This is a genomic window from Pseudomonas sp. 10(2024) (genome assembly GCF_045164175.1).
In the GTDB taxonomy this organism is placed as follows: Bacteria; Pseudomonadota; Gammaproteobacteria; order Pseudomonadales; family Pseudomonadaceae; genus Aquipseudomonas; species Aquipseudomonas alloputida.
Genome location: NZ_CP174006.1, coordinates 5,688,971 through 5,744,889 on the forward strand (window position 1 = coordinate 5,688,971; position 55,919 = coordinate 5,744,889).

The 55,919-nt window shown below is 61.5% G+C and carries 50 protein-coding genes, 1 other RNA gene and 3 pseudogenes (1 of these 54 cut by a window edge); 25 read left to right on the forward strand and 29 right to left on the reverse strand.

Features of this window, described 5'->3' with window-relative positions; translation table 11 throughout:
- Together pepP and ACI7M0_RS25670 are read right to left on the reverse strand one after the other, a co-directional pair.
- On the reverse strand, positions 1-323 hold the beginning of the coding sequence (gene pepP, locus ACI7M0_RS25665) for a Xaa-Pro aminopeptidase (RefSeq protein WP_003253692.1). It extends 1,012 nt beyond the left edge of the window; the window shows 323 of its 1,335 coding nt (coding positions 1-323); it begins with the start codon at positions 321-323; its stop codon lies off the left edge, out of view.
- A gap of 21 nt (positions 324-344) precedes the next feature.
- On the reverse strand, positions 345-899 hold the full coding sequence (locus ACI7M0_RS25670) for a YecA family protein (RefSeq protein ID WP_010955725.1): 555 nt from the start codon (positions 897-899) through the stop codon (positions 345-347).
- A 181-nt stretch (positions 900-1,080) separates the two neighbouring features.
- Between ACI7M0_RS25670 and ACI7M0_RS25675 the strand changes: the two genes are divergently transcribed.
- From ACI7M0_RS25675 to ACI7M0_RS25690, 4 genes are all read left to right on the forward strand, one after another.
- A complete protein-coding gene (locus tag ACI7M0_RS25675) occupies positions 1,081-1,263 on the forward strand; it encodes a TIGR02449 family protein (RefSeq protein ID WP_029886233.1) in 183 nt (60 codons plus the stop codon).
- Entirely contained in the window at positions 1,260-1,580 is a 321-nt protein-coding gene (locus ACI7M0_RS25680) for a cell division protein ZapA (protein WP_010955726.1), read from the forward strand. The genes ACI7M0_RS25675 and ACI7M0_RS25680 overlap by 4 nt, the downstream gene beginning before the upstream one ends.
- A 17-nt stretch (positions 1,581-1,597) precedes the next feature.
- Positions 1,598-1,777: non-coding RNA, 6S RNA (gene ssrS, locus ACI7M0_RS25685), on the forward strand.
- Positions 1,778-1,901: 124 nt separating this feature from the next.
- The gene (locus ACI7M0_RS25690) at positions 1,902-2,510 is read left to right on the forward strand and encodes a 5-formyltetrahydrofolate cyclo-ligase (protein WP_010955727.1); all 609 of its coding nucleotides are present in this window, start codon (positions 1,902-1,904) and stop codon (positions 2,508-2,510) included.
- A gap of 20 nt (positions 2,511-2,530) precedes the next feature.
- On the opposite strand, the gene ACI7M0_RS25695 is transcribed toward ACI7M0_RS25690, so the two are convergent.
- The gene (locus ACI7M0_RS25695) at positions 2,531-2,683 is read right to left on the reverse strand and encodes a hypothetical protein (protein WP_003253683.1); all 153 of its coding nucleotides are present in this window, start codon (positions 2,681-2,683) and stop codon (positions 2,531-2,533) included.
- Between the two features lie 178 nt (positions 2,684-2,861).
- On the opposite strand from ACI7M0_RS25695, the gene ACI7M0_RS25700 reads away from it, so the two are divergent.
- From ACI7M0_RS25700 to ACI7M0_RS25715, 4 genes are all read left to right on the forward strand, one after another.
- Complete coding sequence (locus ACI7M0_RS25700) at positions 2,862-3,311, forward strand: EVE domain-containing protein (protein WP_103469582.1); 450 nt, start codon at positions 2,862-2,864, stop codon at positions 3,309-3,311.
- Between the two features lie 95 nt (positions 3,312-3,406).
- On the forward strand, positions 3,407-4,366 hold the full coding sequence (locus ACI7M0_RS25705; protein ID WP_104962773.1) for an HlyD family secretion protein: 960 nt from the start codon (positions 3,407-3,409) through the stop codon (positions 4,364-4,366).
- A complete protein-coding gene (gene rbbA / locus ACI7M0_RS25710; RefSeq protein WP_129931906.1) occupies positions 4,363-7,083 on the forward strand; it encodes a ribosome-associated ATPase/putative transporter RbbA in 2,721 nt (906 codons plus the stop codon). The genes ACI7M0_RS25705 and rbbA overlap by 4 nt, the downstream gene beginning before the upstream one ends.
- Position 7,084: 1 nt before the next feature.
- Complete coding sequence (locus ACI7M0_RS25715) at positions 7,085-8,197, forward strand: ABC transporter permease (RefSeq protein ID WP_129931905.1); 1,113 nt, start codon at positions 7,085-7,087, stop codon at positions 8,195-8,197.
- Positions 8,198-8,680: 483 nt separating this feature from the next.
- On the opposite strand, the gene ACI7M0_RS25720 is transcribed toward ACI7M0_RS25715, so the two are convergent.
- Positions 8,681-9,085, reverse strand: a complete 405-nt coding sequence (locus ACI7M0_RS25720) for a flagellar basal body-associated protein FliL (RefSeq protein ID WP_003253671.1) — start codon at positions 9,083-9,085, stop codon at positions 8,681-8,683.
- A gap of 157 nt (positions 9,086-9,242) precedes the next feature.
- Between ACI7M0_RS25720 and ACI7M0_RS25725 the strand changes: the two genes are divergently transcribed.
- Complete coding sequence (locus ACI7M0_RS25725; protein WP_012054058.1) at positions 9,243-10,220, forward strand: NADPH:quinone oxidoreductase family protein; 978 nt, start codon at positions 9,243-9,245, stop codon at positions 10,218-10,220.
- A 141-nt stretch (positions 10,221-10,361) separates the two neighbouring features.
- Here ACI7M0_RS25725 and ACI7M0_RS25730 read toward each other — a convergent pair whose 3' ends face one another.
- The 5 genes from ACI7M0_RS25730 to trxA form a co-directional block, all read right to left on the reverse strand.
- The gene (locus ACI7M0_RS25730; RefSeq protein WP_020192777.1) at positions 10,362-11,012 is read right to left on the reverse strand and encodes a gamma-glutamylcyclotransferase; all 651 of its coding nucleotides are present in this window, start codon (positions 11,010-11,012) and stop codon (positions 10,362-10,364) included.
- Positions 11,013-11,258: 246 nt separating this feature from the next.
- A complete protein-coding gene (locus ACI7M0_RS25735) occupies positions 11,259-12,227 on the reverse strand; it encodes a CDP-6-deoxy-delta-3,4-glucoseen reductase (RefSeq protein WP_010955736.1) in 969 nt (322 codons plus the stop codon).
- Positions 12,227-13,693 (reverse strand): 4-hydroxy-3-polyprenylbenzoate decarboxylase, encoded by a 1,467-nt coding sequence (gene ubiD, locus ACI7M0_RS25740; RefSeq protein WP_020192776.1) that lies wholly within the window; start codon positions 13,691-13,693, stop codon positions 12,227-12,229. The genes ACI7M0_RS25735 and ubiD overlap by 1 nt, the downstream gene beginning before the upstream one ends.
- 205 nt (positions 13,694-13,898) lie before the next feature.
- On the reverse strand, positions 13,899-15,158 hold the full coding sequence (gene rho, locus ACI7M0_RS25745) for a transcription termination factor Rho (protein ID WP_003253661.1): 1,260 nt from the start codon (positions 15,156-15,158) through the stop codon (positions 13,899-13,901).
- 227 nt (positions 15,159-15,385) lie between these two features.
- Entirely contained in the window at positions 15,386-15,715 is a 330-nt protein-coding gene (gene trxA / locus ACI7M0_RS25750; protein ID WP_003253660.1) for a thioredoxin TrxA, read from the reverse strand.
- A 253-nt stretch (positions 15,716-15,968) separates the two neighbouring features.
- Between trxA and ppx the strand changes: the two genes are divergently transcribed.
- Positions 15,969-17,471 carry an exopolyphosphatase gene (gene ppx, locus ACI7M0_RS25755; RefSeq protein ID WP_104962777.1) on the forward strand — a complete coding sequence of 501 codons (1,503 nt, stop codon included), beginning with the start codon at positions 15,969-15,971 and terminating at the stop codon, positions 17,469-17,471.
- Here the strand turns inward: ppx and ppk1 are convergent.
- Positions 17,458-19,701 carry a polyphosphate kinase 1 gene (gene ppk1 / locus ACI7M0_RS25760; protein ID WP_104962778.1) on the reverse strand — a complete coding sequence of 748 codons (2,244 nt, stop codon included), beginning with the start codon at positions 19,699-19,701 and terminating at the stop codon, positions 17,458-17,460. The genes ppx and ppk1 overlap by 14 nt on opposite strands.
- Positions 19,702-19,914: 213 nt before the next feature.
- Here ppk1 and ACI7M0_RS25765 point away from each other — a divergent pair, with 213 nt between their 5' ends.
- On the forward strand, positions 19,915-20,559 hold the full coding sequence (locus ACI7M0_RS25765) for a DedA family protein (protein WP_080771103.1): 645 nt from the start codon (positions 19,915-19,917) through the stop codon (positions 20,557-20,559).
- Positions 20,560-21,108: 549 nt separating this feature from the next.
- Here ACI7M0_RS25765 and ACI7M0_RS25770 read toward each other — a convergent pair.
- Positions 21,109-21,687, reverse strand: a pseudogene (locus tag ACI7M0_RS25770) (sterol desaturase family protein); the annotation flags it as partial.
- Positions 21,688-21,799: 112 nt separating this feature from the next.
- On the opposite strand from ACI7M0_RS25770, the gene elbB reads away from it, so the two are divergent.
- Positions 21,800-22,459: an isoprenoid biosynthesis glyoxalase ElbB gene (gene elbB / locus ACI7M0_RS25775; RefSeq protein WP_020192435.1), complete on the forward strand. Its 660-nt coding sequence runs from the start codon at positions 21,800-21,802 to the stop codon at positions 22,457-22,459.
- Positions 22,460-22,670: 211 nt separating this feature from the next.
- Here elbB and ACI7M0_RS25780 read toward each other — a convergent pair whose 3' ends face one another.
- Positions 22,671-23,123, reverse strand: coding sequence for a YaiI/YqxD family protein (locus ACI7M0_RS25780; RefSeq protein WP_014592810.1), 453 nt, complete (start codon positions 23,121-23,123; stop codon positions 22,671-22,673).
- A 166-nt stretch (positions 23,124-23,289) separates the two neighbouring features.
- Here ACI7M0_RS25780 and ACI7M0_RS25785 point away from each other — a divergent pair, with 166 nt between their 5' ends.
- Entirely contained in the window at positions 23,290-26,145 is a 2,856-nt protein-coding gene (locus tag ACI7M0_RS25785; RefSeq protein ID WP_129931903.1) for a class I adenylate cyclase, read from the forward strand.
- Between the two features lie 69 nt (positions 26,146-26,214).
- Here the strand turns inward: ACI7M0_RS25785 and rnk are convergent, their stop codons facing one another.
- From rnk to cyaY, 3 genes are all read right to left on the reverse strand, one after another.
- A complete protein-coding gene (gene rnk / locus ACI7M0_RS25790) occupies positions 26,215-26,625 on the reverse strand; it encodes a nucleoside diphosphate kinase regulator (protein ID WP_003253652.1) in 411 nt (136 codons plus the stop codon).
- Positions 26,626-26,771: 146 nt separating this feature from the next.
- Positions 26,772-26,996, reverse strand: coding sequence for a DUF1289 domain-containing protein (locus ACI7M0_RS25795; RefSeq protein ID WP_104962782.1), 225 nt, complete (start codon positions 26,994-26,996; stop codon positions 26,772-26,774).
- Position 26,997: 1 nt separating this feature from the next.
- Positions 26,998-27,330, reverse strand: a complete 333-nt coding sequence (gene cyaY, locus ACI7M0_RS25800; protein WP_004575827.1) for an iron donor protein CyaY — start codon at positions 27,328-27,330, stop codon at positions 26,998-27,000.
- A gap of 239 nt (positions 27,331-27,569) precedes the next feature.
- Between cyaY and ACI7M0_RS25805 the strand changes: the two genes are divergently transcribed.
- The 6 genes from ACI7M0_RS25805 to ACI7M0_RS25830 are packed head-to-tail and all read left to right on the forward strand — an operon-like array spanning position 27,570 to position 32,195.
- Positions 27,570-27,788, forward strand: a complete 219-nt coding sequence (locus ACI7M0_RS25805; protein WP_010955745.1) for a lipoprotein — start codon at positions 27,570-27,572, stop codon at positions 27,786-27,788.
- A gap of 9 nt (positions 27,789-27,797) precedes the next feature.
- Positions 27,798-29,045 (forward strand): diaminopimelate decarboxylase, encoded by a 1,248-nt coding sequence (gene lysA, locus ACI7M0_RS25810; RefSeq protein WP_129931902.1) that lies wholly within the window; start codon positions 27,798-27,800, stop codon positions 29,043-29,045.
- Between the two features lie 4 nt (positions 29,046-29,049).
- The gene (gene dapF, locus ACI7M0_RS25815; RefSeq protein WP_014592814.1) at positions 29,050-29,880 is read left to right on the forward strand and encodes a diaminopimelate epimerase; all 831 of its coding nucleotides are present in this window, start codon (positions 29,050-29,052) and stop codon (positions 29,878-29,880) included.
- Positions 29,881-29,893: 13 nt separating this feature from the next.
- Positions 29,894-30,604 (forward strand): DUF484 family protein, encoded by a 711-nt coding sequence (locus tag ACI7M0_RS25820; protein ID WP_014592815.1) that lies wholly within the window; start codon positions 29,894-29,896, stop codon positions 30,602-30,604.
- Positions 30,604-31,503 carry a tyrosine recombinase XerC gene (gene xerC, locus ACI7M0_RS25825; RefSeq protein WP_064491273.1) on the forward strand — a complete coding sequence of 300 codons (900 nt, stop codon included), beginning with the start codon at positions 30,604-30,606 and terminating at the stop codon, positions 31,501-31,503. The genes ACI7M0_RS25820 and xerC overlap by 1 nt, the downstream gene beginning before the upstream one ends.
- On the forward strand, positions 31,500-32,195 hold the full coding sequence (locus ACI7M0_RS25830) for an HAD family hydrolase (protein ID WP_010955750.1): 696 nt from the start codon (positions 31,500-31,502) through the stop codon (positions 32,193-32,195). Before xerC ends, ACI7M0_RS25830 begins: the two co-directional genes overlap by 4 nt.
- Positions 32,196-32,226: 31 nt before the next feature.
- On the opposite strand, the gene ACI7M0_RS25835 is transcribed toward ACI7M0_RS25830, so the two are convergent.
- The 5 genes from ACI7M0_RS25835 to glnK all read right to left on the reverse strand — a co-directional run bounded on the left by ACI7M0_RS25835 (position 32,227) and on the right by glnK (position 35,984).
- The gene (locus ACI7M0_RS25835; RefSeq protein WP_129931901.1) at positions 32,227-32,688 is read right to left on the reverse strand and encodes a hypothetical protein; all 462 of its coding nucleotides are present in this window, start codon (positions 32,686-32,688) and stop codon (positions 32,227-32,229) included.
- Positions 32,685-33,359 (reverse strand): hypothetical protein, encoded by a 675-nt coding sequence (locus ACI7M0_RS25840; protein WP_129931900.1) that lies wholly within the window; start codon positions 33,357-33,359, stop codon positions 32,685-32,687. The genes ACI7M0_RS25835 and ACI7M0_RS25840 overlap by 4 nt, the downstream gene beginning before the upstream one ends.
- 149 nt (positions 33,360-33,508) lie before the next feature.
- The gene (gene sutA / locus ACI7M0_RS25845) at positions 33,509-33,838 is read right to left on the reverse strand and encodes a transcriptional regulator SutA (RefSeq protein WP_003253643.1); all 330 of its coding nucleotides are present in this window, start codon (positions 33,836-33,838) and stop codon (positions 33,509-33,511) included.
- Between the two features lie 429 nt (positions 33,839-34,267).
- Positions 34,268-35,599 carry an ammonium transporter gene (locus tag ACI7M0_RS25850; protein ID WP_010955751.1) on the reverse strand — a complete coding sequence of 444 codons (1,332 nt, stop codon included), beginning with the start codon at positions 35,597-35,599 and terminating at the stop codon, positions 34,268-34,270.
- 46 nt (positions 35,600-35,645) lie between these two features.
- Positions 35,646-35,984, reverse strand: a complete 339-nt coding sequence (gene glnK, locus ACI7M0_RS25855; RefSeq protein ID WP_002555808.1) for a P-II family nitrogen regulator — start codon at positions 35,982-35,984, stop codon at positions 35,646-35,648.
- A 535-nt stretch (positions 35,985-36,519) separates the two neighbouring features.
- On the opposite strand from glnK, the gene ACI7M0_RS25860 reads away from it, so the two are divergent.
- Positions 36,520-36,786 carry an accessory factor UbiK family protein gene (locus tag ACI7M0_RS25860; protein WP_014592818.1) on the forward strand — a complete coding sequence of 89 codons (267 nt, stop codon included), beginning with the start codon at positions 36,520-36,522 and terminating at the stop codon, positions 36,784-36,786.
- Positions 36,787-37,140 (forward strand): gamma-glutamylcyclotransferase family protein, encoded by a 354-nt coding sequence (locus ACI7M0_RS25865; RefSeq protein WP_020190994.1) that lies wholly within the window; start codon positions 36,787-36,789, stop codon positions 37,138-37,140.
- Here the strand turns inward: ACI7M0_RS25865 and ACI7M0_RS25870 are convergent.
- On the reverse strand, positions 37,094-39,163 hold the full coding sequence (locus ACI7M0_RS25870; RefSeq protein ID WP_129931913.1) for a DUF4034 domain-containing protein: 2,070 nt from the start codon (positions 39,161-39,163) through the stop codon (positions 37,094-37,096). The genes ACI7M0_RS25865 and ACI7M0_RS25870 overlap by 47 nt on opposite strands.
- A gap of 262 nt (positions 39,164-39,425) precedes the next feature.
- Between ACI7M0_RS25870 and ACI7M0_RS25875 the strand changes: the two are divergent.
- Both ACI7M0_RS25875 and ACI7M0_RS25880 read left to right on the forward strand, forming a co-directional pair.
- Positions 39,426-40,070, forward strand: a pseudogene (locus ACI7M0_RS25875) (magnesium chelatase domain-containing protein); the annotation flags it as partial.
- A gap of 41 nt (positions 40,071-40,111) precedes the next feature.
- Entirely contained in the window at positions 40,112-41,818 is a 1,707-nt protein-coding gene (locus ACI7M0_RS25880) for a recombinase family protein (protein ID WP_129931899.1), read from the forward strand.
- Positions 41,819-42,275: 457 nt separating this feature from the next.
- Here the strand turns inward: ACI7M0_RS25880 and ACI7M0_RS25885 are convergent, their stop codons facing one another.
- The 4 genes from ACI7M0_RS25885 to ACI7M0_RS25900 all read right to left on the reverse strand — a co-directional run bounded on the left by ACI7M0_RS25885 (position 42,276) and on the right by ACI7M0_RS25900 (position 46,385).
- Positions 42,276-42,896 (reverse strand): recombinase family protein, encoded by a 621-nt coding sequence (locus ACI7M0_RS25885; RefSeq protein WP_129931912.1) that lies wholly within the window; start codon positions 42,894-42,896, stop codon positions 42,276-42,278.
- Between the two features lie 574 nt (positions 42,897-43,470).
- Entirely contained in the window at positions 43,471-45,006 is a 1,536-nt protein-coding gene (locus tag ACI7M0_RS25890) for a hypothetical protein (protein WP_129931897.1), read from the reverse strand.
- Between the two features lie 453 nt (positions 45,007-45,459).
- Entirely contained in the window at positions 45,460-46,008 is a 549-nt protein-coding gene (locus tag ACI7M0_RS25895) for a hypothetical protein (protein WP_129931896.1), read from the reverse strand.
- Positions 46,005-46,385 carry a hypothetical protein gene (locus ACI7M0_RS25900; protein WP_129931895.1) on the reverse strand — a complete coding sequence of 127 codons (381 nt, stop codon included), beginning with the start codon at positions 46,383-46,385 and terminating at the stop codon, positions 46,005-46,007. Before ACI7M0_RS25900 ends, ACI7M0_RS25895 begins: the two co-directional genes overlap by 4 nt.
- A gap of 752 nt (positions 46,386-47,137) precedes the next feature.
- On the opposite strand from ACI7M0_RS25900, the pseudogene ACI7M0_RS25905 reads away from it, so the two are divergent.
- Positions 47,138-48,004 (forward strand): annotated as a pseudogene (locus ACI7M0_RS25905) (YifB family Mg chelatase-like AAA ATPase); the annotation flags it as partial.
- A gap of 69 nt (positions 48,005-48,073) precedes the next feature.
- Here the strand turns inward: ACI7M0_RS25905 and ACI7M0_RS25910 are convergent.
- Entirely contained in the window at positions 48,074-48,442 is a 369-nt protein-coding gene (locus ACI7M0_RS25910; protein ID WP_177410005.1) for a response regulator transcription factor, read from the reverse strand.
- Positions 48,439-49,431 (reverse strand): response regulator, encoded by a 993-nt coding sequence (locus ACI7M0_RS25915; protein ID WP_129931894.1) that lies wholly within the window; start codon positions 49,429-49,431, stop codon positions 48,439-48,441. The genes ACI7M0_RS25910 and ACI7M0_RS25915 overlap by 4 nt, the downstream gene beginning before the upstream one ends.
- A gap of 239 nt (positions 49,432-49,670) precedes the next feature.
- Here ACI7M0_RS25915 and ACI7M0_RS25920 point away from each other — a divergent pair, with 239 nt between their 5' ends.
- The gene (locus ACI7M0_RS25920) at positions 49,671-54,719 is read left to right on the forward strand and encodes an ATP-binding sensor histidine kinase (RefSeq protein ID WP_129931893.1); all 5,049 of its coding nucleotides are present in this window, start codon (positions 49,671-49,673) and stop codon (positions 54,717-54,719) included.
- 93 nt (positions 54,720-54,812) lie between these two features.
- Here the strand turns inward: ACI7M0_RS25920 and ycaC are convergent, their stop codons facing one another.
- Together ycaC and ACI7M0_RS25930 are read right to left on the reverse strand one after the other, a co-directional pair.
- Positions 54,813-55,439 (reverse strand): isochorismate family cysteine hydrolase YcaC, encoded by a 627-nt coding sequence (gene ycaC, locus ACI7M0_RS25925; protein WP_003253573.1) that lies wholly within the window; start codon positions 55,437-55,439, stop codon positions 54,813-54,815.
- Positions 55,440-55,510: 71 nt separating this feature from the next.
- On the reverse strand, positions 55,511-55,873 hold the full coding sequence (locus ACI7M0_RS25930; RefSeq protein ID WP_020192890.1) for an AraC family transcriptional regulator: 363 nt from the start codon (positions 55,871-55,873) through the stop codon (positions 55,511-55,513).
- Between the last annotated feature and the right edge of the window lie 46 nt (positions 55,874-55,919).

Below are 55,919 nucleotides of genomic sequence, written 5' to 3' on the forward strand. Positions count from 1 at the left end.
AAGGCATCGTCGGCGCCGAAATCACGCACCGCCCCTTCCTGGCCGGCCCGCAGGCCGTCCCACAGCTCGCGCTCAGGGTTGCGTTCACGGCAGAACAGCACGTACTCGCCATGCTCGCGCCCTGGAATCAAAGCAATCACCGCCTCGGGCTCCGGGAAGCCGCTGAGGTACTGGAAATCGCTGTCCTGGCGGTACACGTGCTCGACGTCGCGGTTGCGGATGGCAACCGCAGCGGCGGGCAAAATGGCGATGCTGTTGGGGACCATCTGCGCCATCAGCGCCTTGCGCCGACGGGCATACTCGGCCTTGGGAATGTGGCTCATGGGCAGACTACCCTTGGTTGATCAGTGCAGCGAGGGCTTGGGCGCGGGTGCGGCCGGCTTGGCCAGTTCGGAGAACAGCAGCAGGGGCGCCACGCGCAGGTATTCCATGACTTCCATGTAGTCGCTCTCACCGTCCTCGGACTCTTCGAGCGCTTCCTGGACCTGCGAAATGGCCACCAGGTCCTGCAGCACTTCCTTGGCCTCGTCGGACAAGTCCTTACCGCCAGCGTTCAGGCCGAAACCGGTCACGAAGCCTTGGCACCACTGGCCCAGCGCGGTGGCGCGGTCGCTCAGTGCAGCATCATCGGTAGGCAGCAGCAGGACGATCGCCATGTCGTCGCTGGTTAGCTCGCCCTTGACCATTTCCTGCAAGCCGACCAAGGCATTACGGACACTGTCACCAGGCTCGATTTCCAGCAGTTGGGCGGCATCGGCCAGCCAGGCATCGGCATCGAAGCCGGCGCCGGCGCAGCTGCGGCCAATCAGCAGGCCGTGCAGTTCGGCCGGGGTGACAGGATGGCCATTGCTCGAGAGCAGCATGGCGAAAGCGTTGTAGGGCGATTGAGTATTGGGCATGGGCAGCTAGGCGCCAGACGGCGCAATGTCTAGAATGAAGACCTTGTATCCTAGCACCGGCAGGCGCGCCAAGACCATCGGCACTGGCCGTTGCCGCCCAGGGAGAGGCATCATCGCCAGGTGAGTCAACGACGGAGCGAATCGAGTGCAACCCACGCAAGAGAACGACCTGCAGGCACTGATGAGCCGATTCGAGTTGCTGATCGAACGCGTCGAGCAACTAAAACGGCAAAATGCACTCCTAGTAGCTCAGGAAAAATCCTGGCGCGAAGAGCGCGCCCACCTCATCGAAAAGAACGAGATCGCCAAGCGCAAAGTCGAGTCGATGATTTTACGCCTCAAGGCTCTGGAGCAAGACTCATGAGTTCAAGCAATAGCGTCACCGTGCAGATCCTCGACAAGGAATACTCGATCATCTGCCCGCCCGAAGAGCGCAACAACCTGGTCAGCGCTGCGCGCTACCTGGACGGCAAGATGCGCGAGATTCGCAGCAGCGGCAAGGTGATCGGTGCCGACCGCATCGCGGTCATGGCAGCGTTGAACATTACCCACGAAATGCTGCACCGCCAGGAAGACCGCAACGATGCGCCGGTCACCGGCACGAACCGCGAACAGGTGCGCGACCTGCTGGATCGGGTAGATAAGGCTTTGTCCGACGACACGGATACCAAAATCGGCTGAGATTGGTATACTGGCGCCACTCCCTGGGGGATGCGCCAGTCGGTTATGTCCCTGAGCCGATACGCACAACCACGGGGGTTGCACGCTGGGGCCGGTGTGCATGTCCGCCCGACGGAAAGCCTTAACGCCCCCTGCAATCTCCACCTTGAACTTTCGGGTTCAAGGGCTACACCGATAGCGGTCTTATCGGGGAGCCTGAATTTCCTTGCCCGCCCCCCGGCGGGCAATTCGTTTTGGCCGACTTTATTCAAGCTTTGTACGACGATTCACCGCGCAGGCACTGTTCGTACTAAAGCCAGCACATCTGGGATCGCCCGTGCCATGACCGAAAACGTGCCGCTCACCCGCCCCCAGCTACGTCGCCTGCTTCGCAATGCCCGCCGCGCCCTTACCCCTGCCCAGCAACGCCAGGCCACCCTCGGCCTGTACCGCCAGCTGGCGCAACACCCCTTGTTCCGCCGCGCCCGCCACATTGCCCTGTACCTGCCCAACGACGGTGAAATCGACCCTCGCCTGCTGATGCGCGAAGCCCAGCGTCGCGGCAAGTGCATCTACCTGCCGGTGCTGCATGCCTGGCCGCGCACGCGCATGGTGTTCCAGCGTTTTGAGCAGGGTGAGAAGCTCAAGCCCAACCGCTTCCGTATTCCAGAGCCGATTATCGATCGCAAACGCCAGCGGCCGATCTGGGCGCTGGATCTGATTCTGCTACCGCTGGTCGGGTTTGACGAAGTGGGCGGCCGCCTGGGTATGGGCGGTGGCTTCTATGATCGCAGCCTGGCCTACCAGGCGCGTCGGCAAACCTGGAAAAAACCCTTGCTGCTGGGGCTGGCGCATGAATGCCAGAAGGTCGAGCGGCTGGCGCAGGCCAGTTGGGATGTTCCGCTGCAGGGCACGGTCTCGGACCGTGGCTGGTACCTGGCGCCACGTTGAGCGGCGCCAGCGGGGGGGTATCAACGTTGTGGCTGGCTGGCGTCGACCGGCATCTGATAGGCGTTGTCCAGCTTGCGCTCCCAGAAGCCTTGCGCATAACCGGTAGTGACCACACCCAGGCCAAAAATGAACACCAGGATCCACAGCAGATCCGGCTTTTTACGTTGATTCATCGAAGATTGCCCCCCAGGCAAACTGTTCAGTACTCGGCGATATTCTGGGTACCGCCGGCGCACGCGCTTTAAACGGGGCGCATTTTCCGACAACATGCGTCCGCACGCAAACCTTGACGCCAACCGGCTGTCGGTTTCGTGCAACAGGTTATTTCAAACCTTTTCAGGAGCAGCATTCATGGCTTACTGGCTGATGAAATCCGAGCCCGACGAGCTCTCCATCGAAGCCCTCGCACGCTTGGGTGAAGCGCGCTGGGACGGCGTGCGCAACTATCAGGCGCGTAATTTTCTGCGGGCGATGAGCGTGGGTGACGAATTCTTCTTCTACCACTCCAGCTGCCCGCAACCCGGCATCGCCGGCATTGCCAGAATCACCCGCGCGGCCTACCCCGACCCGACCGCGCTGGACCCGGAAAGCCATTATCACGATGCCAAGGCCACGACCGACAAGAACCCGTGGAGCGCGGTGGATGTGGCCCACGTACAAACCTTCCCAAGGGTGCTGGAACTGGGGTGGCTGAAACAGCAGGCCGGTCTGGTCGAGTTGCCGCTGGTGCAAAAAGGCAGCCGCCTGTCGGTCATGCCGGTAACGCCCGAGCAATGGGCGGTGATTGTCGCGTTGCGCTGAATACGCAGCTAAGGTCAAGGGCTTGACCGATATCAACACGCCACACATGGCCGCCAGGCATGATGTACTGTGCATGACCGCAAGGATGCAGAACGATGAACCGATACGCCCCTAGAATCTTCGCCACTGCACTGATCGCACTGCTCGCTGCAGCCGGCGGGCTGGGGTACTGGAAGTCGCTCCACGACCAGTTGCCCGAAGGCCTGAGCATGGGCAACGGCCGCCTTGAAGCCACCGAAGTGCAGATCGCCAGCAAGATCCCCGGTCGCCTGGCCGAAGTACTGGTCGATGAAGGCGACAATGTGACCCGTGGCCAGCTACTGGCACGCATCGACACCCGCACCATGGAAGCCCAGCGCAGCCAGGCCGAAGCCGAAGTGCTGCGCGCCCGGGAGAACTACGCCGCCGCCCAGGCAAGCGTGCAACTGCGCCAGAGTGAACTGCTGTTGGCCAGCCAGGAGCTCAAGCGCGTACGCGAAATCTTCCAGCGCAAGTTCGCCAGCCAGCAGTTGCTCGACCAACAGCAGGCGCGCTTTGACACGGCCAACGCAGCAGTAGTCGCTGCCCGCGCCCAACTGGCAGCGATCAAGGCCGCCATTGGCGCCGCCGAAGCCCAAGTGGCGCAGCTCACCAGTGAAATCGACGACAGCAGCTTGCGTGCGCCCATCAACGGCATCATCCAGCTGCGCCTGGCCGAACCCGGTGAAGTGCTGGGTGCCGGCGGCCGTGTGCTGATGCTGATCGACCCCAGCGACCAGTACATGAACCTGTACCTGCCGGCATCCATCAGCGGCCGACTGACCGTAGGCGACCAGGCGCGCATCGTGCTCGACGCCCTGCCCGAGCGCGCGCTGCCGGCCAAGGTGGCCTTTGTCGCAGCCAAGGCCCAGTTCACCCCCAAACAGGTGGAAACCCGCGACGAACGGCAAAAGCTGGTGTTCCGGGTCAAACTGCGCCTGAGCGACCCGGGCGCCGTGCCGCAAGCCAAACCAGGCATGCCAGGCGCCGGCTATGTACGCACGGCTGAGGTGGACTGGCCGGCCAACCTGCAATGAACGCCCCGGCACTGCTGGCCGAAGGCATCAGCCACCGTTACGGCGACCTGATAGCCCTCCACCCACTAGGCTTCAGCCTCCCTGTGGGTACCCGCTGCGCGCTGATCGGCCCTGACGGGGCTGGCAAATCGACCCTGCTGGGGCTGATCGCCGGCGTGAAACGCCTACAGCAGGGAGAGCTGCAGGTGCTGGGCGGCTCGATCCGCCAACGCCGCCATCGCACGGCGCTCTACCCCAAAGTGGCGTTCATGCCGCAGGGGCTGGGCAACAACCTGTACCCGGAACTGTCGATCAGCGAGAACATCCGTTTTTTTGCCACCCTGTTCGGGCTGGGCCGCCGTGAGTGTGAACAGCGCATGGCCAATCTGTTGCAGGCCACCGACCTGCAGCGCTTTGCCCAGCGCCCGGCCGGCAAGCTGTCGGGAGGCATGAAGCAGAAGCTGGGCCTTTGCTGCGCGCTGATCCACGAGCCAGACCTGCTTATCCTGGACGAGCCGACCACCGGCGTCGACCCACTGTCGCGGCGGCGCTTCTGGGAGCTGGTTGAACAGGTTCGCGCACAACGCCCGCAACTGACCCTGCTGGTGGCTACCGCCTACATGGAAGAAGCCGAACAGTTCGAGCATTGCCTGATGCTCGATGGCGGCCGGCTGCTGGCCGCCGGCCCTAGCCACGAACTGGCTGCAGTCACCCCGAGCGGCAAACTGGATGACGCCTTTACCCATTACCAGGGCGCGGGCAAGGCGCAGCATCAACCACTGGCAATCCCGCCGCGCCAAGCCACGGACGGCCCGGTCGCCATCGAGGCACACGACCTGACCCTGCGCTTTGGCGACTTCACAGCGGTGAACAAGGTCAGTTTCGCCATCGGCCGCGGGGAGATCTTCGGCTTCCTGGGTTCCAACGGTTGCGGCAAGACCACCACCATGAAAGTGCTTACCGGCCTGATGCCGGCCAGCGAGGGCAGCGCCAGCCTGCTGGGTCGCCCGGTGGACGCCAGCGACCTGGCCACACGCAAGCGGGTCGGCTTCATGTCGCAGAGTTTCTCTCTGTATGGCGAGCTCAGCACCCGGCAGAACCTGGCCCTGCATGCCCGCCTTTTCGACTTGCCCAAAGGCGAGAGCGCCCAGCGCATCGATGAGCTGATCGAGCGCTTCGACCTCGCCGCTATCGCCGACCAACCGTCTGGCGCCCTGCCCCTTGGTTTGCGCCAGCGCCTGTCGCTGGCAGTGGCGGTTCTGCATCGTCCGGAAGTGTTGATCCTCGACGAACCGACCTCCGGCGTCGACCCCGCCGCCCGCGACGACTTCTGGCGCCTGCTGGTAGAACTGTCCCGCGAGCAGGGCGTGACCATTTTCCTCTCCACACACTTCATGAACGAAGCCCAGCGCTGCGATCGTATTTCGCTGATGCACGCCGGGCAGGTGCTGGCCTGCGACACGCCCGATGCCCTGCAGCACCAGTACCAGGGCAACACGCTGGAGGACGCGTTCGTCCGCTGCCTGGAACAGGCCCAGGAACTGGCACCAGCCGCCACCGACAGCAGCGTGCTGGAACAGGCGTCCACCCCCACCCTACCGCTACGCCGGGGCTTCAGCCTGCGCCGCCTGCTGGCGGTGGCCGGCCGTGAGGGCAAGGAGCTGCTGCGCGACAAGGTGCGCCTGGCCTTCGCCTTACTGGGTGCAGTGTTCATGATGGTGATCTTCGGCTACGGCATTTCACTGGATGTGGAAAACCTCGCCTTTGCCGTGCACGATCAGGACCAGAGCCCGCAAAGTCGTGCCTACCTCGAAGCCTTCCGTGGCTCACGCTACTTTGCCGAACAGGCACCGATCCGCGACAGCAGCGAGCTGCACCAGCGCCTGCAACGCTCGGAAATCAAACTGGCACTGGAGATTCCGCCCGGCTTTGGCCGCGACCTGTACGCAGGGCGCCAGCCGGTGGTGGCTGCCTGGCTCGACGGCGGCATGCCGTTCCGCGCAGAAACCAGCCGCAACTACGTGGAAGCCGTGCACCAGGCCAACCTGGAGCAACTGGCAAAGGCCAGCCCACAACCGCAGCCGCGCCAGGACCCGGTGCGCCTGGAAACGCGTTTCCGCTACAACCAGGATGTGGTCAGCGTGAACGCCATCGGCCCGGGCGTGATGGCACTGATACTGGCCTTCATTCCGGCCATGCTCACGGCACTGGGCATCGTGCGCGAGAAGGAGCTCGGCTCCATCACCAACTTCTACGCCACACCCCTCACCCGCCTGGAATTCCTGCTTGGCAAGCAGATGCCCTACCTGGCTGTGAGCCTGGTCAACCTGGCGCTGCTGGTGGCGATGAACCGCTGGCTGTTCGCCGTACCGCTCAAGGGCAGCGTACTGGCTTTGGCATGTGGCGGCGTGGCCTACCTGCTGGCAACCACCAGCCTGGGCCTGCTGATTTCGGCATTCACCCGCACCCAGATCGCCGCCATTCTCGGCACCATGATCATTACCAGCCTGCCGACCATCCAGTTTTCCGGGCTGATCGTGCCACGCTCGTCGCTGGACGGCGCGGCAGCGGTGATGGGCCAGTTGTTCCCGGCGGGCTACTTCCTCGACATCGCAGTCGGCACCTTCACCAAGGCCTTGGGCCTGCGCGAGTTGTGGCCGCAGTGCCTGATCCTGCTGAGCTTCTTTGCCGCATTCACCGGCCTGAGCCTGGCAATGCTGAAAAAGCAGGAGGCCTGACATGTCGCGCCTGAACCACACCCTGCGCCTGGGCCTGAAAGAACTGACGAGCCTGCGTCATGACAGCGTACTGCTGCTGTTCCTGCTATATGCCTTCAGCGTGGCAATCTACATGCCGGCAGCCGGCTCGGTGATCGGCGTACACAACGCCAGCGTGGCGGTGGTGGATGAAGACCATAGCCTGGTCTCGCGCAAGCTCAGCGAAGCCCTGCAACCGCCGGAGTTCCAGCCAGCCGTGCCGCTGCCTCCGCAGCGCCTGGACCAGGCCATGGACAGCGGCCAATACACCTTCGTCATCAACGTGCCGGTGAACTTCCAGAGCGACCTGCTGGCCGGGCGCTCGCCGGAACTGCAGATCAATGTCGATGCTACGGCCATGAGCCAAGCGTTCATGGGCGCCGGCTACATCGGCCGCATCTTCGAGCGTGAGCTGCTCGACTACAGCCAGCGTGGTAACGAGCAACGCCCGGTGCTGATCAACCCCAAGGCGCTGTTCAACCCCAACCTGGAGGGGGGCTGGTTTCTGGCCGTGATCCAGATCGTCAACAACATCACCATCCTGGCGATCATCCTCACTGGCACCGCGCTGCTGCGCGAGCGTGAGCATGGCACCCTCGACCACCTGCTGGTGCTGCCGCTGAGCGCGCTTGAGATCATGCTGGCCAAGATCGGCAGCAACGCGCTGGTGGTGGTGATCTGCACCTGGATTTCGTTGGTGGTAGTCGTCAAAGGTGCACTGGGGGTGCCGCTGTCTGGCTCGATGGGGCTGTTCCTGGCCGTGACCGCGCTGTACCTGTTCGCCAGTACATCGCTGGGCATTTTCCTCGCCACCCTGGCGCGCTCGACGCCGCAGTTCGGCCTGCTGGCGATCCCGGTGATCATCCCGATGCTGTTGCTGTCCGGCGGCAGCACACCACTGGACAGCATGCCGCAGTGGCTGCAGTGGGTGATGCAAGGGTCACCCTCAACGCACTTTGTCAGCCTGAGTGCCGCAATCCTGTTCAGGGATGCCGGGTGGGCGGTGGTATGGCCGGATATCCTGGCGCTGGGCCTGATCGGCCTGGTGTTTTTCAGCGTGGCGCTGGTGCGGTTTCGTCGGAGCCTGGCGTCTTGAAGGCATGCGCGAGCGTCCGCCGAAAATTGGAAAACTTGCACAAAGACAAAGGGCGCCTTTCGGCGCCCCACTCACAGACAGGTCGACTTGTCATCGCCATATACCTGCCCGGCTCTGCAATTGCTGGTCGAACCAGGATCCTCAGAGTCTTACAAGCCCCTTGCGGGAACAGGCTGATTGTCACGCATCGAGCGTAACATTGACAACAGACCGCTCTGTTGCTGGATGTGTGAAACCCAGCGTAAAGCCAACTGCAGCCCTCACGGCGGCGAAATGCTCTGGCCGCATTTTAAAGGTCATGTATTCCCGACTACTTCCTTGCCGCGATTTGACCCGACATCTGTCCAATCTGGAGGTAGCCACCGTGTAGATCATGTCGCACTTGGCCCAGCATGGCTTACAGGAAAGACAGAAGGGTCCTACACACGGGGTAAGCCTGAATTCAATCCGACTTACCAGTGATGGACCTCACCCTGTTTCAGGTCACTGCACGATCAGGTTGTTGAATAGCAAGTCTTCAACGATCGGCTTGCCCTCTTCCGCCTCCAGCACCTGCTGCACCTGTTTCAGCGCCTCTTGGCGAAGGTGCTCCTTGGCCTCGACGTTGCTCATGCTGTCCACCGTCTGCTGGGTGAACAGTGCCACCAGCTGGTTACGGATCAGCGGTTCGTGGTGCTTTACCGTCTTGGCCGCTTCGTCGCCCGTCACGCGCAGGGCCACGTCAGCCTTGTACACGCGCAGCCGCGGGCTGCCGTCGAGCGCATAGTTGCCAACGAAGGGCGGGCTCAGACTGATGTAGGCGACCTTGGGCACCCCTTCCTTGGCTTCCTCGGCCATGGCCGCAGCCGGCAGCAGCAGCGCCAGCACCATCAAGATCCACGCTTTCACGAATTCGCTCCTCAATACAGTTGGCGCCAGCTTACCCAGCACACCGCTCAAACCCAAGCCCGGGCTTATGCCGGCCCATCAGGGCGGGCCATGCTCGTTGACCTGCCAAGCGGCCCTCCTACACTTATCGGCCACTACCCGCAAAGGAATAGCCCCGATGAAAGCTGTGTTGTGCAAAACCCTGGGTCCGGCGCGCAACCTGGTGCTGGAAGAGGTGGCCAGCCCACTGCCGAAGAAGAACGAGATCCTGCTGGACGTGCAGGCTGCCGGGGTCAACTTCCCCGACACCTTGATCATCGAAGGCAAGTACCAGTTCCAGCCACCGCTGCCGTTCTCTCCAGGTGGCGAGGCAGCGGGCGTGGTGGCCGCCGTCGGCGAAAAGGCCGGCGCGTTCAAGGTAGGCGACCGGGTCATGGCGCTCACCGGCTGGGGTGCGTTCGCCGAGCAAGTGGCGGTGCCGTTCTATAACGTTCTGCCGATCCCGGCGAGCATGGACTTCACCACCGCAGCGGCCTTCGGCATGACCTACGGCACCTCGATGCATGCCCTGCGCCAGCGTGGCCAGTTGCAAGCCGGCGAGACCCTGCTGGTACTGGGCGCTTCCGGCGGGGTGGGCCTGGCGGCGGTGGAGATCGGCAAGGCCATGGGCGCGCGGGTGATCGCGGCGGCCAGCAGTGCCGAGAAACTGGCCGTGGCCAAGGCTGCCGGGGCGGATGAGCTGATCGACTACAGCCAGGCCAACCTGCGCGAAGAAATCAAACGCCTGACCGGTGGCCAGGGCGTGGACGTGATCTATGACCCGGTCGGTGGCGAGCTGTTCGAACAAGCGGTGCGCGGGCTGGCCTGGAATGGCAGGCTGCTGGTGGTGGGTTTTGCCAGTGGCAGCATTCCACAGCTGGCGGCCAACCTGGTGCTGCTCAAGGGCGCGGCGGTACTGGGCGTGTTCTGGGGGGCATTTGCCCAGCGCCAGCCGGAGGACAACGCGGCCAACTTCCACCAGCTGTTTGCCTGGCATGCCGAGGGCAAGTTGAAGCCGCTGGTGTCGCAGACTTATCCACTGGCAGAAGCCGGGGCTGCTATCGAGAAGCTGGGGCAACGGCAGGCTGTGGGTAAGTTGGTGGTGCTGGCCAGGTAAGGCAGTACCGCGAATACGGTGGTGGCGGCAACGGTGAACGGCGGCTGGGGATTGGCCTGCAGGCCCGGCCCTTTCGCGGGTAAACCCGCTCCTACAGGCGACCGTGCAGGGTTTATCCGCGAAGAGGCCGGAACAGGTTGCTCACACTTCGCGCAGATTGTGGCAACGCCTGAATCGCGCTTCCAGGTTGCGATCGGGCATCTGGTGACTGCGCAGTGCATTCAAGGTCTGCTCGACATACTCCCGCGTGGTGCCATAACGCCCCTTGGCACTGGCCAGGATCTGGCTGAGCAAGGTATCCGGCAAGTTGCCGGCATAGCACGGCAGATGCCGCTCCAGTACAAAGCCCAAGGCCTGCACCTTGCTACCATCGCCCAGGCGGCAGTTGAGCCAGTGCGGCCGGTATGCCGGATAGGGCATCTCGCGTTGCCACAGGGCCATCAGTGAGTCGTCCAGGTTGCGTTCATCCAGCCGGTAGGCAAAGCCGCTGCAGGAACCACCGCGGTCCAGGCCAAACACCAGGCCGGGCGTTTCCGGGGTACCGCGATGTTCATGGGACCACAGGTACAAGCCACGGTGATAACCATGTACCCGCGCGCGCTGGCGCTCCACCGAATTGCACTCCGGGCGCCAGATCAACGAACCATAGGCAAACAGCCACACCGGCCCACCCTGATGCCTGGACATGGTTGTTTTCATGGAGCTGAACAACTGTTCGCGAGTATGTTGCTGACCGAAATCAAGTGCCGGAGGGTATGAAACTTCCCAAGACATACTTTCAAGTGCCGACATAAGCTGCCGCCATTATTCCTGTGAACTACGGATGTAGCGAGATTCGATTACGCTGCGGCCCCAGGCCGCTTTACCAAGGGCGCTTGCAGTAACCATAGGCCAGAATTGCAGGAATACTCAAGCCCTTGAGCACGCGTTTCATACACGGCTCCGACGACTGGGAAGTACTGTTTCAGCAGCGGTGAAAGTTATTGGCCAAGGCGGTAACAATTACCGCCTTATACCGATACTTTCAAACTTCGGTTATTAACCGCGCGGCGCGTAGGCAAACACATCGGCACGCATGCGGTGCGCATCCATACCGGCTTCGACCAGGGCGTCGAGCGTGGCATAGATCATGTTCGGTGAGCCGCTGGCATACACATGCACGCTATTGAGGTCGGCAATGTCTTCGCAGACCGCTTCATGCAGCATGCCGCAGCGGCCTTCCCAGCCGCACAGGTCGCTGACCACTTGATGCAGGAACAGGTTAGGCAGGCGCTGCCATTCGTCCCAGTGTTCGATCTGATAGAAATCCTCCGGCCGGCGTACCCCCCAGTACAGGTGCACCGGGTGCTTGAAGCCCTGAGCCCGGCAGTGCTCGACCAGGCTGTGCATCTGGCCCATGCCGGTGCCAGCGGCAATCAGCACCAGCGGCCCGTCAGGCAGCTCGGCCAGGTGGGTGTCGCCAAACGGCATTTCGATGCGCGCCAGGCCATCTCGCCTGAGCTGGTCGATCAGTTGCACCGCACTGGGCTCACGCGCCAGCACATGCAGCTCCAGTTCACGCCCGGCATGTGGCGCGGACGCCAGCGAGAAGGCTGCCTGCTTGCCGCCCTCACGTTCGATCATCAGGTATTGCCCCGCGTGGTAGCGCAGAGGCTTGCCGGCAGGCGCACGCAGGCGCACCCGCCAGACGTCGCCGCCGACGTCGACGCACTCACTGACGCTGCACGCCAGCTTGCGCACTGGCAGTTCGCCCAAGGCAAGCACACCGTCCCAGAGCAACACGCAGTCCTCCAGCGGTTCGGCAATGCAGGTGAACAACTCGCCATGGTCGCGGACTTCGCCATCCTGGCGAACCCGCCCTTCAACCAACAACGCGGCGCAAACATGGCAATTGCCATTGCGGCAGCTGTTTGGGCAGTCATAGCCCAGCCGCCGTGCTCCATCCAGGATCCTTTCCCCGGGTTCAAGCGCCAGCACCGCCCCGGACGGCTGCAACGTTACCTGCATCAATCTATTCCCAACTGATCCCACAGCTCATCGATACGGCGGGTGACGGCCTCATCCTTGACGATGACCCGGCCCCATTCGCGTGTAGTCTCGCCCGGCCACTTGTGAGTAGCGTCCAGGCCCATCTTCGAACCCAGCCCCGACACCGGTGACGCAAAGTCCAGGTAGTCGATCGGGGTGTTGTCAATCATTACCGTATCACGCTTGGGGTCCATGCGCGTGGTAATGGCCCAGATCACATCGTTCCAGTCACGAGCGTTGATATCGTCATCGGTGACAATAACGAACTTGGTGTACATGAACTGTCGCAGGAACGACCACACACCCAGCATTACGCGCTTGGCGTGGCCGGGGTACTGTTTCTTCATGGTCACCACCGCCATGCGGTACGAGCAGCCTTCCGGCGGCAGGTAGAAGTCGGTGATTTCCGGGAACTGCTTCTGCAGGATCGGCACGAAAACTTCGTTCAATGCCACGCCGAGAATGGCCGGCTCATCTGGCGGCCGGCCGGTGTAGGTGCTGTGGTAGATCGGTTTTTGCCGGTGGGTGATGCGCTCGACGGTGAACACCGGGAAACTGTCCACTTCGTTGTAGTAGCCCGTGTGATCGCCGTACGGGCCTTCCGGGGCCATTTCGCCCGGGTGGATCACCCCCTCCAGGATGATCTCGGCGGTTGCCGGTACCTGCAGGTTGCTGCCACGGCACTTGACCAGCTCGGTGCGATTGCCTCGCAGCAGGCCGGCGAAGGCGTACTCGGAGAGGGTGTCCGGGACCGGGGTCACCGCACCGAGAATGGTCGCCGGGTCAGCGCCCAGGGCCACGGCGACCGGAAACGGCTGGCCGGGGTTCTTCTCGCACCACTCTCGGTAGTCGAGGGCGCCGCCACGGTGGCTGAGCCAGCGCATGATCACCTTGTTGCGGCCGATCACCTGCTGGCGGTAGATGCCCAGGTTCTGGCGGTCCTTGTTCGGGCCACGGGTCACGGTGAGGCCCCAGGTAATCAGCGGCGCCACGTCGCCAGGCCAGCAGTGCTGAATCGGCAGTGCGCCGAGGTCGACATCATCCCCCTCGACCACCACTTCCTGGCACACCGCGTCCTTGACCACTTTTGGCGCCATCGACACGACCTTCTTGAAGATCGGCAGCTTCGACCAGGCGTCCTTCAGGCCCTTGGGCGGCTCGGGCTCCTTGAGGAAGGCCAGCAGCTTGCCGATTTCCCGCAGTTCGCTGACCGACTCGGCGCCCATGCCCATGGCCACCCGCTCCGGAGTACCGAACAGGTTGCCCAGCACTGGGATGTCGAAGCCGGTGGGCTTTTCGAACAACAATGCCGGGCCCTTGGCGCGCAGGGTGCGGTCGCAGACCTCGGTCATTTCCAGGACGGGGGAGATCGGTACCTGGATGCGCTTGAGCTCGCCGCGCTGTTCCAGGCCACGGATGAAGTCGCGCAAGTCGCGATACTGCATGCAGGAGCCTCGTGTTGGCCGTATCGGTCGGGGTGCAGAGTGTAGCGCCGTTCGGGCCTTGTTTGGGGGTGAAAATGCATTGGGGCCGCTTTGCACCCCTTCGCGGAAGCCCGCTCCTACAAGGGCCGCAATGACCTATGCAGGAGCGGGCTTGCCCGCGAAGGGCCGCAAGGCGGCCCCAATCAATCCAGCCTGAAACGCTCGCTTACTTGCGCTTCATCGACAGGAAGAACTCATCGTTGGTCTTGGTCTGCTTGAGCTTGTCGACCAGGAACTCGATGGCAGCGATTTCGTCCATCGGGTGCAGCAGCTTGCGCAGAATCCACATACGCTGCAGCTCGTCGTCAGCGGTCAGCAACTCTTCGCGGCGGGTGCCGGAGCGGTTGATGTTGATGGCCGGGAACACACGCTTCTCAGCGATGCGGCGGTCCAGCGGCAGCTCCATGTTGCCGGTACCCTTGAACTCTTCGTAGATCACTTCGTCCATCTTCGAGCCGGTTTCAACCAGCGCAGTGGCGATAATGGTCAGCGAACCGCCTTCCTCGATGTTACGCGCAGCACCGAAGAAGCGCTTGGGCTTCTCGAGGGCGTGGGCGTCGACACCACCGGTCAGTACCTTGCCGGAGCTCGGGATCACGGTGTTGTAGGCACGTGCCAGTCGAGTGATCGAGTCCAGCAGGATAACCACATCTTTCTTGTGCTCGACCAGGCGCTTGGCCTTCTCGATCACCATCTCGGCAACCTGCACGTGGCGGGTTGGCGGCTCGTCGAAGGTGGAAGCAACCACTTCGCCACGCACGGTGCGCTGCATTTCGGTCACTTCTTCCGGGCGCTCGTCGATCAGCAGGACGATCAGGTGGCACTCAGGGTTGTTGCGGGTGATGTTGGCCGCAATGTTCTGCAGCATGATCGTCTTACCGGCTTTCGGCGGGGCAACGATCAGGCCGCGCTGGCCTTTGCCGATAGGGGCGCACAGGTCGATGACGCGACCGGTCAAGTCTTCGGTGGAGCCGTTACCGGCCTCCATCTTCAGGCGCTTGTTCGGGAACAGCGGCGTCAGGTTTTCGAACAGGATCTTGTTCTTCGCGTTTTCCGGACGGTCGAAGTTGATGGTATCGACCTTCAGCAGGGCGAAGTAACGCTCCCCTTCCTTCGGTGGGCGGATCTTGCCGACGATGGTGTCGCCGGTACGCAGGTTGAAACGGCGGATCTGGCTGGGCGAGACATAGATGTCGTCTGGGCCGGCCAGGTAGGACGCATCAGCCGAACGCAGGAAACCGAAACCATCCTGGAGAATCTCCAGCACGCCGTCACCCGAGATCTCTTCGCCGCTTTTCGCATGCTTCTTCAGCAGGGCGAAAATCACGTCCTGTTTGCGCGAACGGGCCATGTTTTCGATGCCCATCTGTTCGGCCATTTCCAAAAGATCGGTAATCGGCTTTTGCTTGAGTTCAGTCAGGTTCATAAGGGGAATGACGTAATCATGTAAGAAGGGAGAATTAAGCTTCTGGCTTAATGAGGCCGCGCCGCTGGATGGCGACAGGATCGCGTACTGATTCGAATTAGGGATGCTTCGGCGACGGCATGTAGAGGGCACTGGAAAAGCAGTGCGAGGCCGAATGTAACACTTGCTTTTTTCTGCGTCTAGTGCTCTGAAAAAGAAAAGCCCCGCATTTGCGGGGCCTTTTCACATCACAGGTGGGCGTCGAGGAATGCGGCCAGCTGCGATTTGGACAGTGCACCAACCTTGGTGGCTTCGACGTTGCCGTTCTTGAACAGCATCAGCGTCGGGATACCACGCACACCGTGCTTGGCCGGGGTTTCCTGGTTCTCGTCGATGTTCAGCTTGGCGACGGTCAGTTTGCCCTCGTAGGTGGAAGCGATGTCGTCCAGAACCGGAGCGATCATCTTGCATGGACCGCACCATTCAGCCCAGTAGTCGACCAGTACCGCGCCTTCGGCCTTCAGGACATCGGCTTCGAAGGAGGCGTCGGTGACATGTTTGATCAGATCGCTGCTCATGGATATCTCCAGGGTCGTAAGCAAAAAACGTGGCCCATGATAGCCGCACCTACGCCGGACAGGAAGCCACGGACGATTGAGTGTAACTATAGTTGCGCAAGACGCCGCGAATCGAAACTGTCATATGGCCGTCATAGAATCGAATGGCACATTGCCTTGCATCAAGGCCAGTACAACGGCTGAGTGTCACGCGTTGGCGATAGCCTGCTATCGTGGCACGATTGCCAGGTTAACGACCGAGAACAACCAGATCATGCCGCATACCATCGCGAAGAACCTGTCCCTGATCGCCGCCATCGACCTTGGCTCCAACAGTTTTCACATGGTCGTGGCCAAGGCCCACCATACCGAAATCCGCATCCTTGAGCGGCTCGGCGAGAAGGTTCAACTGGCCGCAGGCATCGACGAAGAGCGCATGCTCAGTGAAGAGGCAATGGAACGAGGCCTGGATTGCCTCAAGCGCTTTTCCCAGCTGATCAACGGCATGCCGGCAGGCTCCGTGCGTATCGTCGGCACCAACGCCTTGCGCGAAGCGCGCAACCGTAACGAATTCATCCAGCGCGCCGAAGCCATCCTCGGCCACCCGGTGGAAGTCATCTCCGGCCGTGAAGAGGCGCGCCTGATCTACCTGGGCGTGTCGCACACCCTGGCCGACACACCCGGCAAGCGCCTGGTGGCCGACATCGGCGGCGGCAGTACCGAATTCATCATTGGCCAGCGCTTCGAGCCGCTGCTGCGCGAAAGCCTGCAGATGGGTTGCGTGAGCTTTACCCAGCGCTATTTCCGCGACGGCAAGATCACCCCGGCCCGCTATGCCCAGGCCTACACTGCCGCGCGCCTGGAACTGATGAGCATCGAAAATGCCCTGCACCGCCTGACCTGGGATGAGGCCATCGGCTCATCCGGCACCATTCGCGCCATCGGCGCGGCCATCAAGGCCGGCGGCCTGGGCAATGGCGAGGTCAACGCCGAAGGCCTGGCCTGGGTCAAACGCAAGCTGTTCAAGCTGGGCGAAGTCGACAAGATCGACTTCGACGGCGTCAAACCAGACCGCCGCGCTATCTTCCCGGCGGGCTTGGCGATTCTCGAAGCCATCTTCGATGCCCTTGAACTGCACCGCATGGACCACTGCGACGGCGCCCTGCGCGAAGGTGTGCTGTTCGATCTGCTCGGCCGCCACCACCACGAAGACGTGCGCGAACGCACCCTGAACTCGCTGATGGAGCGCTATCACGTGGACCAGGGCCAGGCTGCGCGCGTCGAGCGCAAGGCGTTGCACGCATTCGACCAAGTGGCCGATGCCTGGGACCTGAAAGACGGAAACTGGCGCGATCTACTGGGCTGGGCTGCGAAAGTGCACGAAATCGGGTTGGACATTGCCCATTATCACTACCACAAGCACGGCGCCTATCTGATCGAGCACTCGGACCTGGCAGGCTTTTCGCGGGAAGATCAGCAGATGATGGCCCTGCTGGTGCGCGGCCACCGCCGAAACATTCCCAAGGACCGTTACGCCGAACTGGGTGATGAAGGGGTCAAGCTGCTGCGCCTGTGCGTATTGCTGCGCTTTGCCATCCTGTTCCACCACATCCGCGGCACCCAGCAGATGCCAACGGTAGAACTGCACGGCGGGGACAACAGCCTGGATGTAGCCTTCCCTGAAGGTTGGCTGCAGCAGAACCAGCTGACCCAGGCCGACTTCGCCAACGAGGCGGAGTGGCTGGCCCGGGTCGGCTTCGTCCTCAGCGTACGTTGAGGACCGGGTTGCTCAGGCGCTCCAGCAGGGTCGCCTGAACGCTGCGCGGGTTCTGGTTGCCGGTCGGGGTGCTGCGCACGTAGCGCCCGTCTGGCTGCAAGGTCCAGGCGTGGGTATTGTCGGTCAGGTAGCCTTCCAGCTCCTTCTTCACCCGCAGCAACAGTTTCTTGCCTTCCACCGGGAAGCAGGTCTCGACACGCTTGTCGAGGTTGCGCTCCATCCAGTCGGCGCTGGACAGGTAGATCTGCTCTTCGCCGCCATTGAGGAAGTAGAACACCCGCGTGTGCTCGAGGAAGCGGCCAATGATCGAGCGCACCTGGATGTTGTGCGAAACCCCCGGAATGCCCGGGCGCAGGCAGCACATGCCACGCACCACCAAGTCGATTTTCACGCCCGACTGGCTGGCCTTGTACAGCGCCTTGATGACTTTGGCGTCGGTCAGCGAGTTGAACTTGGCGATGATGTGCGCCGGTTTGCCTTCGAGGGCAAACTGGGTTTCCCGCGCAATCATGTCGAGCATGCCCTTTTTCAGGGTGAACGGCGCATGCAGCAGCTTCTTCATGCGCAGGGTCTTGCCCATGCCGATCAGCTGGCTGAACAGCTTGCCGACGTCTTCGGTGAGCGCATCGTCAGAAGTCAGCAGGCTGTAGTCGGTGTACAGGCGGGCGTTGCCGGCGTGGTAGTTGCCGGTGCCCAGGTGCGCGTAACGCACGATCTCGCCCTGCTCGCGGCGCAGAATCAGCATCATCTTGGCGTGGGTCTTGAAGCCAACCACACCGTAGATCACTACCGCACCAGCCGCTTGCAGGCGGCTGGCCATCTGCAGGTTGGACTCTTCGTCAAAACGCGCACGCAACTCGATCACCGCAGTGACCTCCTTGCCGTTACGCGCCGCGTCCACCAGGGCGTCGACGATTTCCGAGTTAGCCCCCGAGCGGTACAGAGTCTGGCGCACAGCGAGCACGTGCGGGTCCTTGGCGGCCTGGCGCAACAGGTCGACCACTGGCGTGAAGGACTCGAACGGGTGCATCAGCAGGATGTCCTGCTTGCTGATCACACTGAAAATGTTGTCAGCGTTCGCCAGCAGCTTGGGGATCGCCGGGGTGAACGGTGTGTATTGCAGCTCCGGGTGGCTGTCCAGGCCGGTGATGCTGAACAGGCGGGTGAGGTTGACCGGGCCATTGACCTGGTACAGCTCACTTTCGCTGAGGCTGAACTGCTTCAACAGGTAGTCCGACAGGTGTTTCGGGCAGGTGTCGGCCACTTCCAGGCGCACGGCGTCACCGTAGCGGCGCGAGAACAGCTCGCCGCGCAGCGCGCGGGCCAGGTCGTCGACCTCTTCAGAGTCAAGCGCCAGGTCGGCGTTGCGCGTCAGACGGAACTGATAGCAGCCCTTCACCTTCATGCCCTGGAACAGGTCGTCGGCGTGCGCGTGGATCATCGACGACAGGAACACGTAGTTTGCGCCCGGGCCGCCCACCTCTTCCGGCACGCGAATAACCCGCGGCAGCAGGCGTGGTGCCGGAATGATCGCCAGCCCCGAGTCGCGACCGAAGGCGTCCACCCCCTCGAGCTCGACTATGAAGTTGAGGCTCTTGTTCACCAGCAGCGGGAACGGGTGAGTCGGGTCGAGGCCAATCGGAGTAATGATCGGGGCAATTTCGTCGCGGAAGTAGCGGCGTACCCAGGTCTTGAGCTTGGGTGTCCAGTAGCGGCGGCGGATGAAGCGGATCTGGTGCTTTTCCAGCTCAGGCAGCAGCACGTCGTTGAGGATCGCGTACTGGCGCTCCACCTCGAAGTGCACCAGTTCGCTGATACGCGCCAGCGCCTGGTGCGGCTGCAGGCCATCGGCGCCGGCCTGTTCACGGGCGAAGTTGATCTGCTTCTTCAGGCCGGCGACTCGAATCTCAAAGAACTCGTCAAGGTTGCTGGAGAAGATCAACAGGAACTTGAGGCGTTCCAGCAGCGGGTAGTTCTCGTCCAGTGCCTGCTCCAGCACCCGGATATTGAACTGCAGTTGCGAGAGTTCGCGATGAATGTACAGGCTGCTGTCGTCCAGACCAGGGACGGCGATGGCCGGGGACGGCGCGGGCACCGGAGCCACAGGCTCGACCACCTGTTCCGCTACAGGCTCGGCCACCGGAGGCAGGTCTGGCGGGGTCTGCAGCATCTCTTCTGGGAGCTCCTGAGCATCCTTGATCGCGACAGGGCTTAGCACTTCATTATTCATCTGGCGTTCCTGAGGACGTTAACGCCCTATCATCTATTGAGCGGCAAGATAAGCGCTCATTATGACGCCCGTGTTACACACATGGGCAAGCCGTGGCAAGTGGCTTGTGGCATTGTCTGCGCTGGAAATGTTCACGTCGAGACACATTTGGACACTTTCACGAACGCGCGCGAAGGGGTAGGCTGCGCGTTCATTTCGCCAGCACCTCAGAAAATGCTTCAACAATTCCTGCAGGATTTCGGCTACTTCGCCCTTTTTCTAGGCACCTTCTTTGAAGGCGAGACCATTCTGGTGCTTGCGGGATTCCTTGCGTTCCGCGGTTACATGGATATCAATCTGGTATGCCTGGTGGCCTTCTTCGGCAGCTACGCGGGCGACCAGTTGTGGTACTTCATGGGCCGACGCCACGGGCGCAGGATCCTGGCGCGCAAGCCGCGCTGGCAGGCAATGGGTGACCGGGCGCTGGACCACATCCGCCGCCACCCCGATATCTGGGTGCTGAGCTTCCGCTTTGTCTATGGTTTGCGCACGGTCATGCCGGTGGCCATCGGCCTGTCGGGTTACCCGCCACGCCGTTACCTGCTGTTGAACGGGATTGGCGCGGGCGTCTGGGCAGTGGCCCTGGGCGCCGCCGCCTACCACTTCGGCGCCATCCTCGAAGGCTTGCTGGGCAACGTCAAGCGTTACGAGCTATGGGTGCTTGGCGGCCTGGTGGCGCTGGGCGGCCTGCTGTGGCTGCGCCGGCGCTTCCGTACTCTGCGCGCGGAGCGCAGGGCGGCGAGCCAGGCCCAGCCCCCAGAGGCTGAGCAGGCTGTAGGCCACGAGCAGAAGCCAGGCCAGCGGCGCGACCACCGCTAAGCCCAAGGCGCCGGCCAGGTACAATGCCGGCGCATTCAGACACAACCGCGCCAACTCCAGGCGTGCAGACCAGGGCCGGTTCTCCAGCAACGCGCCCAGCACGAACAAACCGAACGCCATCAGTGACCAGCCGAGCACCAGCGCGGCGGCCGACACGCGGTCAGCCACGTCCATCAGGTAGCTGCCCAAGGCCACATAAACCACGAACTGCGCCGCCACATAGGCTTGTTGCCCGCGCCCCAGGGCAATCTCGAACTTGTGAAACAGCGCCAGGTCCTGTTTGGCCTGTGGGTAGCGTGCGGCCACATCGGCCGGGCGCCAGCCGGTAGGCATGAACCAGATACGCAGCTTGTCCCACAGGCTGGTGGTGCGTCGGGCGTCATGCCAGAGCTGGGCATAGAACTGCAGGTTGGCCCATAGCGGGTTCCAGCTGGCCAGCGGCGTGGTCACCCCGAACACCACCGGCTCGGCCGGGTCCTCCTCCTTGAAAGTGCCGAACAGACGGTCCCAGAGAATGAACACACCACCGTAATTGCGATCCAAGTAAGCAGGGTTTTGCGCATGGTGGACGCGATGATTGGACGGCGTGATCAACACCCACTCCAGCCAGCCAAGCTTGGGAATATGCCGGGTATGTACCCAGAACTGATACAGCAGGTTGAGCGAGGCCACGGTAATGAACACCAGTGGCGGCACGCCCAGCAGCGCCAGCGGCAGGTAGAACAGCCACGAGAAGATGAACCCGCTACTGGTCTGGCGCAGTGCCGTGGTGAGGTTGTACTCCTCGCTCTGGTGATGCACCGAGTGCGCAGCCCACAGCACGTTGCGCTCATGCCCCAGGCGGTGCAGCCAGTAGTAACAGAAGTCGTACAGGACAAAGGCCAGCAACCAGACCCACCCTGCCTGCGCCGGCAATTGCAGCAGCGCCAGGTGCTCGAAGGCCAGAGCATAGGTGACCAGCCCTACGCCTTTGGTCAGCAGATCGGTACTGGTCGACAGTGCGCCGGTACTCAGGCTGTTGATCGAGTCGGCCAGGGTGAAATTGTGCTGGCCGCGCACGCGGTCGGCGACCAGCTCGACGGCTATCAGCACAAAAAAGAACGGTACGGCCAGCAGTATCAGGTCCATGGGCGCGACCTCAGGCGTTATCCACCAAGATTAGGCCGCCCCCGCAGGAATCCCTATGGCGACATCTGCCAAACTAGAGGACATTTAGCGCCTCGACACTGGAGTAATGAGCATGACAAAAAAAGTAGCGGTGATTCTTTCCGGCTGTGGCGTGTATGACGGCGCCGAAATCCACGAAAGCGTGATCACGCTGCTGCGCCTCGACCAGCGCGGTGCGCAGGTGCAGTGCTTCGCGCCGAACATCGCACAGATGCATGTAATCAACCATCTGACCGGCGAAGAAATGCCCGAATCGCGCAATGTGCTGGTGGAGTCGGCGCGCATCGCCCGCGGCGAGGTCAAGGATATCCGTGAGGCCAAGGCCGAAGACTTCGATGCGCTGATCGTACCGGGCGGTTTCGGGGCAGCAAAAAATCTGTCCAACTTTGCCGTGGAAGGCGCCAACTGCAGCGTGAACCCAGACGTGCTGGCCTTGGCCGAAGCCTTTGCCGACGCCTGCAAACCCGTTGGCCTGATCTGCATCTCGCCGGCGCTGGCGGCGAAGATCTACGGGCCGGGCGTGGTCTGCACCATCGGGCGCGATGCCGGCACTGCGGCGGCTGTCGAAAAGATGGGCGGCACCCATGAAGAATGCGATGTACACGACATTGTCGAAGACACCCAGCGCAAGCTCGTGACTACCCCGGCGTACATGGAGGCCAAGTCGATCAGCGAGGCGGCGGGCGGGATCTACAAGCTGGTGGACCGAGTGCTGGAGCTGACGCACGAGTAAGTTACTGCGTCGGCTTCTTCGCGGGCATGCCCGCTCCCACAGGTCCAGCGCAGGCTTCAAGGCCACGCGGTACCTGTGGGGCAACTTCGCGATAGCCTGTGGGGCAACTGCGCGATCGCTTGTAGGAGCGGGTTTACCCGCGAACACCGGCAGAGCCGGTGCCATCCACCGCGCCAAACTGGGCTGTCGCTACAGGAACCGGTGTCAGCGCTCAGCCTTTCGAGAGCCGGGCAATGATCCGGTCCAGTGCATTGGCAAACGCCTGTTTCTCACGTTCGCCATAAGCCGCCTGCCCGCCCCCCACCTGGCCCTGCTCACGCAGCTCGGTGAACAGGTTGCGCGCCGCCAGGCGGTCGCCCATGTTGCGCTCGTCGAACTCGCGCCCACGCGGGTCCAGCGCGGCCACGCCCTTTTTCACCAGGCGGTCGGCCAGCGGCACGTCACTGCAGATCACCAGCTCGCCCGGCACGGCGTGCTCCACAATGTAATCGTCGGCCGCATCCATGCCGCTGGGCACCACGATCAGGCGCACGATCGCGAACGCCGGCTTGGCCACCGCCTGCCCCGCCACCATCACCACCTCGAACTTGCGCTTGAGGGCGAACTTGACGATCAGATCCTTGGCCGCCTTGGGGCAGGCGTCGGCATCGATCCATACACGCATTGGACACTCTCTACATGAACTCAATGCGCCCATCATGCCTGAAGCGCAGCGAAAGCTGGAGCAGGCCAGCGCTGGAAAAATGGCGCCAAAATTTCAATTACCGCTTATCCGACCCCGCCACTCAGGCTAAACTCGCCACAGCTTCAATGGCCTGCCCGAGCGCGCAATGAACCACCCTCACGAAATCCGCCCTGACCTGGACGAAGGCATCGACCGCAAGGTCCTGGCGACATTGCGTGCGCGCTTCCTGCATCTGAACCAGGGCCGACTGCAGCGGGCTAAGGAAGGCCTGTCAACGCGCCAGCAACAGGTACTGTCATTGCTGCCGCTGCTGTTTCACGTGAACCACCCGCTATTGCCGGGTTACGTCTCCGGCAGCACCCCCGCGGGCGTATCGGCTTACGAGCCAAGCGCCGAACTGGTGGCAGATGCCCAACGCCTGGCCCGCTCGTTCACCTACAAGGCCCAGCATGGCAACCCGCCACGCCCGATTCACGGCCTGTTCCTGATGGGCAGCCTGGGCTCGCTGGCGCAGGCCGAGCACAGCGACATGGACCTGTGGGTGTGCCATGCACCCGGCTTGCCCGAACAGCTGCTGGGTGAGCTGCGCCGCAAGTGCCAGCTGCTGGAGGCCTGGGCGGCAAGCCTGGGCGCCGAAGCACACTTTTTCCTGATCGACACACAGGGCTTCGCCCAGGGTCAGCGCGATGGCCAGCTCGGCTCCGACGACTGCGGCACCACTCAGCACTACCTGCTGCTGGACGAGTTCTACCGCACCACCCTGTGGCTGGCCGGGCGCACGCCGCTGTGGTGGCTGGTACCGGTGTACGAGGAGCACAACTATTACAGCTACACCCAGACGTTGCTGTCCAAGCGCTTCATCCGCAGCCAGGAAGCCCTTGACCTCGGCAACCTGGCGCACATCCCGCCCGGTGAGTTCGTCGGCGCGGGCCTGTGGCAATTGTTCAAAGGCATCGACTCGCCCTACAAATCGCTGCTCAAACTGCTGCTGACCGAAGCCTACGCCAGCGAACACCCTGCGGTGCGCTGCCTGAGCCTGGACTACAAGCAGGCAGTGTTTGCCAACCAGCTCGACCTCGACGAGCTGGACCCCTATGTGATGGTCTACCGGCGCATCGAACGTTACCTGCTGCAACGCGGCGAAACCGCGCGCCTGGAGCTGGTAAGACGTAGCCTGTACCTGAAGGTGAACAAGAAGCTCAGCGACCAGGGCCGCAGCCATGGCTGGCAACGTCGGCTGCTGCAGCGCCTGGCCGACGAATGGGGCTGGGACCAGCGCCAGTTGGCCCTGCTGGACAGCCGCAGCCGATGGAAAGTGCAGCAGGTCGCCGTCGAGCGGCGTGAGCTGGTGGCCGAGCTTAACCTCAGTTATCGCTTCCTCAGCCAGTTCGCCCGCACCCAGAACGCCAGCAGCCGCGCCGACCAGCGCGACCTCAATGTGCTGGGCCGGCGCCTGTACGCCGCCTTCGAGCGCCGCGCCGGCAAGGTCGAAGTGATTAACCCCGGCATCGCCCCTGACCTCGCCGAAGACACCCTGACGCTGGTCCAGGCACCCAACCGCAAGGAGCCGGGCAGCTACCACTGGGAGCTGTACAGCGGCAACCTGAGCACCCATGAGGTACAGCACTTCAGCCCGATGAAGCGCTGCCGCGAGCTACTCGAACTGCTGACCTGGGCCCATCGCAACGGGGTGATCGACAGCAGCACCCGCATGGCACTGCATCCAGGGGCCAGCGACCTCGGGGAGTTCGAGCTGTTCAACCTGCTGGGCTGTCTGCGGCAAAGTATCCCCCTGCCCTTGCCGACCGTCAGCGAAGTGCGCCTTTTGCAGCCCAGCGTTGCCGATGAGGTGTTGTTGCTGGTCAACGTCGGCGTCGACCCGCTGCGCCACCACCGCGACCTGAACGTGCTGATGACCACAGAGCGCACCGACGCGTTGAGCTACGCTGGCGTGCGCGAAAACCTGGTGCTGACCCTGGACCAGGTCACCGTCAACAGCTGGAACGAAGTGCTGGTCCAGCGCTATGACGGCGAACACGCGCTGGTGCGCTGCCTGCGCGACTTCCTCAACAGCCCGGCGCAACGCGGCCACCGGCCACGGGTGCGGGTACGCTGCTTCTGCCAAAGCCGCGCCCAGCCTATCGGCCAGCGCGTAGAGGAAATTTTCGACACTGTGCAGCTGCTGCGGGACCAAGGGCTCCACCACCGCTACCTGCTACAAGTGGCCCAACACACCCATGTGCTGGAGCTTTTGCCCGAGCATGTCAGCCTGACGACCCTGGCCGAGCATGAGGCGCTGCTGGCCTACCTGGGCGAAGAACGCAGTGCCTACAGCCCGCTGTACCTGGATGCCAATGCCCTGCAGGATCACGACCTGCGCCTGGTGCTGGAGCAAGGCCGGCCAGCCTGCATTCAGGTGTTCTACCGCCTGCAGGGCGGCTGGGCCGACGTGTATGTGCTGGATGAATACAACGCATTGTGGCAACAACGCCTGCCGCTGCATGACGAAGCGCATCTGCTGTTGCCACTGCAACGCTTTCTGCGCTCGGTGGTGATGCGCCGCGATGCACGCCTGCCCCTCGATAGCCTGCGGCCCGCCTCGCTGGATATCCACTTCGCGCAGCTGTTGCCCACCGGCCCAGGCAAGGCACGCAGCATCGAGCCGCGCCTGGCCCCGGCCGAGGGCAGCGACCAGCCTTACTATGAGGTACAGGCGATTATCCAGGCCGGTGTAGCGGGTGTGGCGCATGTGACGTTGTACTGCGACCAGCAGGAGTTTTCCGAACTGGAACATGGTGAGCAGCTGTACGCGGTGGTGGCCCGGCAGATCATCGGTCAGCGCCGTGGCGCAGAGCGGTACCGGTGCTATATCACCGACCTGGATTTGTCCGAGCTGCTGGATGACCGGCTGGGGGCAACGCAGGTCTACCTGAGCTACAAGCGGGTGCTGGAGCAGGCTTTGAATGAGGGGCTGGAACAGGTTTTGGCGCAGGGCGCCTGAACTCGCAGCACAAGACTGCTGTGGAACAGCCTTGTGCTGCAATCGGGCCGCGCAGCGGCCCCCTGGCCCTTACAGGTCGTAATCGCCCGCTGCTTCCGGCTGGTACTCCACTTCCAGCAGCTTCAGCTTGAGGGTCTTGCCCCCCGGTGCCGGCCAATCGATCTGCTCGCCCACCGACAGCCCCAGCAAGGCGCAGCCAATCGGCGCCAGGATCGAGACCTTGCCTTCCGGCCCGGCATCCTTGGGGTACACCAGTGTCAGGTGGTAGTCCTTGCCGCTGGCTTCCTCACGGCAGTGCACCCGCGAGTTCATGGTCACCACGCCCGCCGGCACTTCCTCGTGACCGACCACCTGCTCGGCGCGGTCAAGCTCGTCCTGCAGGGCGAGCACACCCGGCGTACTCTCGTCGAGGCTGTCGATCAGACGCTCCAGACGCTGTACGTCCAATCGGGTGAGGATGAGGGAAGGCTTGGTGCTCATGATCCAGTCAGACTCCTTTGAACAGGCAGTTTTCAATGTGCAAATAAAGCAAAACCCCGCCCAAGGGCGGGGTTTGAGAAGGCTTTGGCGTCACCGACGCAGAACCCGACACTACCACAGCCGGGCAAATACTCAAGCCCCTGCGCTCAGTGTGCCTTAGCCTGATCGCGCAAGACCTGGGCCTCGCGGCAGATCTGCCGGCGCCGTTCGTCATCGGCCGAGCGCCATTCGCGAATGTGCTCGACATGCCGATGGCAACCGGTGCACACCCGCTGTTCGTCCAGCCGGCATACGCTGATGCACGGTGACGGCACTGCAGGGCTGACGTTGCTGTAAAGCGGCTTGGGCGGCCGGGCCTGGGCGCTACTCATGTCAGATTTCGTCGAAGTCCAGCTTCTCGCCGGCCCGCTCCCAGACGATACGCTCGAGCATTTCCCCCAGCAACTCTTCGCTCTTTTCGCACACCCACTTGCCGCTGTCTTCGTCGTAATCGAAGTGGAAACCACCGGAGCGGTCGGCAAGCCACAGCTGGCGCAGTGGCTCCTGACGGCTGAAGATCAGCTGGGCACCGCCCTCGAACTTGACGGTCAGGACACCGGCGGAGTTCTCCATGTCCAGGTCCAGACCGCTCTCGTCGAACAGATCTTCCAGGGCCTGTTGGGTCGCGTCGACCAGATCATGGAAACGCGCTTCACTCAAACTCATTGCAGGAACCTCGAAATTGGCTGCGTTACAGGCAAGCCGGGCAAGATACGGGCGCTTGCCGCCGAATGCAAAGGTTTAGCCGTTGCCTTCACCGGCCTCTTCGCGGGCAAGCCCGCTCCTACAGGGGGCTGCGCAGAGGCTAAGCATAGCCCGCCCGGCGGACCGGTCCTTGCATAGGCAAGCCGCCGGTCGCTCGGTATACTCGGGCGCAATACTGCATTTTTCTAAGGATTTCACCCATGAAGCGCCTGATTTCCTCCTTCGCGGCGCTGGTCGCTGTTGCCTGCCTCGTTTCGGCCTGTGGCCAGAAAGGCCCGCTGTATCTGCCTGAAGATGGCGATAACGGCAAAGCGCACACGTCGCACCAGCACCAGCCAAAAGCCAAGCCGGCCCCGGCACAAGAACAGCAGCCCGAGCTGCAGTCCGAGTCCGAGCCCGAGCAGTCGCCAGCGCAGTAAGGAAACCAGATGAACGCTTTCAACTACCGCGACGGTGAGCTGTTCGCGGAAGGCGTGGCCCTGTCGGCCATTGCTGAACGTTACGGCACCCCCACCTACGTGTACTCGCGCGCCCACATCGAGGCCCAGTACCGTAGCTACGCAGACGCCCTGCAAGGCACCGAGCACCTGGTGTGCTTCGCGGTCAAGGCCAACTCCAACCTTGGCGTGCTGAACGTGCTGGCGCGCCTGGGCGCAGGCTTCGACATCGTCTCCGGTGGTGAACTGGAGCGTGTGCTGGCCGCTGGCGGGCATGCCGACCGCGTGGTGTTCTCCGGTGTCGGCAAAACCCGTGAAGACATGCGCCGCGCCCTGGAAGTTGGCGTGCACTGCTTCAACGTCGAATCCACCGACGAGCTGGAGCGCCTGCAAGTAGTCGCCGCCGAAATGGGCAAGGTTGCCCCGGTGTCGCTGCGGGTCAACCCGGACGTCGATGCCGGTACCCACCCGTACATCTCCACCGGCCTCAAAGAAAACAAATTCGGCATCGCCATTGCCGATGCCGAGGCCATCTACGTACGCGCCGCACAGCTACCGAACCTGGAAGTGGTCGGTGTCGACTGCCACATCGGCTCGCAGCTGACCACCGTCGAGCCATTCCTCGACGCCCTCGACCGCCTGCTGGTGCTGGTCGACCGCCTGGCCGAGTGCGGCATACACCTGCGCCACCTGGACCTGGGTGGCGGTGTCGGCGTGCGCTACCGCGACGAACAGCCACCACGGGTGGCCGACTACATCAAGGCCATCCGCGAGCGCGTGGGCGAGCGCGACCTGGCCCTGGTGTTCGAACCAGGCCGCTACATCGTCGCCAACGCTGGCGTGCTGCTGACCCGCGTGGAATACCTCAAGCACACCGAACACAAGGACTTCGCCATCATCGATGCAGCGATGAACGACCTGATCCGCCCGGCCCTCTACCAGGCCTGGATGGGTGTCAGCGCGGTCAAGCCACGTGCAGGCGAAGGCCGTGCCTACGACCTGGTCGGCCCTATCTGCGAGACTGGCGACTTCCTCGGCAAGGACCGCGTCCTCAACCTGGCCGAAGGTGACCTGCTGGCCGTAGAGTCCGCGGGCGCCTATGGTTTTGTCATGAGTTCCAACTACAACACCCGCGGCCGTTGCGCTGAAATCCTGGTCGACGGCGACCAGGCGTTCGAAGTACGCCGCCGCGAGACCGTCGCCGAACTGTATGCTGGCGAAAGCCTGCTGCCGGAGTAAGCCCATGCTGCTGCGTTTTACCAAGATGCATGGGCTGGGCAACGACTTCATGGTCCTGGACCTGGTCAGCCAGCACGCGCACATCCAGCCCAAGCACGCCAAGCAATGGGGTGATCGCCATACCGGTGTCGGCTTCGACCAGTTGCTGATCGTCGAGGCGCCGAACAACCCGGAAGTGGACTTCCGCTACCGCATCTTCAACGCCGACGGCTCCGAGGTCGAGCAATGCGGCAACGGTGCGCGCTGCTTTGCCCGCTTCGTGCTGGACAAGCGCCTGACCGCGAAAAAGCGCATCCGCGTGGAAACCAAGAGCGGCATCATCGTGCTGGACGTGCAGAACGACGGCCAGGTGAGTGTCGACATGGGCCCACCCCGCTTCATCCCTGCCGAAATCCCCTTCGTTGCTGACGCGCAGGCGCTGAGCTACCCACTGGAGGTCGACGGCCAGCTGCATTCCATAGCCGCCGTGTCCATGGGTAACCCGCACGCCGTGCTGCGTGTCGACGACGTGCATACTGCCCCCGTGCACGAGCTGGGCCCGAAGATCGAAAACCACCCACGCTTCCCACAGCGGGTGAATGCCGGCTTCATTCAAGTCATCGACCGCCACCGCGCCAACCTGCGCGTGTGGGAACGCGGCGCCGGCGAAACCCAGGCTTGCGGCACCGGCGCCTGCGCCGCGGCCGTGGCGGCGATCAGCCAGGGCTGGATGGACTCCCCGGTGTCCCTCGACCTGCCCGGTGGCCGCCTGCACATCGAATGGGCCGGCCCCGGCAAGCCCGTGATGATGACTGGCCCGGCCGTACGCGTCTATGAAGGACAGGTTCGTCTCTAAACGAGTAACCGCCATGACCGATCAGCCCAAGGTTGTACCCAAGCAGTCCGCCGAGCTCGATGCCGAAGCGGTGGTCGCCTACCTGCGCGCCCACCCCACCTTCTTCGCCGAGCACGACGAGCTGCTGATCGAACAGCACATCCCGCATCAGCGAGGAGACAGCGTGTCGCTGGTGGAACGCCAGCTCAAGCTGCTGCGTGACCGCAACATCGAAATGCGCCATCGCCTGTCGCAACTGATGGACGTGGCCCGCGACAACGACCGGCTGTTCGACAAGACCCGCCGGCTGATCCTTGACCTGCTCGATGCCGGCAGCCTGGAAGAAGTGGTAATGGCGGTCGAAGACAGCCTGCGCCAGGAATTCCAGGTGCCCTTCGTCAGCCTGATCCTGTTCGGCGACAACGTCGCGCCGGTCGGGCGCTGGGTCAGCAATGCCGAGGCGCAGCAAGCCATCGGTGCCCTGCTGGGCGGTGGCAAGACCGTCAGTGGCAACCTGCGCGAGCACGAGCTGGCGTTCCTGTTCGGTGAAGAACAGCGCCGGGAAGTAGGCTCCAGCGCCGTGGCAGCTCTTGAGTACCAAGGGCTGCATGGGGTTCTGGCCATCGGCAGCCGCGACCCGCAACACTACAAAAGCAGCGTCGGTACCCTTTTCCTCGGCTATATCGCCGAGGTGCTCGGCCGCGTTGTGCCACGCGTTACCCAGACCCTGCGCCCGGTACGCTGATGAAACGCCAGCTGGAGGCTTATTGCGCACACCTGCGCAACGAGCGCCAGGTGTCGGAGCACACCTCGCAGGGCTACCGTCGCGACCTGGAAAAAGTCATCGCCTACTGCGCAGAACACGGCATTGCCGATTGGCAGGCGCTGCAAATCCAGCAGCTGCGCCAGCTGATCGCCCGCTTGCACCACCATGGCCAATCTCCGCGCAGCCTGGCACGCCTACTGTCGGCAGTGCGCGGCCTGTACCGCTACCTCAACCGCGAAGGCCTGTGCCAGCACGACCCGGCCAACGGCCTGAGCGCGCCCAAAGGTGAGCGGCGGCTGCCCAAGGTACTGGATACCGACCGCGCACTGCAGCTGCTCGATGGTGGCGTCGACGACGACTTCATCGCCCGGCGTGACCAGGCGATCCTCGAACTGTTCTATTCCTCGGGCCTACGCCTATCGGAACTGACCAACCTCGATCTTGATCACCTCGACCTCGCCGCCGGCCTGGTGCAGGTACTGGGCAAGGGTGGAAAAGCCCGCGTACTGCCGGTGGGTCGCAAGGCTCGCGAGGCGTTGCAGGCCTGGTACCGTTTGCGCGGCATCGGCAACCCACGCGACCGGGCAGTGTTCATTACCCGCCAGGGCAATCGCATCAGCCCCCGGGCAGTGAGGCTGCGGGTAAAGGTTGCCGGTGAGCGTGAGCTGGGCCAACACCTGCACCCGCACATGCTTCGCCATTCCTTCGCCAGCCATGTGCTGGAATCATCCCAGGACCTGCGCGCGGTGCAGGAGATGCTCGGCCATGCCGACATCAGCACGACGCAAATCTACACCCACCTGGACTTCCAGCACCTGGCCGCGGTGTACGACAGCGCCCACCCTCGGGCCAAACGCAGCAAAGGCACAGACTCATGAGCATCAAGCTGATCACCTTCGACCTCGACGATACCCTGTGGGACACCGCGCCGGTGATTGCCACCGCGGAAGTCGTGCTGCGCGACTGGCTCGAAGCCAACGCACCAACCCTCGGTAGCGTGCCGGTGGAACACCTGTTCGCCATCCGCGAGCGCCTGGTGCAAGCAGAGCCCGGCCTCAAGCACCGCATCAGCGCCCTGCGCAGGCGCGTGCTGTTCCATGCCCTGGAAGAGGTCGGCTACAGCGAGCAGCACGCACAGGCGCTGGCCAACGAAGGCTTCGAAGTGTTCCTGCATGCGCGCCACCAGGTGGAGATCTTCCCAGAGGTACAACCGGTGCTTGAGATCTTGCGCCATCAATACATCCTGGGGGTGGTCACCAACGGCAATGCCGACGTCAGCCGGCTGGGGCTGGCCGATTACTTCCGCTTTGCCCTGTGCGCCGAGGACCTGGGCATTGGCAAGCCAGACCCCGCACCATTCCTTGAAGCGTTGCGCCGCGGCGAGGTGGACGCGGGTGCGGCGGTTCATATTGGCGATCACCCTGGCGATGATATTGCCGGTGCCCAGCGCGCCGGTTTGCGCGCGGTGTGGTTCAACCCGCAGGGCAAGGCCTGGACTGGCGATCAGGCGCCGGATGCCGAAATCCAGCGCCTGTCGCAGCTGCCCGACGTGCTCGCGCGCTGGCGCTGACGGGGGCCGCAGCGACGGCGTGCTACTTTGCTTAGCCGCCAGCAAACCTGCGCTGCATGTTTTGACGACGCAGCAACCACATCAATATGCCGCCTTTGATGAACTCTGAAATAACAATCAAACCGAGCATCAGCCACGGATTGTAGTCAGGTACCAAGCTAGCCCATACCAACAGCACCGAAAACGACGGAACAGCGAACAGCAGCCGCCAAAGTATTTGCGCTAACCCAACATAAATACCCGCCTTTCGAGCGCCCAGCAAAAGCGCCGCGCTGAAAATGATCGACGCCTGCATAACGAGGTTGATCACCATAAGTACCACAGTGAGCAAGCCTTGCTCGCTCCAAATGCTCAGCGTGTTCTGCAGGTCCGTAACTACCGGGAAATGCCCACGCCGAATACTTCCTACGACGTAGAGCAATAGATAAAGGGCATCCAGCCCTCCCCAAAACCGCATTACCCACCCCTCTACTTTTCGTCCGGCGGGCATCATTTTTTTTCTCGGTGTTCATAGGTTTCAAAAGGAAGGACCGGTTGCCAGTGCCAAGACTTTCCACTGATCTGCCACTTGTCCTCTCCCTCTAAGTACCGCTGGGTGATAGCCCGTAGCTCACCATAGCGATGAATGACAGATCGCGATACCAAGTGATCTTCGTGACTATCAAGGGGAACCCACTGCTGGGTCACGACGCGCGAAGTGTTGTCATAATCCTTGCCTTCCGAACCGAAAATACGACCCTCGTCACCTAGCGAGCCAAGGCGGTTCTGCAGCATGGAAAATGTATTTTTCAATCCGTCATAATCGATGTCGATGGTGCGCCACTTACCGGGACCTTTTTCGTTTTCAGCCAGCCTATTACTCTGCGCAGGCATAGGGAAGCATTGCGCCGCGCCGAAGTGATCATCGAGCCTCATAGGCCTAGTTGGATCGTTGGTCAAAAACAGCCACCTGCCGTCTCTGATCTCTTTTACTGCCCTTTCCAGATCTGGCTCAGAGAGCACTTGCCCGAGCGTGAAGCCGCAATCTCTCAGGAACTCTGTCTTACCGTGCAAGCACTCCCAGCCTCTGAGCGCACGCTTTACTCTCCCCTCAGCAAAGAAAGGGTCTTCCACCTTAGGCAAGTCTTCCTTGCGAAGCTCGCGACGACGAACCAATTTGTCCATAAGTCCTCCAGGCTTGAAGCGTGATGCTTGCCTGGCATCGCAAAGAAGATCTATCAGATACATCCTTTATACTTGTGGGAAATTTCTCTTATTTCCTGACGCCCACAAAAAAGCCCGCAGCGACGGCGGGCTTTTTTGCGATCAGCCACTCAGATAGGGCGGCTGCCGTACTTGTTGTCTGGCTTCTTGGGCGGGTCAGCGACCACGTTGGCCTCGACTTCCTGCACCTTGCCACCGCGAGAAAGGAATTCTTCCATCGCCTTGGCCAGTGCATCACGCTCTTTCTGCTTGGCTTCCATGCTCGGCATCTCGTCTACCGAGACTGCTGCCTTGGATTTGCCCTTGGCAACGGGTGCCGGGCTGCTGTCGTCATCGCCAGCGTCTTCCACGCCGTCGTCAGCCGCCCCTTCAAGGACCTCATCACCCTCGTCTTCGTCGCCTACTTCGAGGTCATCATTTTCCAGATCGTCGTCGCTCATGTTCTACCTCATGACTTGCGAAAAGCAGGTTGGTTATAGACCAGTGCAGCCGTAGACCGGCAGCCACCAGTGAAAATTCAACTGGCCGTGGGTTAGGCCACTGCCCTTGGGTCGGCACTCCTGATGGGAGGCGGCACCCAGCAGGCCCTGCTCCTGGCAGGACCTGACAAATCCATTAGCCCCTGCTGGCCACACGCTATTGGCAAGCCTAGCAAAGGCTGGCGAAGTGTGCGGACTACTCGTCAAACACCCTTCGGCGCGCATTCTAGCGCGCCCGTGGAAAAAGCAAAGCACCATAAACGCCCTGCGGCTTGTAAGTTTTTTACCTACGTCACGAACGTGTCGAATAAACCGTTTGCCGTGCGGGAAATGCTGAAAAACTGGCAAAAAAATGCCCGGCAAGCCGGGCAAGTTTTTACCGCGTCGCAGTTACAGGTTGTAGCCGCGCTCGTTGTGCTGAGCCAGGTCGAGGCCGACCGACTCTTCTTCTTCGTTGACCCGCAGGCCCATCACCACATCCAGCACCTTGAGAATCACGTAGGTGACGATGGCGGTGTAGACCACGGTGAAAATCACACCTTTGGCCTGGATCCAGACTTGCATGCCGATGTCGGTGACGGTACCGAAGCCGCCCAGCGCCGGAGCCGCGAATACACCCGTGAGGATGGCGCCGATGATGCCGCCAACACCGTGCACGCCGAAGGCATCCAGCGAATCGTCATAGCCGAGTTTGCGCTTGAGCGTGGTGGCGCAGAAGTAGCAGAGCACACCCGAAACCAGGCCGATGATCAGCGCGCCAATCGGCCCGACGGTGCCCGCAGCCGGGGTGATGGCGACCAGGCCAGCAACCACGCCCGAAGCGATGCCCAGAGCACTTGGCTTACCGTGACCGACCCACTCGGCGAACATCCAGCCCAGCGCGGCGGCGGCGGTAGCGATCTGAGTGACCAGCATGGCCATGCCGGCAGTACCGTTGGCGGCAGCAGCAGAGCCTGCGTTGAAACCGAACCAGCCGATCCACAGCATCGCTGCACCCATCAGGGTATAGCCGAGGTTGTGCGGGGCCATCGGCGTGGTCGGGTAGCCCTTGCGCTTGCCCAGTACCAGGCAGCAGACCAGGCCTGCGATACCGGCGTTGATGTGCACCACGGTGCCGCCGGCGAAGTCCAGTACGCCCCAGTCCCACATCAGGGCACCGTCACCGCTCCACACCATGTGGGCGATCGGCGCATACACCAGGGTGAACCAGATACCCATGAATACGAGCATCGCCGAGAACTTCATGCGCTCGGCAAAGGCACCGACGATCAACGCCGGGGTGATGATGGCGAACGTCATCTGGAAGGTGATGAACACCGCTTCAGGGAACAGCGCGGTGGCCGAGGTCAGGCTGTCGGGCGTGACGCCGCTGAGGAAGGCCTTGGAGAAGCCGCCAACGAAGGAGTTGAAGTTGAGCACGCCCTTTTCCATACCGGCGGTATCGAAGGCCATGCTGTAGCCGTAGACGACCCAGAGAATGCTCATCAAGCCGGTGATTGCAAAGCATTGCATCATCACCGACAGCACGTTCTTGGATCGCACCATGCCGCCATAGAACAGGGCCAGGCCCGGAATGGTCATGAACAGCACCAGCGCCGTTGCGGTCAGCATCCAGGCGGTGTCGCCGGAATTAAGCGCTGGGGCAGCTTCCTCTGCCAGGGCAAGCCCAGGCATTACGAGGGACAATAGGGCTCCTAGCCCTGCGATCTTACGCAGAGTCATGTTGTTTTCTCCTGGGGCGTTGGGTTTGGTGAGGCTTTTTTGCTGCTTAGATCGCGTCGGTATCGGTTTCGCCGGTACGGATGCGGATCGCCTGCTCCAGATTCACCACGAAAATCTTGCCGTCACCGATCTTGCCGGTGTTGGCTGCCTTGGTGATGGCTTCGATTACCCGATCAAGGTCTTTGTCATCGATGGCGACATCGATCTTCACCTTGGGCAGGAAATCGACCACATATTCAGCACCGCGATACAGCTCGGTGTGGCCCTTCTGCCGACCGAAACCTTTGACTTCGGTGACGGTGATGCCCTGCACGCCGATTTCCGACAGCGACTCGCGCACGTCGTCCAGCTTGAACGGCTTGATGATGGCTGTGACTAGCTTCATGAAACTCTCTCCCGATTTGGTGGACTTGCCCCAGGAAAACAAACCCGTCTCAAGTCTAAGCGCAGCGGTTGGCTTTGTAACGCGTCGTCGGCATCCGGCTCCGCGTGCGCACTGCCTGGTCACAAGGAACTGCTTCAGTGCATGGCTCGTACAGGTCTTTGCAGAAACCTTGCCAGTTCCGACAAAGCGCCGAAAAACAGCGCGTTATGTGATTTGGTCGGGATTGGCCAGTCGCCAGCATGGGAAACATGCACAATTTCGGTGCACAGCAGCGGGGCAAGCTGCGCGAAAAATGTGCAACGGATTAGAAACCGCAGATCATTCATTGTGGGAGCAACTGTCTTGCTCAATTTCTAAAAGTTGGCGCGATCGCTGTGGGAGCGGGCTTGCCCGCGAACACGGGCGAAGCCCGTGCCATCCACCGCGGTGTTTTCTTCGCGGGTAAACCCGCTCCTAGGAAGGCCAATGTGCACTCAGGCGCCAGGTTTGTGCGTGCTACACTGGCGGCCATTTCTCAGTTTCAGTGGACAGCCCCATGCTCCCGCCCAAAGCCCTTCTCGATGCCCTGAGCGAACAGGCCTCGCGCCTGTTCAGCAGCGATGCCGCCCAGCCCCGTGCGGAACTGGAAAGCCAGTTCAAAGTGTTGATGCAAGGCGCCTTCAGCAAGCTGGACCTGGTCAGCCGCGATGAATTCGACAGCCAGATGGTTGTACTGGCGCGCACCCGCGCACGCCTCGAGGCCTTGGAAAAACAGGTAGCCGAGCTGGAAGCCCGGCTGAACCCAACTTCACAGGATGAATGAATGCAGCCCTCCAGCGCATACCCGGTACTGTTGTTTTCCTACGGCACCTTGCAGGATAAAGCCGTGCAGTTAGCCAACTTTGGCCGTGAGCTGAACGGCCAGGCCGACCGTATGCCGGGCTACCGCCTGGACTGGGTCGAGATCACCGACCCGGGCGTACTGGCGACCAGCGGCAAGTCTCATCACCCCATCGTTTCCCCCAGCAGCCAGGCCAACGACAGCGTGGCCGGCATGGTCTTCCAGATCAGCGAAGACGAACTGGCAGCGGCGGACCGCTATGAAGTTGCCGACTACAAGCGCGTCGCCGTCACCCTTGCATCGGGCCTGACAGCCTGGGTTTATGTGCGCGCCTGAGCCCGTCCGATGCAGGCTTAACCCGCAACGACTCGGCTTGGGTAAAGGCCTGTTTCGGTGGTAGTTCACTTGCATGCAGTGTGCCGCGGAACAATGCCGCCCCGCACTGAGTAAACAACGTCTTCACCCGGCTGTGCGAATTGAGGATCTGGGCCTGGATATCACCAATGGCCGAATCCCTTGGTTGCAAGCTGGCCGCTCGGTTGACCCATTGGATGGCGGCAAAGCGGCTTTGCTTGCGGGTGCCACGCCCCTGCATCCAGGCCAGCCCCAGTTCGGCGCTGGCACGCCCTGCAAGCCACGGGTCCGGGTGCTCGACCAGGCTCAGCAGGTAAGCAACCGCCTCACTTCGCTCCTGCGCCTCACCAAACCGGCGTAACAAAATCCCCAGGTGCAACCGCGCACACGCGTTGGTCTGCCCGTTGCCCAGCGCGTCGACAAGCAGGCGCCTGACCGCCAGCATGGCACTGCGCTCGTTCAGATCCTCATCGCCGTCCATGCGCAGGCAGGCCAGGTTGTACTTGGCCTGCCTGCTGCCCGCCTCCACCGCACGCTGCAGCCAGTAGCCGGCTGCCTCGTCATCCAGGTAATGCGCCGGGGTGTTGGCCATGCCGCCATGGTGCAGCTCATACAAGGCCAGGGCAGCACCCGGCAGGTTCAGTTCGGCGCAGCGTTCATACAGATAGCAGGCCACTTCATGCCGGTTGGCTGCCCACAGCAATCGCGCCACTTCAAGCACTTCGAACCCCGGTGCCTGGCCCGCGAACTGGCGACTCACCGCCCGTTGCAACCATAGCCTTGCCTGCTCGGCCGAGCGTGGCAGCGCCCACAGCCCGAAACGGTGCCCGACAGCGCGTAATGCACAGGCAGCAGCATGTGAACGGCCGTCACACAGGCGCTCAATGGCGCTGTGTAACAGTTGCCTCTCATCTGCCATGCCATTGCGCAGTATCAGCTCGGCCAAACAGCGAAACGGCACGCCCATGGCGCGGATGGCGCCGAGATCGGCATTGCACGCCAAGCTCGCGGCAAAGTCGCGCATAGCGCCAGCATGGTCGCCCGATACCCTGCTGCGCAGTGCCCCCCGCCATGCCAGAACGACAGCACGTTCCCTGGGCCTCAACGGGCGTTGTGACCAGTCTTCGAACACGTGCTGCCAGTCGGCGACGGCCTGCAACGGATCAGCCTGTGGCAGCATCAGCCGGCCTTCGACGGCCATCCAGTGCAGCGCATTACGCAAACGCTCGTCCCAGGTTGCGCACAACGGGCCACTGATCAACAGCTCGAACGCATCGAGGCTGCCGCCCCAGCGGGGCAGCAGGTACACAGCAAGGGCCTGGATCGCTTCGAAGCAGCCGGGGCGGGCGATCAGCGCATGGCGCAGCCAGTAATAGCGAGGGTCCTCGTTTTCATGGTCGACCCGCTTGCCCAGGTAGCGCGGCAGCGCCTGTGGCAGCTCGGCCAAGGGCAACAGCCCATGCCTCACCAGCAACGGCGCTGCAGCTTCCTGTACCTCTACATCGGCATGGGCACTGGGCCTGAAGCGTGCAGGCTCCCCCTGAAACAGTTGCAGCAACCAACCAGGCTCATGGAACTGCGCACTGATGCGCAGCATGCCAATGGCCGCTGCCACGGGGTGCGCAGAGCGGTCCATTGCACGCAAAAGGTGCGCGGTGGCGGATTCACAAATTTGCGCGACAGCCAGCAAGCGTGCAGCGTTGCGCTGGCCATCAACCTGCACCTGGCAGGCCCGGTGGAAGCAGTGCATACCCATTACCACCTGTGGGTGGTAAGCCCTGGGGCACGCGTCGATCCAGGCTCTGAGCACTTGGCTCAGGGCCCTGTCACTCTGGTTTTCCTGGTCGAGCAGCATGTGCCCTTCAATGGCCGCCAAGTAGGCCGGGAACTCGCCGGGCGGGGCCTGACGCCACTGAGCCTCAAGCCTGTCGAAAAAGCGGTTGAGTTCAACGAATGCACTGGCCTGCACCAGTTCGCGCATTACCTGGTGCGTGCGGGTGAGCATTTGCACGGTGCAATACCTCAAGTCCATTTGAAAGAAGACGCAGTGCCATCCCATGGCAACTGCGGTTGCCCAACAACACTAAGTCATACCTGACGACTGCGCAAAGCCTATTGGATCCATTTTTGCCGAACCGCATGAAAACGCAGGGAAAACCCCTGCCCTGAAAAACCACGACGCACACTTGTTGCGCCGGCGTTGGCAGCACTGGCTATTCTTTGCCCAGCCGCAGGAAGCGGCATTTTCCAGCAACAACGGAGTGTTCATGTCCCTAGCCCTCGTCCACAGCCGCGCCCAGGTTGGCGTGCAGGCACCGGCGGTCAGCGTCGAAACCCACCTGGCCAACGGCCTGCCTCATCTCACCCTGGTCGGCCTGCCGGAAACCACGGTCAAGGAAAGCAAGGACCGGGTGCGCAGCGCCATCGTCAACTCCGGGCTGAAGTACCCACAGCGGCGCATTACCCAGAACCTCGCCCCCGCCGACCTGCCCAAGGATGGCGGCCGATATGACCTGGCCATCGCCCTGGGCATCCTCGCCGCCGACGGCCAGGTGCCGATTGCCACCCTGACCGATATGGAATGCCTGGGCGAACTGGCGCTGTCGGGGAAACTGCGCCCGGTGCAGGGCGTGCTACCTGCGGCACTGGCGGCACGCGAAGCAGGCCGGGCGCTGGTGGTACCGCGGGAAAACGCCGAGGAAGCCAGCCTGGCGGGCGGGTTGGTGGTGTATGCGGTGGGCCACCTGCTGGAGTTGGTCGCCCACCTGAACGGCCAGGTGCCGCTGCCGCCCTACGCTGCCAACGGCCTGATCCTGCAGCAACGCCCCTACCCGGATTTGAGCGAAGTGCAGGGCCAACTGGCAGCCAAGCGCGCCTTGCTGCTGGCTGCGGCCGGGGCGCACAACCTGCTCAGGTTGTGGGATAATGCACCAACAGCACAGGAACCCGACCGATGAAGCCGAAAGCCTATAGCTACGCTCGTTTCAGCACCCCCGAGCAAGGCAAGGGGGATAGCTACCGGCGCCAGCGAGCAGCCGCAGAAGAATACTGCGCAGCCAACGGCTTGGAGCTAGCCGATACCAAGGAATACCGTTTCTTCGACAACGGGAGAAGTGCTTACAAGGCCAAGCATCTGAACGATACCGGCGATTTCGGCCGATTCCTGAGCTACGTCGATGAGGGGAGGATTGCGCCTGGAAGCTACTTGCTAGTGGAAAGTCTCGACCGGCTCAGCCGCGAAGAAGTGAAAGACGCCCTGCCCCGCTTTCTTGACCTGTTGAAGAAAGGCATACGCATCCGTACGAGTATCGACAATCACCTTTACACGGAAAACTACAACCTAACCGACCTAATCATATCGGTAATTTCGATGTCACGTGCCCACGAGGAATCAAGCACGAAGGGCATTCGTGTGGCAGCTGCTTGGCGCGAGAAGCGTGGCCTTGCCCGCAGTGACAAGAAAGTTCCCCTTGGTGCAGCCTGCCCATACTGGTTGAAGCTGATGGACGGCGCCTACGTTGAAGTGGAAGAACGCGTTCAGGTCGTCCGCCGCATCTTTGATATGACAATCGCAGGTTATGGCCAAGCGGTCATCTCACGTCGCTTGAACGAAGAAGGTGTTCCCGTCTTTGGTAGCACGCGTTCGACAAAGGAAAAGCCAAGGAACAAGAGCGGACTATGGGGCACCAGCTCCGTACAGAAGATCCTGCATAACCGAGCGTTACTAGGTGAATACCAGCCCACGCACTTAGTTGACCGCATCCGGCAAAACGACGGTGACCCCATCCAAGGCTACTACCCGGAAATCATCAGCCCAGATGTATTCCTGCAAGCTAAGGCCGCACGGGCACAACGTCAAACCAGCGGCTCTACCAAGCAGTCGAAGAACTTCAACATCTGGCAGGGCATTGCCAAGTGCCAGCTCTGCGGAGATGCCATGCACTTGATCAACAAGGGCCGACCACCCAAGGGCTATACATACCTGCAATGCTACTCAGCTAAGAAAGGTCAGTGCTGTAACGGCAGCATCCGAATCGAACAGACTGAAGCCGTCTTCAAGGAAATCCTAACCAACGTAGACAGCATGTCGCTGATCAACGGCAAAAGCGCAGAGATTCGCAAGAGCCTTGAGATTGCAGAAGGCCACTTCGGAGTTGTGGCCGATAAGCTGCAACAGGCCACTGAGGTTTACACGGCTGTCGCGACGATTGCTGGCGCCAAGCGGATACAAGAATTGGAAAGCGAATATGCCCAGTGCCTTGCCACAAGGGACGAACTCAGGGGGCAGCTAGCATCGCATCGCGTGATTAATAAAAAAGACTATCTCAAGCAGCTGGACCTCGTGAGCTACGAAAGAAGAGCTGCTGCTAACAGCCTGCTAAAACGATTGGGCATTCAGGTGCAGTTCAAACGCGACAATCCGAACCGGTTCCAATGCAGGGTGCTGGACAAGTCTGACGAAGCAGTGAGTGACGACCTGCAACAAATGCTATTCGGTATCCTGTACGAAGACGACCATGCCACCACCCAACCACTTGATCCTGATATCTACGACCGACAGGTCGAGCAGGGGCTAATCACTGCCGCAGTCGCCATCCGCGAACAGGAACAAGATGGCATTGGTTGGCAATGGTTTGGCGGCAAACTGAAAAGGTCATGAAACTACGTCACTCGGCAGCCCCCAAAATTTTTTAAACGGACCTACGCCAACAGTCGAATATCGGCTATGAACCGAGGCGGGAATATCAGGTGGGTGGCCCAAATCTAGACCATCAGTAGGTCGGTGCTTAATGCTTCTGGCTGGCCCGCAGCGAGCCGCACAGTACGATTTCAGAATATCCAAGGCAGCAAAAAGCCGCCCGAAGGCGGCTATGAGCGAAGGCGTTCTATCGCTGAAGTGATGGCGTCAGCGTTGGCATCAAGTGCCTGTAGGCAGGTCATGGTGTTTTCGTGGGCATTTACAGACCCACGCTGCCTGATCCATGTGCTTACTTCTTCGAGGGCTGCCCTCAAGGCAGTCTGGTTTATATGCAGGCTCTCAAGTGCGTCCGCTATTGCCGCGTCCCGGTCTTCCATGTAGGGGTACTCGCTGTGGGCAGATACCGCAGCGTAGGCGATTACGGCACCTGTAGCGCCATTTCTTTCTTGATCCGGTACACAGTGGCAATACCGACATCAGCCAGCTTGGCAATCTCTTCCATCGTGTTTCCATTCCGCTTAAGCAGGCTTGCCACCTGATCCCACTTCTTCTGGTTACGGCCTTTGCCACCAACCTTTTCACCACGGGCACGCTTGATGTCGAGGCCCTGCTTAATCCGCTCTACCCGCTTTTCTTGATCAAGGCGGGCCATGGTGGCCATCAGATCAATCAGCATGCCGTTGATCACATCCATGATCTGACCAGCAATAGTTTGGTCGGCAAGTTGGTGCGTGGTTTCAAGGTCTTGCACCACCAGACGCAGGCCCTTGGACTCAATGATGTGCTTCAACTGCTTCCAGTCAGCTTGAGAAAGGCGTGACAGGCGGTCCACTGATTCCACCAGCAACACATCACCAGCCGTAGCTGAAGCTAGCAGGCGGGACAGCTCAGGGCGTTCCAATTTCGTTCCACTGATGTTCTCGGCATATACAGCTGCCACATTCAGGCCCTTACCCAGGGCGAAGTCCAGCAAAGACTGTTTCGCTCGTTCTGCGTCCTGATCATTAGTCGAAGCACGAAGGTAAAGATGGGCCTTGATCATGATTTATCCTTTGTCATGATAATTGATAGACAAATGATAACCTATCGTTTGGCTAGCAATCAACTGGTGATTGATAGCCTTGGGCCGCTTTTTATCGCCATCTCGGATAACTATACCCAAATGGTAGATGCCCCCCGACTGTCCCCGTTAAACAGGCTACCTTTCAACACACACGAAAAAGCCCGCACATAGGCGGGCTGATGGGCTAGACAAGTTGTATTTCCATATAAATCTTGTGGAATAAGCGGATATGCAGGACTTGGCTAAGCCCCCTGTAGTGCAAGTCCCCGTAAACACTGGGCTGTAGCGGTGTAGCGACGTCCAGCAGGCTCGAAATGGTGGCCAACGGGATTAGATATGGCGTTAGTTTTCCATTAGTTATCTGGCGGCTGCTACTTTCCTTCAAAACTGACGGAAAGTGATGTCGAAGATCGCCCTGGGCTGCGTACACCTTGCCCAATCGGCCTGTGGATCAATGCTGATCCATCGGGTAATCGGCTGAAAACTCAGCCCATTAGCTCCCGACTTTCCGGGAGCGTTCTTACAGGGGTATCAGCAGATTTGCTGACGCCTATACCGCCAGCGGTAACGGCTCTGCTATCACGGTTGGGAAATCAAGGTGTGCCGGGTACCCTTTAAAGCCCCACTGGCTGTAATAGCGGTCACGATACACCCGCTTGAAACGGGGCTGTGCCAAGTAGTCTCGACGGCCCTTTTCGATGGCTGCATGTAGGCAATCAAGTAAGCCGGTTCGGGCTGCTTCAACCTGATCAGCGGTACACAGGGATAGTGCAAGCAATGGCTGCCAAACCTGCTCGGCATCTGCGTACAGAGCAGCGATGTAATCAGGCCATGTGCCCAACTTTTTGAACCGCTGTTCATCTGGTACAAGCACCGTTGGCACCAGTGTGGCCACATCAAGCCGCTTCAGCAGGCGAGCACGTAGCAAACCCTTGGGAATGTCTGCACCCGCTAGTGTGTGGTAGCAGTGGTCGGTGATGCTCTCGATCAGCAAGCTGTGGTCAGCGTCTATAAGCTGCCGGCTGGGCTTGCCCCACGGCTGCTGCCAGTTCATGTAGGTCAGCGGCTGCCATTCAAGCCCCTTTTGCGGCAGAAAGACCTTGTGGCCACCATCTACTGGGCATTCACGTTGGGCGATATAGATGCCGAGCACCCGCACCAGACCAAGCATAAAGGTGCAGTTATCGCGGTGACGCTGTGACGGCGATACCGCTGCCATCCGTTCCAGTTCGTCGGCATATACACATAGTGCGGCACGGGTGTGCAGTTCGGGCTTAAACCTGGTGACTGAATCTTTGCCACGCTGGTGGGCGTCCATAAGCTCTAGCTGCTCAAGCGGCAGCTGCTCAAGCTGGCCAAGCGTATAGCTGTCTTCAAGTTCCCGCACTGCTGTGCCTTTCTGCTGCCGGTTGTAGATTTGCCGGGCTAAGGTGTGCAGCGTATCCAGCTTCAAAGCACTGGATTGGGCCAGATATTCAACGAACTCTTCGCCCAGCAAGGCACGTACCTTCTTTGCCACCTGCTTGGTGGTATCGCCTACGCCTACTTGCCACTTCTTCAGCAGCTTGTGAGCTGGGATGCTCAGCCCCGCATCTGGTGATATGAACTTGTTACCGGCTTGCTGATTACGCAGCCACAGGCCGATGAACAGGTTAAGCGGGTGCAGTGCTCCCACTGAGCCATCTACGCCTATGCGGGCTTGGATGTGGCAGCGGTGATATACAGACTTCTGTTCATCTGGGTTGAAGCCATAGCACTTGTAATAACGGTTATGGAACTGCTCTAGCTCGAACAGTGAAGCAGTGGTGTGGCCCATCATGATGCATACGGTGTTCGCCTTGATACATTCCCTGATTACCCACTGCCCGAAGCTGCTCTTACAGAACCGGGTGAACTGGTCTTCTATGCGGGACTGCCGCTTTGTGGCCTTGTCGGCCTGTCTTGACTTGGCTTTTCTACAGCTATCGTTGCAGAAGCGCTTTGTCTTGTCCGCCTGTTCCCGGCGTCCTGTGTAAGGGGTCTTGCAGGTGTAGCAGGTGTAACTGTAGTTACGGGTGCTGCTCTTCTTGGTGTTGCTCGTTGACATTCGTTCCGCTCTCTAGGGAATCAAGCCGCATGGCAGCTTCTTCAATCAATTGTTCTACCGCTCGGGTAGGGTTAATGGCGCCTGTGTGTTCCATCAAGCGAAGCAACTTCGCTTGGTGCTCAGGCCGGTATACTGAGATTCGCATATGGGTTCCTGCTGAAATTGTGCATAGCGGATTGGGCTGAAGCCCAAGTGCCATGCGGGTTTGAGCGATTAAGGCGGACAAGTTCTATACTACCTGCGGCCTTCACCGATGTTGCCGGGTGAGTCGAAAGGGGCGGTATTACGCCCGATTCGTGTCTTCAGTTGGCACAGAGTTAATGAAACATTTGACCATCCAGCTCACGAACTTACGAACGGGCAGCTTGTGCTTGCGTGCCTGGGCACAAAGAACTTCAAACTCGGCTGGGGTGAACGTTAGTCGCATCCCCTCGCCATGTACGTACTCGTCGTTCACGCTGCCTTACCTTCTGCTGTGGCCTCTACCGGTGCGGCGTAGGCTTTAAGCAGGTCAGCCAAGGCCGCTGCTTCTTGAACCTGCTTCAGTGCTTCCGCTGCTTTTGCTGCTTCTTCTGCTACCGCTGCTTCTTTTGCACGCTTCACTTGATCTACGCTGAACTTCACCTGACGTTCAGTTTCAGCCATATTCAATTCAAAGCGAGACTGGTCATATTCTTTGCGAGCAGACTTCGCCACCTCAACAAGTTCGGCTTTAATTATCTTCTCTGGCTTACGCAGTACAGCAAACACATCCAGCGGCGGGTTAAATGCCAGCTTCACCAGCGTATACCCCTTCGCCATTTCTTCGAAAAGTTCCATGACGGCAGGTTCTAACGGTTTGCTGCGTTGCCAGTGGATATGGGCCGCTTTATCTTTGTAGTAAAGAGTCTCGCTGCCTCGGTTATAGCTATCTTGCTTGGCTGCAATCAGCTTCTGCAAGTCTTCATCGGAATGGGGATAAAATTCTACGACATTAACGCCGTATTGGTATTCGGTTATCATGGTTGCTTCCTTTGATTGTGTACCGGCTTGAAGCCAGCTTTGAATCTTGCTGCTTTGTTTGTGGTTTGTTTATTGCTTGCTGCTGTAACGCTCTGAGAAGGCTTCTGAGCGGCCTTGGATGCTGGGGCTATGTGCTGGGCTGCCTTGGTTGCTTTCGCTTCTTTAACGCGGCTTCTATGGGCTTCTAGATGGGCTAAAGTAACTACACTCCCGGCAGGCAAGATATGGTCAATTAACGCGGATAGGTAAGTAAGTTCTTCCCTTGTTGCTTCGATATAATCCACCGCGATTGACTGCGTGGTTGGTAGCTCTAGGAAATAGCTCAAAATTGCCCCGCTTCCCTTTAACACTTCTAGGTATATGTTATTGCTCGGCATTAAGCTACATCCTTTGTTTGTTCTTCTTGCTCTTGAACTATGAAGAGCTGTTCAAGTTCTTCTTGCGAAGTTTGGTTGTTCTGGCGCCAAGTGCGTGACTGGCATGTTGAGCCGCAAAAGCGAGTAAGCGGGCTGCGTGAATAGTGAATCCTTCCGCACCCTTCACAGGTGTTGCGGCGTAGTGGTCGTTGCATATGGTGTTACCTTGATGAATTGGGTGTTTTCAACGGGCAAAATAAACCCGTCACTCGGATAATGAGCTTCGGGCTATGTGCATATTGAATTTTGGTTCTGCGTACTTGCGTGAACAAGTATTGTGCCGCCCCTTGCGGGCAAGCTATAAGTAAATGGCCAGTTTCGCTGCTCCCACTGGCCGTGGGTATAACCATGATATCAAGGTGGAATTACGGATCTTGATAAGCCGGTGCAACTATCCACGATTTTCAAATCTTCAGTCATATACCCCAGACTGAAAACGGGGTAACACACGAGCTGAACCATTCCGAGTCAGTCGAGTATTGGCATTTATATATGGGGTCAAGCGGGGGTGCTTCTAGGAAAGTTGGATGTATCACCAAACTTATGACACCGATTATAACACATTCCTGTATGTGTCAATAGATAATTCATGTATTTGTGAAAATAAAGTTTCGGTCGTTTAAGGGGTAAGTCAGTCTTTCCCAGACTGGTAGCTTGATGAACCGTGGCTGCTCCAATCAGGCGGCACCAGAACGCAAGCGAGCGGTGTAGGTGCATATGGTTACAACCTGCTGTTCACCGGGCCGCCCGGCACCGGCAAGACCTTGCTCGCCAGCCGCCTTCCCGGGCTGCTGCCACCGCTGGACGAGCACGAAGCGCTGGAAGTGGCGGCAATCCAGTCGGTCAGCGGAAAAGCGCCGCTGAACAGCTGGCCACAGCGACCCTTTCGCCACCCCCATCACTCTGCGTCCGGCCCGGCGCTGGTCGGTGGCGGTAGCCGACCGCAACCAGGTGAAATCACGCTCGCCCATCACGGCGTGTTGTTTCTCGACGAACTTCCGGAGTTTGAGCGGCGCGTACTGGAAGTGCTTCGCGAGCCACTGGAGTCAGGTGAAATCGTGATTGCCCGTGCCCGCGACAAAGTGCGTTTCCCCGCGCGCTTCCAGCTGGTGGCGGCGATGAACCCCTGCCCTTGCGGCTACCTGGGCGACCCCACTGGCCGCTGCCGCTGCAGCACCGAGCAGATCGCGCGCTATCGCAACAAGCTGTCCGGGCCACTGCTGGACCGCATCGACCTGCACCTGACCGTGGCTCGCGAGAGCACTACATTGAACAACCAGCCTTGCGGTGAAACCAGTGCCGATGTCGCCGTCAGGGTGGCTGAAGCGCGGGAGCTGCAGCACAGGCGACAAGGGTGTGCGAATGCATTTCTCGACCTTGAAGGTTTAAGGCACCACTGTGGGTTGGTAGCGGCGGATCAGGTCTGGCTGGAAGGGGCCTGCGAGCGGCTGACCTTGTCGCTACGGGCGGCGCACCGGTTGTTGAAGGTGGCGCGGACACTGGCGGACCTGGAGGGATGCGAGACGATTGGCCGGGCGCACCTGGCCGAGGCCCTGCAGTACCGACCGGGGAGCAGTTAGATTGCCAGGGTTGTGATGCCCCCCTGTTAGGAGCGGGCTCACCCGCGAAGAGGCCGGCACAGCCATACCTCACTGACCGCCAGCCAAAGCCTCTTCAACCACCTTCAGCAGCACCTCTTCAGAAAACGGCTTGCCCAGGCAGGCCAGTGCCCCAAGGCCCATCGCTGCCCGTACCGAGCCATCGTCCCAATGTGCCGACATGCAGATCACCGGCAAGCGCCACCCCCGCTGTGCCAGCTCACGCTGTACCTCCAGCCCGCTCATTCCCGGCATCTTCAGGTCCAGCAACACACAGCCCGCCTCGCCCGCCAGTGGCGAGGCCAGGAATGCGTGCCCGGCGGAAAACGACAAGGTCTCGAACCCCGCCGAGCGCAGCAGGTTGGCCAGGCTTTTGCGCACCGAGGCATCGTCGTCGACGATGCACACCTCTCTGCTCATGCGCCGCCCAGGCTCGCAGACCGCGCTCCGAGGAGGTTGTGCATGGCCGCAAGCTCCAGCAGCGAGCGGGACTGCATCTTGTTCATGATGTTCTTCTTGTGCACCTTGGTCGTCACCTCGCTGGTGCCGATCTGCCTGGCGATCTGCTTGTGCGACAAGCCGCCTACCACCAGCGAGAAGACCTGGCGCTCACGCTGAGTCAGGCGCTGGTACTTTTCCTCGACCTGCCGCGCCTGCAGCCACTTGCGGCCTTCGGCCACGGCCCGGGCGCGCACTGTCTGCAACAGGGTCAGCAACTGGTCTTCATCGAACGGCTTGGTCAGAAACTCCACCGCCCCGGCGCGCATGGCCTGGACGGTCATCGGGATGGTGCCGAAACCAGTCATGAACACGATCGGCCAGGGCAGCGCCAGCCGGCACAGCGCATCCTGTACCTCCAGGCCACTTGTGCCAGGCAAGTGCATGTCCAGCAGCAGGCAGGCACAGGGGGTTTCCAGGCGGGCCTCGAACAGCGCCTCGGCACTGGCAAACAAGTGGTGCGGGATGTCCTGCGAGCGCAACAGCCGGCCCAAGGCGGTGCGCACCGACGGGTCGTCATCCACCACCAGCACCGGCACATTCACGCGCTCATCGAGCGGCTCGACAGTCTCGGCCAGGCTGCGCAGCAACGACCTGCCCAATGCCTGACCAGGCTCCTCGAGGCTGATCTGCGCGGCCAGGCGATAGCCCCGGCGCGGCACGGTCTGGATCAGGCCACGGTCGCCAAAGGCCTTGCGCAGCAAAGACACCTGAACCTGCAAGTTATTGTCCTCGACCACCGTGCCGGACCACACCTGGCTGAACAACTCGTCCTTGCCGACCACGCGGCCCTTGGCCCTGATCAGCGTGGCCAGCACGTCGAAAGCACGCCCACCCAACAGGATCGGCTTGCCATCGACAAAGACTTCGCGCCGCTCCAGCGACACCTGGGCATTGCCTATTCGGATCATGGCTTCCTCGCGCGGGCACGGGCGTTTTCGCTGCCCTGGGCAGCTTAGGCCAGCGTAGGCGTTCAGACAATTATCCCGAGGGATAGGTTGGCCCAAGGACTATACAAAAGCCCGCCTGCCCCAAGGGGACGATAACGGACAACAGCGTGCCCGTTCCTGCCAAGCAGGCTGTAACCCGCATCCATGCTGGGCCCGCTGCGTATACTCGCGCCTCAGGATGTCGCTAGCGGGGGTGCTTTATGCTCGATGAACGCCTTGCCCACAGGCCCATCGATTACGACCAGTCAATCGACGAGGGCTGGCTGAAGCGGTGCGAGATCAGCGCGCTGGGCCAGGAAGGTGAACTCAGCTATTTCCGCCTGCGCGACCCAGCCACAAATCAGGCCTGGATCGCCGTGCGCGCGCCGCTCGAGGCTCCTTCCGCCTGTCAGCGCCTGGAACGTGACTACCGCCTGCAACTGGACCCGCAGTGGGCGGTGATCCCCTCGGCGTTCGTGCGCTCGGCCGAAGGCCCGTTGCTGGTGTACCCGGCCGGGCGCTCAGTCGCCGACCTGATCGCTGAAGGCCCTGCGGCGCTGGAGCCGTTTCTCGACATCGCGGTGAACGCTGCCCATGCGTTGGCGCAAGCGCACGAACGCAATGTGCTGCACGGTACATTGCAGCCTGAACATGTGTACCTGCGCGCCCACCAGCGGGTGCGCCTGGGCTTCTTTCGTGCCGACCCAGCAGAGCGGATCAGCGAACAGGGCACCCCGCTCGGCAACTGGGCCTACCTGGCGCCGGAGCAGGTTTGCCCGCACGGTAGCAGCAGCGACCGACGCAGTGACATCTATGCCCTGGGGGCAATCCTCTACCAGTTACTGGTAGGCGAACTGCCGCTGGCCGGGCGCGACACCCTGCACTGGCGACAGCTGCATGCTGGTGTGCAGCCGCGGGCGGCCAGCGAAGCGGACAGCAAGGTGCCGCCCCCCCTCAGCCTGGTCTTGGCAAAGGCCTTGGCCAAAGAGCCGGACGCCCGCTACCAGAGCGCGCGCGCCCTTGCAGTGGACTTGGCTCACTGCCAGCGACAGTGGGCCGCCCACAAAACCATGGCACCCTTCACCCCAGGCTGCGCCGACCCGGTAGCGCCCGGCCACGCGCGCCTGTATGGCCGCAGCGCCGAGCAAAAGGCTATCACCCTGCTGCTCAAGGCCTTGCATCGCGATAGCAAACCACAAGCCCTGGTCATCAACGGCGCTGCTGGCATGGGCAAATCGAGCCTGGTCGAAGCCGCTCTCAAGGCCAACGCCGAAGGTTACTGGGCCGTCGGCAAATGCAACAGCCACACCCAAGCAGTGCCCTACACGCCCTGGATCGAAATACTCGGTGCCCTGACTACCCAGTTGCTGGCCAAGAACAGTCAGGACCTCGTCACCCTGCGCCGCGAAATCCAGCGCCGCATCAAAAGTCATGGTCGTCTGCTCGGCAAACTGGCCCCGGACCTGCAACTGATTCTCGGCCCCCTGCCCCAATTACCCGCCAAGCCCACGCGCCTTGCGTTGCAGAAGGAACTGCACGCGATCATTGAATTCCTGCAGGTTTTCAGCCGGCCTGGCCAACCGCTGGTGCTGTTCTTCGACGACCTGCAATGGGCCGACGACGCCACCCGGCAACTATTGGCCCAACTGCTGGCTGAAGCGCCGGCCAACCTGCTGCTGATTTTCACTCGGTGCAACGATACGCCCACCACCAGCGCACCGCTGGCCATACCCGCAGCGGTGCGCAGCACCACGCTGAACCTGCGGCCGCTGGCCGTTGGGGCGGTGGCCGAGCTGATTGGCGAGCGCTTCCATGTTGCCCCCGAGGCCGCATTTCAACTGGCCGAACGGGTGCATGGCAAGACGGCGGGCAACCCGTTTTTCATCAACCAGATCCTCAGGGCCATGGTCGAAGACCAGCTGTTCATCTTCGACACCCAGGCCATGCGCTGGTCTTGGTGCCTGCAGGCCGTGGCCCGGCACTGCTACTCCGACAATGTCGCCGACCTGATGGTCCACCGTCTGGAGCGCCTGCCGGCACCGCAACGCGACCTGTTGCGGGTCGTCAGCGCGGCGGGCAGCCACTGCGATGAACACCTGCTTCGGCAAGTGCTCGCCCAACCGCCAGGCGAACCCTTGAAAGCCTTGATTGGCGCTGGCTTCCTGCAACCGGGCCAGAACGGCTTGGGCTTCACTCATGACCGGGTGATGGAGGCCGCTTATGCACTCACGCCCGTGCACCAGCGCGCCTCGCTGCATGCACGTATCGCCCTGGCCATGCGCCAGGCTTGGCCAGGGCGAACGCACGAGGTGCTGTTCGAGCTCGCCAGCCAGCTACAACGCGCCACCCCATGCGGGTTTGCAGCGGATGACTGCGAAGCGTTCCTGCAGCTTTTACGCGAAGCCGCATCATGCGCACGCGACACGGGCACCTTCGAGCAGGCCGCTGGTTACCTGCACACCGCCGAGCAGTTGCTGCAGCACAGCGCCACGCTGGAAAGCCGCGCCACGCATGGCTTTGCCATCGCCTGCATGGCGACGGAGTGCGACATGCAACTGTCACGCACGATCGCGGCCGAGGCCCGTCTCACTGAATGCCGCCAGCGTGCCCGCTCGGTGTTGGACCAGGCGCGGGAGTACCGGCTGCAGGCACTGCTGTACACCTCGCGCGGTGACTATCAGGCGGCCATCGACAGCGCCCTGGCCGGCCTGGACTTGCTGGGCATCAGCCCGGTGCGGGGCCTCGATTGGCAACAGGTCGAGGCCAGTCATGCCCATGTGCAGGCGTTGATCGAACAGAAGGACCGGCATTGCCTGGAGTCACTGCCGCGCACCGATTCGGAGGAAGTGACGGTTGCCATCAGCCTGCTGGCCACTCTGTCATCATCATTCTTCGTGAAGGACGACATCTGCTTCCTGCACCTGGCCAAGCTCATGGAGATGTCGCTACTGCACGGCGTTGCCCCGGGCAGCACCTACGGCATGGCCTGGTACGGCGTGATGATTGCCGAGCGTTTTGGCGCTTACCATGATGGCCATGCCTGTTGCCTGGCCGCGCTCAAGCTGATCGAACGGCACGGTTTCGACGCAGATCTGACCAGCGCGCTGCTGGCCCTGGACCAGGTCAGCGCCTGGACCTCGCCCATGGAATTCGCCCGACGTACCGCGCTGGACGCGGTCGACTCGGCGCGCCTGAGCGGTGACCTGGCGATGAGCTGCTATGCCTGCAACCACCTGGTTTCAGATTCGCTGTTCATGGGCCGCTACCTGCCGGACGTGGTCGAGGAAGTGGCGCAAGGCCTGGCCACTGTGCGTCGCCACGGCTACGGCGATATCGAGCAGATCCTGCTGGCCCAGCAAGCGTTCGTCGCCAACCTGAGCGGCATGCCCTGCCCGGCCCCGGCAACTGCCTCGAGGTCGCCCACCACGCGGTTCTTCCAACACCTGTTCGCCGCCATGTGCGCCTTCTACATGGGCAATATCCCGAAGGCCATGCGCGACCTGGCATTGGCCGGCGACAACACCTGGGCCGCACCGGCGCACATCAACCTGGCCGACTATCACCTGTTCCGCGGCCTGGCCCTGGGCAGCCCCGAGGCCCACGGCAGCCTTGCCGACAAGCTGCGCGAGCTGCAGGCCCTGCGCGAGCGCTTCAGTCGCTGGGCCGGCTTCAACCCGGCCACCTTCCGCAGCAAGCAGTTGCTGATCGAGGGCGTGATCGCCAAGCTCGAAGGCGACGGCCTGGCCGCGATCCGCTGCTTCGACCAGGCGCAAATCGCCGCCACCGCTGCCGGCTTCATCCACGAGCAGGCGCTGGCCCATGAACAGCTGGCCGAGGTGTGCATCCCCAGCGGTCTGATCTCGGGCGCCAACCTGCACCTGCGCATTGCCCGCGACTGCTTCCACATCTGGGGCGCGACCGGCAAGGTGCACCAGCTGGAGACGTTGCATCCGTTTTTGCGTACCCAGCCGATTCAGGAGACCTATCGCGCCACCCACCAGGCCAGGCTGGACCTCGAAGCCGGCATCGAAGCCGCGCGGGCGCTGTCCGAGGAAGTGCTGCTCGAAGGCCTGATCGAAACCCTGATGGGCCATCTGACCCAGCACTCCGGTGCCGACCATGGCGCGCTGCTGATTGTAAGCGGCGCCGAGTTCCAGATGGCCGCCCTGGCCTATATCGACGATGCCGGGCTGCACGTGAGCATGGACAACTGCCAGAAGTTCATGACCCAGGCACCGTTGTCGGTCATCAACACCACCATGCGCACCCGCAAACCGCTGGTGCTCAACGATGCCCTCAGTGAGTGCCCGGAGGCCTTCCGCCAACAGCTGCAGGCGCGCAACGCCCGCTCGGTGCTGTGCCTGCCGCTGGTGATCCAGGGCGTGCTGATCGGCCTGGTGTACCTGGAAAACCGCCTCGTGCCCAACCTGTTCGGCAGTCAGCGCCTGGCCATGCTGGAAATCCTCGCCTCGCAGGCAGCGGTGTCGCTACAAACGGCCAAGTTCTACACGCGCCTGGCCGAGGAAAACCAGATCCGCACCCAGATGGAGGCTGAGTTGCGCCGCTCGCGTGCGGAACTGGCGCGCAGTGCGCACTTGCAGGCGATGAATGAGCTGTCAGCGTCCATCGCCCACGAAATCAGCCAGCCGCTCCTGGGCATCGCCTCCAATGCCGCGGCCAGCCTGCGCTGGCTGAAACGCGCCAAACCCGACCTGGAAGAAGCGATTGCCGGCCTGGAAGACATCCGCAACGACAGCGAACGGGCCGGCAACATCGTGCGGGCGCTGCGGTCCCTGGCCAAGCAGTCACCGATGCAACTCAAGGCGGTGAAGCTGGACGAATTGATCCGCGAGGTGGTGCGCCTGACCTCGGCCGACGCCGCCAAGGGCAAGGTGGATGTGCAGACACGGTTGAAGGCCGGGGTGTGCGTGACAGCCGACCCAGTGCAGTTGCAGCAGTTGGTGTTCAACCTGATTACCAATGCCCTGGAAGCGTTGGCGGGGTATCGCTGTGACGGGGTGCTGAAGATTACGTCGGCGGTAGTCGAGGACGAGGTGGAAATCTGCGTGGACGACAACGGGCCGGGGATCGCGGCGGACGAGCGTGAGCGCGTATTCGATGCGTTTCATACCACCAAGACCGGTGGCATGGGGATGGGCTTGGCGATCTGCAGTTCGGTCGCTCAGGCCCACGGCGGGCAGCTGCAGGCGCTGGTGTCGCAGTTGGGTGGATGCCGGATTCGTTTCAGTCTGCCTTTGAATCACGCATAGCCTGTGCCGGCCTCTTCGCGGGTAAACCCGCTCCTACGGTCGGCGCGGCTGTAGGAGCGGGTTTACCCGCGAAGAGGCCAGTACAGGTTTACATCAACGCGAGGCCAGCGCCGCGTAGCTGTTCATCAGGTTGCGGTAGTTGGGGATACGCTGCGAAAGCAGGTTACCCAGCCCTTCGATGTCGTTGCGCCAGTCGCGGTGCAGTTCGCAGGCCACCGAGAACCAGTTCATCATCTGTGCACCCGCCTGGGTCATGCGTACCCAAGCCGCTTGCTGCACGGTTTCGTTGAAGGTGCCCGAGGCATCGGTCACCACGAACACTTCAAAACCTTCCGCCAGCGCCGACAGGGTCGGGAATGCCACGCACACATCGGTCACCACACCGGCGATGATCAGTTGCTTGCGGCCCGTGGCCTTGATTGCCTTGACGAAGTCTTCGTTGTCCCAGGCGTTGATCTGGCCAGGACGGGCAATGTACGGCGCATCCGGGAACATCTCTTTCAGCTCGGGCACCAGCGGGCCATTCGGGCCTTGCTCGAAGCTTGTGGTGAGGATGGTCGGCAGGCCAAAGAACTTGGCCAGGTCGCCCAAGGCCAGCACGTTGTTCTTGAATTCGTTGGGCGAAAAATCCTGCACCAGCGAGATCAGACCGGTCTGGTGGTCGACCAGCAGCACCACGGCGTCGTCTTTGTTCAGGCGCTTGTAATCGGGTTGGCTCATGGGGTGACTCCTTGGGTTGGGATAACGGGCCGGCACTGTCCGCAGGGGTTATACCGGTGGATAGCATTGGCTTAAGAAAGTGTCTGCGCCTGCCGCCAGGCCTTGGGTGGCTGGCCGACCAGGCGGCTGAAAGCACGGGTGAAATGGGCCTGGTCACAAAAGCCGCATTCCAGGCTCACGTGGGTGATAGGCGCCTCGGTGGCAAGCAAGCGCTTGGCCTTTTCCATGCGCGCCAGCAGGCGCCAGGCCTGCGGCGAAAGGCCGGTGTTGACTTTGAACGCGCGGGAAAAATGGCTGCGGGTAAGGTTGCATACCGCGGCGATCTCGATGATCGACAACGGGCTATGCAACATCAGCTCCTTGGCCCGGCGCAGCCGCGCGGGCGTGAGTGCGCCGGGGGTTTGCAGCGGCGCTTCGGGCGTCCCAGGGTACATGGCGACTCTCCTGTTCAATACAGAAAGTCTCGCCCCCGGCACATGA

Excerpts from the sequence above, each read along its gene's own strand:
- ycaC (WP_003253573.1), bottom strand. The coding sequence starts at position 55,439 with ATGAGCCAACCCGATTACAAGCGCCTGAACAAAGACGACGCCGTGGTG.
- ACI7M0_RS25840 (WP_129931900.1), bottom strand. The coding sequence starts at position 33,359 with ATGGACAAATTGGTTCGTCGTCGCGAGCTTCGCAAGGAAGACTTGCCT.
- glnK (WP_002555808.1), bottom strand. The coding sequence starts at position 35,984 with ATGAAGCTAGTCACAGCCATCATCAAGCCGTTCAAGCTGGACGACGTG.
- dapF (WP_014592814.1), top strand. The coding sequence starts at position 29,050 with ATGCTGCTGCGTTTTACCAAGATGCATGGGCTGGGCAACGACTTCATG.
- sutA (WP_003253643.1), bottom strand. The coding sequence starts at position 33,838 with ATGAGCGACGACGATCTGGAAAATGATGACCTCGAAGTAGGCGACGAA.
- ACI7M0_RS25865 (WP_020190994.1), top strand. The coding sequence starts at position 36,787 with ATGCAGCCCTCCAGCGCATACCCGGTACTGTTGTTTTCCTACGGCACC.
- ACI7M0_RS25830 (WP_010955750.1), top strand. The coding sequence starts at position 31,500 with ATGAGCATCAAGCTGATCACCTTCGACCTCGACGATACCCTGTGGGAC.
- ACI7M0_RS25670 (WP_010955725.1), bottom strand. The coding sequence starts at position 899 with ATGCCCAATACTCAATCGCCCTACAACGCTTTCGCCATGCTGCTCTCG.
- ACI7M0_RS25900 (WP_129931895.1), bottom strand. The coding sequence starts at position 46,385 with ATGCCGAGCAATAACATATACCTAGAAGTGTTAAAGGGAAGCGGGGCA.
- ACI7M0_RS25735 (WP_010955736.1), bottom strand. The coding sequence starts at position 12,227 with ATGCAGGTAACGTTGCAGCCGTCCGGGGCGGTGCTGGCGCTTGAACCC.
- lysA (WP_129931902.1), top strand. The coding sequence starts at position 27,798 with ATGAACGCTTTCAACTACCGCGACGGTGAGCTGTTCGCGGAAGGCGTG.
- trxA (WP_003253660.1), bottom strand. The coding sequence starts at position 15,715 with ATGAGCAGCGATCTGATCAAACATGTCACCGACGCCTCCTTCGAAGCC.
- ACI7M0_RS25930 (WP_020192890.1), bottom strand. The coding sequence starts at position 55,873 with ATGTACCCTGGGACGCCCGAAGCGCCGCTGCAAACCCCCGGCGCACTC.
- ACI7M0_RS25725 (WP_012054058.1), top strand. The coding sequence starts at position 9,243 with ATGAAAGCTGTGTTGTGCAAAACCCTGGGTCCGGCGCGCAACCTGGTG.
- ACI7M0_RS25700 (WP_103469582.1), top strand. The coding sequence starts at position 2,862 with ATGGCTTACTGGCTGATGAAATCCGAGCCCGACGAGCTCTCCATCGAA.
- ACI7M0_RS25835 (WP_129931901.1), bottom strand. The coding sequence starts at position 32,688 with ATGATGCCCGCCGGACGAAAAGTAGAGGGGTGGGTAATGCGGTTTTGG.
- rbbA (WP_129931906.1), top strand. The coding sequence starts at position 4,363 with ATGAACGCCCCGGCACTGCTGGCCGAAGGCATCAGCCACCGTTACGGC.
- ACI7M0_RS25915 (WP_129931894.1), bottom strand. The coding sequence starts at position 49,431 with ATGATCCGAATAGGCAATGCCCAGGTGTCGCTGGAGCGGCGCGAAGTC.
- ACI7M0_RS25890 (WP_129931897.1), bottom strand. The coding sequence starts at position 45,006 with ATGTCAACGAGCAACACCAAGAAGAGCAGCACCCGTAACTACAGTTAC.
- ACI7M0_RS25880 (WP_129931899.1), top strand. The coding sequence starts at position 40,112 with ATGAAGCCGAAAGCCTATAGCTACGCTCGTTTCAGCACCCCCGAGCAA.
- ACI7M0_RS25820 (WP_014592815.1), top strand. The coding sequence starts at position 29,894 with ATGACCGATCAGCCCAAGGTTGTACCCAAGCAGTCCGCCGAGCTCGAT.
- elbB (WP_020192435.1), top strand. The coding sequence starts at position 21,800 with ATGACAAAAAAAGTAGCGGTGATTCTTTCCGGCTGTGGCGTGTATGAC.
- xerC (WP_064491273.1), top strand. The coding sequence starts at position 30,604 with ATGAAACGCCAGCTGGAGGCTTATTGCGCACACCTGCGCAACGAGCGC.
- ACI7M0_RS25785 (WP_129931903.1), top strand. The coding sequence starts at position 23,290 with ATGAACCACCCTCACGAAATCCGCCCTGACCTGGACGAAGGCATCGAC.
- ACI7M0_RS25765 (WP_080771103.1), top strand. The coding sequence starts at position 19,915 with ATGCTTCAACAATTCCTGCAGGATTTCGGCTACTTCGCCCTTTTTCTA.
- ACI7M0_RS25795 (WP_104962782.1), bottom strand. The coding sequence starts at position 26,996 with ATGAGTAGCGCCCAGGCCCGGCCGCCCAAGCCGCTTTACAGCAACGTC.
- ppx (WP_104962777.1), top strand. The coding sequence starts at position 15,969 with ATGCCGCATACCATCGCGAAGAACCTGTCCCTGATCGCCGCCATCGAC.
- ACI7M0_RS25920 (WP_129931893.1), top strand. The coding sequence starts at position 49,671 with ATGCTCGATGAACGCCTTGCCCACAGGCCCATCGATTACGACCAGTCA.
- ACI7M0_RS25780 (WP_014592810.1), bottom strand. The coding sequence starts at position 23,123 with ATGCGTGTATGGATCGATGCCGACGCCTGCCCCAAGGCGGCCAAGGAT.
- ACI7M0_RS25860 (WP_014592818.1), top strand. The coding sequence starts at position 36,520 with ATGCTCCCGCCCAAAGCCCTTCTCGATGCCCTGAGCGAACAGGCCTCG.
- ACI7M0_RS25680 (WP_010955726.1), top strand. The coding sequence starts at position 1,260 with ATGAGTTCAAGCAATAGCGTCACCGTGCAGATCCTCGACAAGGAATAC.
- ACI7M0_RS25675 (WP_029886233.1), top strand. The coding sequence starts at position 1,081 with ATGAGCCGATTCGAGTTGCTGATCGAACGCGTCGAGCAACTAAAACGG.
- rnk (WP_003253652.1), bottom strand. The coding sequence starts at position 26,625 with ATGAGCACCAAGCCTTCCCTCATCCTCACCCGATTGGACGTACAGCGT.
- rho (WP_003253661.1), bottom strand. The coding sequence starts at position 15,158 with ATGAACCTGACTGAACTCAAGCAAAAGCCGATTACCGATCTTTTGGAA.
- cyaY (WP_004575827.1), bottom strand. The coding sequence starts at position 27,330 with ATGAGTTTGAGTGAAGCGCGTTTCCATGATCTGGTCGACGCGACCCAA.
- ACI7M0_RS25850 (WP_010955751.1), bottom strand. The coding sequence starts at position 35,599 with ATGACTCTGCGTAAGATCGCAGGGCTAGGAGCCCTATTGTCCCTCGTA.
- ppk1 (WP_104962778.1), bottom strand. The coding sequence starts at position 19,701 with ATGAATAATGAAGTGCTAAGCCCTGTCGCGATCAAGGATGCTCAGGAG.
- ACI7M0_RS25805 (WP_010955745.1), top strand. The coding sequence starts at position 27,570 with ATGAAGCGCCTGATTTCCTCCTTCGCGGCGCTGGTCGCTGTTGCCTGC.
- ACI7M0_RS25705 (WP_104962773.1), top strand. The coding sequence starts at position 3,407 with ATGAACCGATACGCCCCTAGAATCTTCGCCACTGCACTGATCGCACTG.
- ACI7M0_RS25695 (WP_003253683.1), bottom strand. The coding sequence starts at position 2,683 with ATGAATCAACGTAAAAAGCCGGATCTGCTGTGGATCCTGGTGTTCATT.
- ACI7M0_RS25730 (WP_020192777.1), bottom strand. The coding sequence starts at position 11,012 with ATGTCGGCACTTGAAAGTATGTCTTGGGAAGTTTCATACCCTCCGGCA.
- ACI7M0_RS25895 (WP_129931896.1), bottom strand. The coding sequence starts at position 46,008 with ATGATAACCGAATACCAATACGGCGTTAATGTCGTAGAATTTTATCCC.
- ACI7M0_RS25715 (WP_129931905.1), top strand. The coding sequence starts at position 7,085 with ATGTCGCGCCTGAACCACACCCTGCGCCTGGGCCTGAAAGAACTGACG.
- ACI7M0_RS25910 (WP_177410005.1), bottom strand. The coding sequence starts at position 48,442 with ATGAGCAGAGAGGTGTGCATCGTCGACGACGATGCCTCGGTGCGCAAA.
- ubiD (WP_020192776.1), bottom strand. The coding sequence starts at position 13,693 with ATGCAGTATCGCGACTTGCGCGACTTCATCCGTGGCCTGGAACAGCGC.
- ACI7M0_RS25870 (WP_129931913.1), bottom strand. The coding sequence starts at position 39,163 with ATGCTCACCCGCACGCACCAGGTAATGCGCGAACTGGTGCAGGCCAGT.
- ACI7M0_RS25690 (WP_010955727.1), top strand. The coding sequence starts at position 1,902 with ATGACCGAAAACGTGCCGCTCACCCGCCCCCAGCTACGTCGCCTGCTT.